This window comes from Polynucleobacter victoriensis, assembly GCF_900187875.1.
Lineage (GTDB): Bacteria > Pseudomonadota > Gammaproteobacteria > Burkholderiales > Burkholderiaceae > Polynucleobacter > Polynucleobacter victoriensis.
This window is the reverse complement of sequence record NZ_FYEX01000002.1, coordinates 114,584-168,304: the sequence shown is the minus strand read 5'-3', so window position 1 is coordinate 168,304 and position 53,721 is coordinate 114,584. Positions and strand designations below refer to the sequence as shown.

69 protein-coding genes (2 of these 69 only partly in view) are annotated in these 53,721 nt (G+C 43.9%); 43 read left to right on the top strand and 26 right to left on the bottom strand.

From position 1 onward, the window contains the following. Positions 1–407, top strand: the 3' portion of a protein-coding gene (ilvD, locus tag CFR83_RS07190; RefSeq protein WP_088813385.1) for a dihydroxy-acid dehydratase. 1,450 nt of this gene lie to the left of the window's left edge; the window shows 407 of its 1,857 coding nt (coding positions 1,451–1,857); its start codon lies off the left edge, out of view; the stop codon is at positions 405–407. A 137-nt stretch (positions 408–544) separates the two neighbouring features. On the opposite strand, the gene CFR83_RS07185 is transcribed toward ilvD, so the two are convergent. Beyond that, positions 545–1,129, bottom strand: coding sequence for an OmpW/AlkL family protein (locus tag CFR83_RS07185; RefSeq protein ID WP_088813384.1), 585 nt, complete (start codon positions 1,127–1,129; stop codon positions 545–547). Positions 1,130–1,302: 173 nt separating this feature from the next. Then, positions 1,303–1,665, bottom strand: coding sequence for a c-type cytochrome (locus tag CFR83_RS07180; protein WP_243383411.1), 363 nt, complete (start codon positions 1,663–1,665; stop codon positions 1,303–1,305). A gap of 200 nt (positions 1,666–1,865) precedes the next feature. On the opposite strand from CFR83_RS07180, the gene CFR83_RS07175 reads away from it, so the two are divergent. After that, positions 1,866–2,336 (top strand): potassium channel family protein, encoded by a 471-nt coding sequence (locus CFR83_RS07175; RefSeq protein WP_088813382.1) that lies wholly within the window; start codon positions 1,866–1,868, stop codon positions 2,334–2,336. 10 nt (positions 2,337–2,346) lie between these two features. Here the strand turns inward: CFR83_RS07175 and CFR83_RS07170 are convergent, their stop codons facing one another. Further along, positions 2,347–2,706, bottom strand: coding sequence for a hypothetical protein (locus tag CFR83_RS07170; protein WP_088813381.1), 360 nt, complete (start codon positions 2,704–2,706; stop codon positions 2,347–2,349). A gap of 4 nt (positions 2,707–2,710) precedes the next feature. After that, the gene (locus CFR83_RS07165; protein WP_088813380.1) at positions 2,711–3,103 is read right to left on the bottom strand and encodes a YchJ family protein; all 393 of its coding nucleotides are present in this window, start codon (positions 3,101–3,103) and stop codon (positions 2,711–2,713) included. Positions 3,104–3,174: 71 nt separating this feature from the next. Here CFR83_RS07165 and CFR83_RS07160 point away from each other — a divergent pair, with 71 nt between their 5' ends. Next, entirely contained in the window at positions 3,175–3,765 is a 591-nt protein-coding gene (locus tag CFR83_RS07160; RefSeq protein WP_088813379.1) for a YqiA/YcfP family alpha/beta fold hydrolase, read from the top strand. A 4-nt stretch (positions 3,766–3,769) separates the two neighbouring features. Here the strand turns inward: CFR83_RS07160 and CFR83_RS07155 are convergent, their stop codons facing one another. From CFR83_RS07155 to CFR83_RS07140, 4 genes are read right to left on the bottom strand one after another with little or no spacing between them, the layout of a single operon-like run. Beyond that, entirely contained in the window at positions 3,770–4,570 is an 801-nt protein-coding gene (locus CFR83_RS07155) for a formylglycine-generating enzyme family protein (RefSeq protein WP_088813378.1), read from the bottom strand. Beyond that, positions 4,567–5,121 (bottom strand): protein-methionine-sulfoxide reductase heme-binding subunit MsrQ, encoded by a 555-nt coding sequence (locus tag CFR83_RS07150; RefSeq protein WP_088813377.1) that lies wholly within the window; start codon positions 5,119–5,121, stop codon positions 4,567–4,569. Before CFR83_RS07150 ends, CFR83_RS07155 begins: the two co-directional genes overlap by 4 nt. A gap of 3 nt (positions 5,122–5,124) precedes the next feature. After that, positions 5,125–6,081: a protein-methionine-sulfoxide reductase catalytic subunit MsrP gene (msrP, locus tag CFR83_RS07145; RefSeq protein WP_088813376.1), complete on the bottom strand. Its 957-nt coding sequence runs from the start codon at positions 6,079–6,081 to the stop codon at positions 5,125–5,127. A 45-nt stretch (positions 6,082–6,126) separates the two neighbouring features. Continuing rightward, positions 6,127–6,513 carry a CoA-binding protein gene (locus CFR83_RS07140; protein ID WP_088813375.1) on the bottom strand — a complete coding sequence of 129 codons (387 nt, stop codon included), beginning with the start codon at positions 6,511–6,513 and terminating at the stop codon, positions 6,127–6,129. Between the two features lie 52 nt (positions 6,514–6,565). Between CFR83_RS07140 and CFR83_RS07135 the strand changes: the two genes are divergently transcribed. Continuing rightward, on the top strand, positions 6,566–6,793 hold the full coding sequence (locus CFR83_RS07135; protein WP_088813374.1) for a TIGR02450 family Trp-rich protein: 228 nt from the start codon (positions 6,566–6,568) through the stop codon (positions 6,791–6,793). Here CFR83_RS07135 and CFR83_RS07130 read toward each other — a convergent pair whose 3' ends face one another. The 4 genes from CFR83_RS07130 to CFR83_RS07115 all read right to left on the bottom strand — a co-directional run bounded on the left by CFR83_RS07130 (position 6,794) and on the right by CFR83_RS07115 (position 9,045). Then, positions 6,794–7,285 (bottom strand): coiled-coil domain-containing protein, encoded by a 492-nt coding sequence (locus CFR83_RS07130; RefSeq protein ID WP_088813373.1) that lies wholly within the window; start codon positions 7,283–7,285, stop codon positions 6,794–6,796. Between the two features lie 87 nt (positions 7,286–7,372). Next, positions 7,373–8,395 (bottom strand): acyltransferase family protein, encoded by a 1,023-nt coding sequence (locus CFR83_RS07125; protein ID WP_088813372.1) that lies wholly within the window; start codon positions 8,393–8,395, stop codon positions 7,373–7,375. Positions 8,396–8,410: 15 nt separating this feature from the next. Continuing rightward, a complete protein-coding gene (locus CFR83_RS07120; RefSeq protein WP_088813371.1) occupies positions 8,411–8,860 on the bottom strand; it encodes a peptidase associated/transthyretin-like domain-containing protein in 450 nt (149 codons plus the stop codon). Further along, the gene (locus CFR83_RS07115) at positions 8,857–9,045 is read right to left on the bottom strand and encodes a hypothetical protein (protein WP_088813370.1); all 189 of its coding nucleotides are present in this window, start codon (positions 9,043–9,045) and stop codon (positions 8,857–8,859) included. Before CFR83_RS07115 ends, CFR83_RS07120 begins: the two co-directional genes overlap by 4 nt. A 178-nt stretch (positions 9,046–9,223) precedes the next feature. On the opposite strand from CFR83_RS07115, the gene CFR83_RS08465 reads away from it, so the two are divergent. Continuing rightward, positions 9,224–9,346: a hypothetical protein gene (locus tag CFR83_RS08465; protein WP_279304990.1), complete on the top strand. Its 123-nt coding sequence runs from the start codon at positions 9,224–9,226 to the stop codon at positions 9,344–9,346. Between the two features lie 12 nt (positions 9,347–9,358). Here CFR83_RS08465 and CFR83_RS07110 read toward each other — a convergent pair whose 3' ends face one another. The 3 genes from CFR83_RS07110 to CFR83_RS07100 are packed head-to-tail and all read right to left on the bottom strand — an operon-like array spanning position 9,359 to position 10,966. Beyond that, a complete protein-coding gene (locus CFR83_RS07110) occupies positions 9,359–9,571 on the bottom strand; it encodes a cysteine-rich CWC family protein (RefSeq protein WP_088813369.1) in 213 nt (70 codons plus the stop codon). Beyond that, positions 9,568–9,942, bottom strand: coding sequence for a Smr/MutS family protein (locus tag CFR83_RS07105; RefSeq protein WP_165765062.1), 375 nt, complete (start codon positions 9,940–9,942; stop codon positions 9,568–9,570). The genes CFR83_RS07110 and CFR83_RS07105 overlap by 4 nt, the downstream gene beginning before the upstream one ends. A gap of 31 nt (positions 9,943–9,973) precedes the next feature. After that, a complete protein-coding gene (locus tag CFR83_RS07100) occupies positions 9,974–10,966 on the bottom strand; it encodes a D-2-hydroxyacid dehydrogenase family protein (protein WP_088813367.1) in 993 nt (330 codons plus the stop codon). A gap of 110 nt (positions 10,967–11,076) precedes the next feature. On the opposite strand from CFR83_RS07100, the gene CFR83_RS07095 reads away from it, so the two are divergent. The 6 genes from CFR83_RS07095 (at position 11,077) to CFR83_RS07070 (ending at position 15,611) form a co-directional block, all read left to right on the top strand. Continuing rightward, complete coding sequence (locus tag CFR83_RS07095) at positions 11,077–12,048, top strand: Bug family tripartite tricarboxylate transporter substrate binding protein (RefSeq protein WP_088813366.1); 972 nt, start codon at positions 11,077–11,079, stop codon at positions 12,046–12,048. Continuing rightward, entirely contained in the window at positions 12,048–12,590 is a 543-nt protein-coding gene (locus CFR83_RS07090) for a carboxymuconolactone decarboxylase family protein (RefSeq protein WP_088813365.1), read from the top strand. Before CFR83_RS07095 ends, CFR83_RS07090 begins: the two co-directional genes overlap by 1 nt. Before the next feature lie 169 nt (positions 12,591–12,759). Continuing rightward, on the top strand, positions 12,760–13,350 hold the full coding sequence (locus CFR83_RS07085; protein ID WP_279304995.1) for a response regulator transcription factor: 591 nt from the start codon (positions 12,760–12,762) through the stop codon (positions 13,348–13,350). A gap of 88 nt (positions 13,351–13,438) precedes the next feature. Beyond that, a complete protein-coding gene (locus tag CFR83_RS07080) occupies positions 13,439–14,380 on the top strand; it encodes a helix-turn-helix domain-containing protein (RefSeq protein ID WP_088813363.1) in 942 nt (313 codons plus the stop codon). Between the two features lie 95 nt (positions 14,381–14,475). After that, entirely contained in the window at positions 14,476–15,033 is a 558-nt protein-coding gene (locus tag CFR83_RS07075) for a chromate transporter (RefSeq protein ID WP_088813362.1), read from the top strand. Next, positions 15,027–15,611 carry a chromate transporter gene (locus tag CFR83_RS07070; protein ID WP_088813361.1) on the top strand — a complete coding sequence of 195 codons (585 nt, stop codon included), beginning with the start codon at positions 15,027–15,029 and terminating at the stop codon, positions 15,609–15,611. The genes CFR83_RS07075 and CFR83_RS07070 overlap by 7 nt, the downstream gene beginning before the upstream one ends. Positions 15,612–15,703: 92 nt before the next feature. Here CFR83_RS07070 and CFR83_RS07065 read toward each other — a convergent pair whose 3' ends face one another. After that, complete coding sequence (locus tag CFR83_RS07065; protein ID WP_088813360.1) at positions 15,704–15,907, bottom strand: cold-shock protein; 204 nt, start codon at positions 15,905–15,907, stop codon at positions 15,704–15,706. Positions 15,908–16,265: 358 nt separating this feature from the next. On the opposite strand from CFR83_RS07065, the gene CFR83_RS07060 reads away from it, so the two are divergent. The 4 genes from CFR83_RS07060 (at position 16,266) to CFR83_RS07045 (ending at position 19,301) form a co-directional block, all read left to right on the top strand. Continuing rightward, complete coding sequence (locus CFR83_RS07060; protein ID WP_088813359.1) at positions 16,266–16,961, top strand: nitroreductase; 696 nt, start codon at positions 16,266–16,268, stop codon at positions 16,959–16,961. A gap of 39 nt (positions 16,962–17,000) precedes the next feature. After that, positions 17,001–17,486, top strand: coding sequence for a TlpA disulfide reductase family protein (locus tag CFR83_RS07055; protein ID WP_088813358.1), 486 nt, complete (start codon positions 17,001–17,003; stop codon positions 17,484–17,486). Between the two features lie 176 nt (positions 17,487–17,662). Continuing rightward, positions 17,663–18,010, top strand: a complete 348-nt coding sequence (locus tag CFR83_RS07050) for a c-type cytochrome (RefSeq protein WP_108720861.1) — start codon at positions 17,663–17,665, stop codon at positions 18,008–18,010. A gap of 13 nt (positions 18,011–18,023) precedes the next feature. Then, complete coding sequence (locus CFR83_RS07045; protein ID WP_088813357.1) at positions 18,024–19,301, top strand: NAD(P)/FAD-dependent oxidoreductase; 1,278 nt, start codon at positions 18,024–18,026, stop codon at positions 19,299–19,301. A gap of 88 nt (positions 19,302–19,389) precedes the next feature. Here CFR83_RS07045 and CFR83_RS07040 read toward each other — a convergent pair whose 3' ends face one another. After that, positions 19,390–20,697 carry a replication-associated recombination protein A gene (locus CFR83_RS07040; protein WP_088813356.1) on the bottom strand — a complete coding sequence of 436 codons (1,308 nt, stop codon included), beginning with the start codon at positions 20,695–20,697 and terminating at the stop codon, positions 19,390–19,392. A 78-nt stretch (positions 20,698–20,775) separates the two neighbouring features. Here CFR83_RS07040 and CFR83_RS07035 point away from each other — a divergent pair, with 78 nt between their 5' ends. Continuing rightward, positions 20,776–21,318 carry a TIGR00645 family protein gene (locus tag CFR83_RS07035; protein WP_088813355.1) on the top strand — a complete coding sequence of 181 codons (543 nt, stop codon included), beginning with the start codon at positions 20,776–20,778 and terminating at the stop codon, positions 21,316–21,318. A gap of 22 nt (positions 21,319–21,340) precedes the next feature. On the opposite strand, the gene CFR83_RS07030 is transcribed toward CFR83_RS07035, so the two are convergent. Continuing rightward, positions 21,341–21,808: a DUF3429 domain-containing protein gene (locus CFR83_RS07030; protein ID WP_088813354.1), complete on the bottom strand. Its 468-nt coding sequence runs from the start codon at positions 21,806–21,808 to the stop codon at positions 21,341–21,343. Positions 21,809–21,813: 5 nt separating this feature from the next. Beyond that, positions 21,814–22,665, bottom strand: coding sequence for a 3-hydroxybutyryl-CoA dehydrogenase (locus CFR83_RS07025; protein ID WP_088813353.1), 852 nt, complete (start codon positions 22,663–22,665; stop codon positions 21,814–21,816). Between the two features lie 105 nt (positions 22,666–22,770). Between CFR83_RS07025 and purU the strand changes: the two genes are divergently transcribed. Both purU and CFR83_RS07015 read left to right on the top strand, forming a co-directional pair. Next, complete coding sequence (gene purU / locus CFR83_RS07020) at positions 22,771–23,637, top strand: formyltetrahydrofolate deformylase (RefSeq protein ID WP_088813602.1); 867 nt, start codon at positions 22,771–22,773, stop codon at positions 23,635–23,637. Beyond that, the gene (locus tag CFR83_RS07015; RefSeq protein ID WP_088813352.1) at positions 23,637–24,281 is read left to right on the top strand and encodes a VTT domain-containing protein; all 645 of its coding nucleotides are present in this window, start codon (positions 23,637–23,639) and stop codon (positions 24,279–24,281) included. The genes purU and CFR83_RS07015 overlap by 1 nt, the downstream gene beginning before the upstream one ends. On the opposite strand, the gene CFR83_RS07010 is transcribed toward CFR83_RS07015, so the two are convergent. Both CFR83_RS07010 and CFR83_RS07005 read right to left on the bottom strand, forming a co-directional pair. Continuing rightward, the gene (locus CFR83_RS07010; protein ID WP_088813601.1) at positions 24,282–25,004 is read right to left on the bottom strand and encodes a glutathione binding-like protein; all 723 of its coding nucleotides are present in this window, start codon (positions 25,002–25,004) and stop codon (positions 24,282–24,284) included. It abuts the gene before it with no gap. A 12-nt stretch (positions 25,005–25,016) separates the two neighbouring features. After that, positions 25,017–26,234, bottom strand: a complete 1,218-nt coding sequence (locus CFR83_RS07005; protein WP_088813351.1) for a pyridoxal phosphate-dependent aminotransferase — start codon at positions 26,232–26,234, stop codon at positions 25,017–25,019. Positions 26,235–26,253: 19 nt separating this feature from the next. Here CFR83_RS07005 and yaaA point away from each other — a divergent pair, with 19 nt between their 5' ends. Further along, positions 26,254–27,027, top strand: coding sequence for a peroxide stress protein YaaA (gene yaaA, locus CFR83_RS07000; RefSeq protein WP_088813350.1), 774 nt, complete (start codon positions 26,254–26,256; stop codon positions 27,025–27,027). An 8-nt stretch (positions 27,028–27,035) separates the two neighbouring features. Continuing rightward, the gene (locus CFR83_RS06995; RefSeq protein ID WP_243383406.1) at positions 27,036–27,695 is read left to right on the top strand and encodes an SOUL family heme-binding protein; all 660 of its coding nucleotides are present in this window, start codon (positions 27,036–27,038) and stop codon (positions 27,693–27,695) included. On the opposite strand, the gene CFR83_RS06990 is transcribed toward CFR83_RS06995, so the two are convergent. The 3 genes from CFR83_RS06990 to CFR83_RS06980 form a co-directional block, all read right to left on the bottom strand. Then, positions 27,689–28,900, bottom strand: coding sequence for a DUF2863 family protein (locus CFR83_RS06990; RefSeq protein WP_088813349.1), 1,212 nt, complete (start codon positions 28,898–28,900; stop codon positions 27,689–27,691). The two genes, CFR83_RS06995 and CFR83_RS06990, sit on opposite strands and share 7 nt — an antisense overlap. 86 nt (positions 28,901–28,986) lie before the next feature. After that, entirely contained in the window at positions 28,987–29,958 is a 972-nt protein-coding gene (locus CFR83_RS06985) for an HpcH/HpaI aldolase/citrate lyase family protein (protein ID WP_088813348.1), read from the bottom strand. Positions 29,959–29,973: 15 nt separating this feature from the next. Then, positions 29,974–30,960, bottom strand: coding sequence for a malate dehydrogenase (locus tag CFR83_RS06980; RefSeq protein ID WP_088813347.1), 987 nt, complete (start codon positions 30,958–30,960; stop codon positions 29,974–29,976). A 162-nt stretch (positions 30,961–31,122) separates the two neighbouring features. Here CFR83_RS06980 and CFR83_RS06975 point away from each other — a divergent pair, with 162 nt between their 5' ends. The 23 genes from CFR83_RS06975 (at position 31,123) to CFR83_RS06865 (ending at position 52,478) form a co-directional block, all read left to right on the top strand. Next, positions 31,123–31,851, top strand: a complete 729-nt coding sequence (locus CFR83_RS06975; protein WP_243383405.1) for a GntR family transcriptional regulator — start codon at positions 31,123–31,125, stop codon at positions 31,849–31,851. A 142-nt stretch (positions 31,852–31,993) separates the two neighbouring features. After that, positions 31,994–32,380, top strand: a complete 387-nt coding sequence (sdhC, locus tag CFR83_RS06970) for a succinate dehydrogenase, cytochrome b556 subunit (RefSeq protein WP_088813345.1) — start codon at positions 31,994–31,996, stop codon at positions 32,378–32,380. 9 nt (positions 32,381–32,389) lie between these two features. Further along, positions 32,390–32,752, top strand: coding sequence for a succinate dehydrogenase, hydrophobic membrane anchor protein (sdhD, locus tag CFR83_RS06965; protein ID WP_088813344.1), 363 nt, complete (start codon positions 32,390–32,392; stop codon positions 32,750–32,752). Between the two features lie 3 nt (positions 32,753–32,755). Beyond that, entirely contained in the window at positions 32,756–34,534 is a 1,779-nt protein-coding gene (sdhA, locus tag CFR83_RS06960) for a succinate dehydrogenase flavoprotein subunit (protein ID WP_088813343.1), read from the top strand. A gap of 19 nt (positions 34,535–34,553) precedes the next feature. Further along, on the top strand, positions 34,554–35,261 hold the full coding sequence (locus CFR83_RS06955) for a succinate dehydrogenase iron-sulfur subunit (RefSeq protein ID WP_088813342.1): 708 nt from the start codon (positions 34,554–34,556) through the stop codon (positions 35,259–35,261). Further along, positions 35,261–35,527, top strand: coding sequence for an FAD assembly factor SdhE (locus tag CFR83_RS06950; RefSeq protein ID WP_088813341.1), 267 nt, complete (start codon positions 35,261–35,263; stop codon positions 35,525–35,527). Before CFR83_RS06955 ends, CFR83_RS06950 begins: the two co-directional genes overlap by 1 nt. Before the next feature lie 74 nt (positions 35,528–35,601). Next, positions 35,602–36,912: a citrate synthase gene (gene gltA / locus CFR83_RS06945; RefSeq protein WP_088813340.1), complete on the top strand. Its 1,311-nt coding sequence runs from the start codon at positions 35,602–35,604 to the stop codon at positions 36,910–36,912. 13 nt (positions 36,913–36,925) lie between these two features. Next, entirely contained in the window at positions 36,926–38,338 is a 1,413-nt protein-coding gene (gene leuC / locus CFR83_RS06940) for a 3-isopropylmalate dehydratase large subunit (RefSeq protein WP_088813339.1), read from the top strand. A 17-nt stretch (positions 38,339–38,355) separates the two neighbouring features. Then, positions 38,356–38,544 (top strand): entericidin, encoded by a 189-nt coding sequence (locus tag CFR83_RS08400; protein WP_088813338.1) that lies wholly within the window; start codon positions 38,356–38,358, stop codon positions 38,542–38,544. After that, the gene (gene leuD / locus CFR83_RS06930) at positions 38,544–39,191 is read left to right on the top strand and encodes a 3-isopropylmalate dehydratase small subunit (RefSeq protein ID WP_088813337.1); all 648 of its coding nucleotides are present in this window, start codon (positions 38,544–38,546) and stop codon (positions 39,189–39,191) included. The genes CFR83_RS08400 and leuD overlap by 1 nt, the downstream gene beginning before the upstream one ends. Positions 39,192–39,212: 21 nt before the next feature. Then, positions 39,213–40,280, top strand: coding sequence for a 3-isopropylmalate dehydrogenase (gene leuB, locus CFR83_RS06925; RefSeq protein WP_088813336.1), 1,068 nt, complete (start codon positions 39,213–39,215; stop codon positions 40,278–40,280). Between the two features lie 42 nt (positions 40,281–40,322). Then, positions 40,323–41,456: an aspartate-semialdehyde dehydrogenase gene (gene asd / locus CFR83_RS06920; protein ID WP_088813335.1), complete on the top strand. Its 1,134-nt coding sequence runs from the start codon at positions 40,323–40,325 to the stop codon at positions 41,454–41,456. A 1-nt stretch (position 41,457) separates the two neighbouring features. Next, positions 41,458–42,753: a FimV/HubP family polar landmark protein gene (locus tag CFR83_RS06915; RefSeq protein ID WP_088813334.1), complete on the top strand. Its 1,296-nt coding sequence runs from the start codon at positions 41,458–41,460 to the stop codon at positions 42,751–42,753. Between the two features lie 7 nt (positions 42,754–42,760). After that, a complete protein-coding gene (gene truA, locus CFR83_RS06910) occupies positions 42,761–43,597 on the top strand; it encodes a tRNA pseudouridine(38-40) synthase TruA (protein ID WP_088813333.1) in 837 nt (278 codons plus the stop codon). Position 43,598: 1 nt separating this feature from the next. Continuing rightward, positions 43,599–44,276, top strand: coding sequence for a phosphoribosylanthranilate isomerase (locus CFR83_RS06905; RefSeq protein WP_088813332.1), 678 nt, complete (start codon positions 43,599–43,601; stop codon positions 44,274–44,276). A gap of 11 nt (positions 44,277–44,287) precedes the next feature. Beyond that, positions 44,288–45,481 carry a tryptophan synthase subunit beta gene (gene trpB, locus CFR83_RS06900; RefSeq protein WP_088813331.1) on the top strand — a complete coding sequence of 398 codons (1,194 nt, stop codon included), beginning with the start codon at positions 44,288–44,290 and terminating at the stop codon, positions 45,479–45,481. A gap of 8 nt (positions 45,482–45,489) precedes the next feature. Further along, on the top strand, positions 45,490–46,287 hold the full coding sequence (trpA, locus tag CFR83_RS06895; protein WP_088813330.1) for a tryptophan synthase subunit alpha: 798 nt from the start codon (positions 45,490–45,492) through the stop codon (positions 46,285–46,287). A 2-nt stretch (positions 46,288–46,289) separates the two neighbouring features. After that, on the top strand, positions 46,290–47,162 hold the full coding sequence (gene accD, locus CFR83_RS06890; RefSeq protein ID WP_088813329.1) for an acetyl-CoA carboxylase, carboxyltransferase subunit beta: 873 nt from the start codon (positions 46,290–46,292) through the stop codon (positions 47,160–47,162). 17 nt (positions 47,163–47,179) lie between these two features. Then, a complete protein-coding gene (gene folC / locus CFR83_RS06885; RefSeq protein WP_088813328.1) occupies positions 47,180–48,481 on the top strand; it encodes a bifunctional tetrahydrofolate synthase/dihydrofolate synthase in 1,302 nt (433 codons plus the stop codon). Between the two features lie 33 nt (positions 48,482–48,514). After that, positions 48,515–49,165 (top strand): SPOR domain-containing protein, encoded by a 651-nt coding sequence (locus CFR83_RS06880; RefSeq protein WP_088813327.1) that lies wholly within the window; start codon positions 48,515–48,517, stop codon positions 49,163–49,165. Between the two features lie 19 nt (positions 49,166–49,184). Then, positions 49,185–49,700, top strand: a complete 516-nt coding sequence (locus tag CFR83_RS06875) for a CvpA family protein (protein WP_088813326.1) — start codon at positions 49,185–49,187, stop codon at positions 49,698–49,700. 24 nt (positions 49,701–49,724) lie between these two features. Beyond that, positions 49,725–51,266, top strand: coding sequence for an amidophosphoribosyltransferase (gene purF, locus CFR83_RS06870; protein WP_088813325.1), 1,542 nt, complete (start codon positions 49,725–49,727; stop codon positions 51,264–51,266). Between the two features lie 9 nt (positions 51,267–51,275). Beyond that, positions 51,276–52,478 carry an O-succinylhomoserine sulfhydrylase gene (locus CFR83_RS06865; RefSeq protein ID WP_088813324.1) on the top strand — a complete coding sequence of 401 codons (1,203 nt, stop codon included), beginning with the start codon at positions 51,276–51,278 and terminating at the stop codon, positions 52,476–52,478. Positions 52,479–52,517: 39 nt separating this feature from the next. Here CFR83_RS06865 and CFR83_RS06860 read toward each other — a convergent pair whose 3' ends face one another. Both CFR83_RS06860 and CFR83_RS06855 read right to left on the bottom strand, forming a co-directional pair. Beyond that, complete coding sequence (locus CFR83_RS06860; RefSeq protein WP_243383404.1) at positions 52,518–53,522, bottom strand: MBL fold metallo-hydrolase; 1,005 nt, start codon at positions 53,520–53,522, stop codon at positions 52,518–52,520. 14 nt (positions 53,523–53,536) lie between these two features. Further along, positions 53,537–53,721: the end of an ABC transporter ATP-binding protein gene (locus tag CFR83_RS06855; protein WP_088813323.1), read on the bottom strand. 901 nt of this gene lie beyond the right edge of the window; 185 of the gene's 1,086 nt are visible here — the last part of the coding sequence; its start codon lies beyond the right edge, outside the window; its stop codon occupies positions 53,537–53,539.

Genomic DNA, 53,721 nt, shown 5'->3' with positions numbered 1-53,721 from the left:
GCTACGAAGGTCCTAAGGGTGGTCCTGGTATGCAAGAAATGCTCTATCCAACTAGCTACATCAAATCTAAAGGCTTGGGCAAAGCCTGTGCTTTGCTCACTGATGGACGTTTCTCAGGTGGCACTTCAGGTTTATCAATCGGCCACTGCTCACCAGAAGCAGCAGCAGGCGGTGCGATTGGTTTAGTTCGCAATGGTGACCGTATTCGTATTGATATTCCAAATCGCAAAATTGATGTTTTATTAAGCGATGAAGAATTAGCAAAACGTCGTGTAGAGCAAGACAAGTTGGGTTGGAAGCCAAGTAAGCCTCGTCCACGTAAAGTGACTGCTGCTCTTAAGGCCTACGCGATGCTAGCAACCAGCGCTGATCGCGGTGCGGTGAGAGATTTGAAGTTGCTCGACTAATTGTTCTATCAGGAAACGGTAAGTAACAAAGAGGATCCTACGGGATCCTTTTTTGCAACTGAAATTTAAAGACTTACGGAAATAAAAAAGTCGGTGCAAGCACCGACTTCCCATACTCTAATAATCAGCTAGATAAATTAGAACTTGTATGTAACACCTACACCAGCTGTGACTGGATTAAGTCTTAACTCGCCAATACCATTTACATTTGTACCGATTTGTAAATATTTAACATCTAAGTTAACGCCCCAGTGTTTATCAATCATGTAGTCAACGCCGACTTGTGCTGCATAACCAACGCTGTATTTATCAACTGCTGGGCCACCGTAACTATCATTTTTGCCAAAATGAGTTAAGTTAATGCCTGCGCCAACATAAGGTTTTACTTGACCAAAGTTTGTGAAGTGATATTGCAATAGCAAACTAGGGGGTAGTGCTTTAACGTGGCCTAGTTTTGTTGGGCCAGAATAGATGTCTACGTTTTGTGGATACGTTAAAACTAATTCTGCCGCGATATTTTTAGTAAAGAAGTAAGAGATATCCACTTCTGGAATTGTTTTATCTTTTGCCCAAACGCCAGCTGCACCAGCTGTATCTTTGTTTGCCCACTCTACGCTAACGGCACGAGCACGCACCATCCATGGGTTTTCTTGAGCTGAGGCAACGGCAGAAGCCATGCCTAGAGTTGCCAAAATTAATGTGCTTAATAAAGTCTTTTTCATTTTTTTACTTTCTATCTATAACTGTCATATCGACGTTTAAAGAATAGAACTAGATGTAAAAAATGATTTTGACCTGTGTCAGTTTCTTGAATTTATATATTTAACCTATATCAAATTCTCAAATAAAAAATGGCCAGTGATTCACTGGCCATTTTTGTTGGAAGCTTTGTTGATTATTTCAAAGACAAGATCCAAGCAACTAATTTCTTAGCATCTGGTTCTTTGATAGCAACTGCGTTAGGTGGCATTGCAACGCCGCTAACTTTGCCTTTCCAGTGTGAGTCGTATAGGTTAGTACCGTTCATCACTTCTTTAGTCAAAACAGCTGCAGCATCTTTCTTGCCAGCATATTTCTTAGAAACGTCTTTCCATGCTGGACCAATTGGTAGCTTACCGTCAGTTCTTGGCTCAACTTGGTGACAAGTCATACAGCCAGCGTTGGTAGCGATTTTTAGCATTTCTGGGTTGTTATGATTATCTGCATATGCACTAGTTGCTAGGGCAGCGATAGCCAAAGTCATGAGCGTCTTTTTCACGATATTCTCTCCGATTAATTAAATAGATAGCTAGTAATAATTGTTAATCGAAACAACCATTTAAGATATGGCTTTCTAGGCTACATTTGACCTAGCTCAAGTAATAAAATTGCCATATGTATCAAATTGGCACAAATTTAGATAATTTGGCTTAAAAGCATCTTTCCTTGATACTCTAGGCTACTTTTTAGAAGAAACACATGTACTTAACTTTTGCCTTTGCATTAAATACCTTGCTAGTGATTTTGGCGATTTTGATCCATTACGAAGTGTTATTTTGGATGGATAAAAAGCTACCTAGGATTGCGCACTTACCATCTCGTTTTAGAGTGCTAGTTGGTGTGGGAGTTATTTTCTTAACTCACATTGTTGAGATTTGGTTATTTGGTATTGGCTATTACTTCACCCTCAAATTTGACGGTATGGGCCAATTGGTTGGTACGGGTCAATTTAATGGGGAGTTCTTGGATTACATCTACCTATCGTTTATTACCTTCACAACGGTAGGGTATGGAGATATTGTGGCGCAAGGTTATGTGCGATATCTCACTGGTATTGAAGCTCTGACAGGGCTTTTATTAATCACCTGGTCTGCATCATTCTTATTCTTAGAAATGCAGAAGTATTGGACCGACTCAAGAAGAGTTGAAACAACTACTTGGAAAAAGTAAGAGGGTACTCTTACTTTTCTGTCATTGCTTTATAGATACTTGGGAAGCAAGTTAAAAAGATATAGCTCGCGTATTGTTCTGCTTGCATTTGATCTAATGCTGCATAGATCTCTTCACGAATAAGACCAATGGTGTGAGAGTCCGTTTTTGAAAGAGCATCTACCAGGCGTTGTGCAATCGAATCCTTTTCAAGATCGATGCCGTGATTGACTTTGATTTCACCTAAAAAAGAACCATAAGTGCTAGCAAATTGCATATCAGCCACAAACCCGCGGTGGGTTGATGGGTGTTGTTGCACCAATAAAACAGCGAGCTTTTGGCAGTCTTTGAAGACTGCTCGCATTTTTTGCAGAATTTCTTGTTCGTTCATGGCGCTATTTTATCTCTGGGAAGTCACCATCGACATAAAACCACTGATTGTCTTCCCGAACGAAGCGACTGATTTCATGTAAGCGGTGTGCTTTGCCATTAATTTTATAGATGGCTACAAATTCAACAGTGGCCGTGGTTTGATCTTGAAGGGGCTGATGGTTTTTGACTTTTAACTCAAGCCACTGGGTTTTTTGCCCATCAAACAAGGGCTCAGTTGGGCGGGTGCTGTGATGCCAGGTCTTTAATAAGTAATCCTCGAGTTCTAAAACATAAGCGCTGTATCTTGAACGCATTAGTTTTTCTGAATTTTCAGCAGTTTTGCCAGCGTGATAAATTCCGCAACAATTTGCATACTTGGCATTTTGGCAAGGGCAGATCTCAGGAACTTTAGGCATGACTTAAGTGTTGAATAGATTTAACTAATTATTTTTGATATCAATAGCTAGGATGTAGTCTAATCTTTTTTATGCACTTAATAGTTTATTTACACGGTTTTAGATCATCGCCATTTTCGATGAAGGCGAAGATCACGCATCGCGCTATTCTTGGTATGAAGGGCCAGGGTGTAGATCTTGAGTGGTATTGCCCCCAACTGCCACCTTCACCCAAAGAAGCGATGGCCATGGTAAGCCAATACATTAAAGAGCAAGTGTTTGATGAGTTATCAATTATTGGCTCATCCTTGGGTGGTTACTACGCCACCTATTTAGCTGAAAAATTCACGTCCAAAGTTACTTTGCTCAATCCTGCGATTGAGCCAGCAAGAGATCTTGAGGGATACATTGGGGACTTAAAAGCTTGGCATAGTGATGAGGCTTTTCACTTTAAGCCTGAGCACATCCAAGAGCTCAATGATTTATATGTGCAGCAAATTACCAGCCCAGAGCGTTATTACTTAATTGCTGCTAAGGGTGATGAAGTCTTAGATTGGCAAGAGATGGTGGCTAAGTACACCCATACAAAGCAATTAGTCTTAGAGGGTGGGGATCATGCAATTTCTAATTACTTAGAACTATTGCCAACTGTTCTAGCGTTTCATGATTTAAAAGCTGTCTAATGTTTTATTTGATGTCTTTGACACATCTAAAACCTACATAAGCAACTTTTGTGTCTGCCGGTTTGCTAGCTAGATTTGATTCGAGTTGATTTTCAGGGCCGTACCACCAAGAGGCGCCACGAGTTATTTGCTCTGAGCCAGATTTGGTATCAATCCATTCCCAAACATTGCCACCCATATCAAATAGACCATTAACACCAGCTTGTGTGGTCATCACCGGCACATGACCTGTGCCACGCCATAGAGATCCCTCAGGTGCTGTTCCTTTTAAGCCTGCACAGCCATTCAAACAATGCGAATGCTTGGGGGTGTCACCGTTGGCGTAAGTGTATTTTTTGCCCTTAATAAATGGCTGTGTAGGAGAAGTTCGTTGCTCTGTAAAAGCTGCGGTGGTCCATTCGGAGTCGGTTGGTAGCCTTTTGCCAAAGAATGCACAAATTGCCTTAGCTTCATAAAAGTTGAGGTGCACAGCAGGTTCATTGTCTTTAGCAGCTACGCCAAAGGGTGTGCGCCAAGTCCAATCTTTCTTTCTGGTCCAACCAGCTTCGTAGATGAAGCTACCGCCTTCTTTTTCGCCTGAGCTCACAAAGCCTGTGGCGCTAGCATATTTTTTAACCGTACCAATGGTGACCTCATGGATGTCCCACTCTAAATGACCAATACGAGTGGTTGTCTCATTAGCAAGCACTTGTGCGTATGCAGTGGTTTGCGTTACGCAAGTGAGGATTGTTATGGCGCCGATAGTACCTACAGCACTTACTACGCTGTTGATTGAAGTCAAAGTATTTGATGAAGTGATTTTCATTTCTTTAACCTATACAGTAATAGTGAACCAATGACGAAGGCATAAATGCTCACTGTTTGGAAATCATTTTTGCCAGATTTGTGCCAGAAGTAATGAAGTATGACTAGTACAGCAATCACATAGACCAAGCGATGCAATTTGCTCCATGATCTTTTTAATTGTTGAACCGCCCAACGATTGGATGTCAGTGCTAGTGGAATTAGTAAAACAAATGCACTAAAGCCCATGGTGATGAATGGTCGTTTCACGACATCTCTTAGCATCTCAGTGATGCTCCAATCATGATCTAACCAAAACCAAATTGAAAAATGTATGCAGGCATAGAAAAATACCATCAGGCCACAAGTACGTCGGTACTTGATTAAATTTGACCAACCGCTGATTTTTCGTAGCGGTGTGATGGATAGGGTGATGCACAAGAACACCAAGGCCCATGTACCAGTGGATCTGGTGATAAATTCAATTGGGTTGGCTGTTAGATCATCTTGGTAGCCAAGGATCACAAGTCTTAGTAATGGTAATAAGCCTAAACCGATGATGACTAGATTCATGGTTTAGAAAAACTTACGCAAATCCATGTCTTTATACAAGTGCGCCACTTGCTCTGCGTAACCATTAAATGGCAAGGTTTTAATCTTGGGAGCGAAGATACCGCCTTCTGCGCCAATGCGTCTTTCTGTTGCTTGACTCCAGCGGGGGTGGTTCACAGCAGGGTTCACATTGGAGTAAAAGCCGTATTCATAAGGTGCTGATACTTTCCAACTGGTGGCTGGCTCTTTATCGGTGATACGTATTTTCACAATTGATTTGGCACTCTTAAAACCGTACTTCCAAGGAACAACCAGGCGCACTGGTGCGCCATTTTGTTTTGGAAGTATTTCGCCATACAAACCAAATGTTAGAAGTGTTAAATCATTCATGGCCTCATCAAGGCGTAACCCCTCGGTATAGGGCCAATCTAAAACACGGTTATTAACTCCCGGCATTTGTTTTGGGTCTGCCAAGCTAATGAACTCTACATACTTGGCTGAACCTTGTGGCTCAGCGGCCTTGATCAAGTTGGCTAATGAGTAGCCAATCCATGGAATCACCATCGACCAACCTTCTACGCAGCGAAGGCGATAAACCCGTTCTTCTAGAGGTGCTAATTTAATTAAGTTGTCGATGTCCCACACCTTGGGTTTATTGACTAGTCCTTCTACACTCACTGTCCATGGTCTGATTTTGAGGGTGTGGGCATTGCGAGCAGGATCAGTCTTATCTGTACCGAACTCATAAAAATTGTTATAGCTTGTAACGTCTTTATAGCTAGTAGGTTTATCGCTTAAAAAGTATTTTGGATTGGCAGTTGCAGCAAGTCTGTTGTTTTGTGCAAAAGCATGTCTGCTAAACACCTCTGCATTGGCTATACCAAATGCTCCAACAGCTGCCAATTTGATTAATTGGCGGCGCTTTTCAAATACCTCTTGAGGAGTGATTTCACTAGCAGTAATGCCATAGTTTTTTGTCATGCTACCTAGCTTAATGCAGAACGATCTTTTTTGCTGAGAGGGGCTTTAGCGACTGTTGATCATGTGTTCAATCTTCAAGCACTTATCCATCACCACTTCTAGGCCATGTGCTTGAGCATAGTCATGAGCCTCATCATTGATCACGCCTAGTTGCAGCCATAGTGACTTAGCACCAATCGCGACAGCATCTTTTGCTACAGGCAAGCAATCTTCAGATTTTCTGAAGACATTCACCATATCAACTGGCACTGGAATACTCTTTAAGTCTGGGTAGCACTTTTCACCCAATATCTCAGTACAAGAGGGATTGACTGGAATGATCTTATAGCCATGTGCTTGCATATAGCGAGACACGTCATAAGAGGGGCGTGATGGCTTATCAGAAAGCCCCACCACTGCAATCACCTTGGTTTCTTGTAATAATGATTTCATGACTGCAGTATCTTATGAGCTACGAAAAAATTAAAGTACTAAATTAATCCCGGTGAAAAATTCTATCCACCCTAAGAAATTACTTCTGACCAAGTGGACAGCTGTTCACCCCATCAATAAAGAAAAGCATTTTTTGGTGGTGAAGGTCATTGAGCCTGAGGAAGAGGGTTTGCCAGTTGAGCAAGTGGTGCTTGAGGCGGTTATGACGAAAAGACAAAAAACAATCCACTGGCGATTGCTCACCAATGGATCGGATTGGAAACAGGGCTGGTTAAACTAGTTATCGATGCATAAATGCAATCGTGCCAATGATCACGGCAGTTGCCGTCATGATTAAGATGGATGATTGGGAAATCCAGCGATGAAGAATATTTTCATTGTATTCATCCATTCTAGCGAAGATTTCATCTTTAAAATTTTTGAATTCAGTTTTGAACTCTGTACGTAATCCACTGATACTTTCACGTAGCTCTGTGCGTAATCCGTTGATATTTTCATGTAGCTCTGTGCGCAGTCCATTGATATTTTCATGTAGCTCTGTGCGTACTCCGTTGATGCCTTCATGAAGCTCTTTTCGTAAACTTTGAGTTTCTTTCCTAAGTTCTTTGACATCATCTTTGAGTTCTCTTAAATCCTCTTTGGTGGCAAGTTGATTCATATCTTCCCTTATGTTTTCCACACCCTTTGATATTGTTTCTGACTGCTCTTGGCTAAAGCCGCTTGTTCTAAGTTCGCGGATATATTCGGCACTGCTAAACATCATGCTGGTCATTTTTACTCCTCAAGTTACTGGACAAAGAGTTTATAGTTTTTATAAGCAAATGACTAGACAAAAATAATTGCCACAACGGCGCAGTGGTTAACGCTTCTCTATGAATTGATAAAAAGGAATCGCAACTAACAAACTTAGTAGGGCAGCTGTGACCATGCCAACAACATTTAGCCATGGGTTCTCTGGATAGAGTTGTACCCAAATACTGCTAACAACTAAAGAAATAGGGAAGTGCACTAAGAAAATCGAATACGACATGCGACCTAGCTTGGCGAGTGGATTCATCCAAATTTTAGAGTTGACCCACCAGCTCTGATAGCTCAAACAAAGCACAGCAGCAGTCACGCCAGCAATTAATACTCGACCTCTAAAATCGAGGTACAAGGCAAACAGCAAGAAGTCTGATAGCAAAAATAACAAAAACATTTTTGACTGTGTTTGAGCAATTCTTGCAGCCAATATCCCTAGACCATATGCCACATAGAAATACAAAAATGTGGTGTCGTAACTATCGTCCAAGTTAAAAATGAACAATGAAGCCAGCGTTATCAACGTTACGATCAGTACACCAATTAATTGTGTGCGCTGATAAGACCAATGAGTCGGTAGGATCGTATCGATTAAGAAAAGTGCCAAAGCTGTTACGGCAAATAACTGAAAATCCATGGCCACATACCAAAGACCTGCTGAGAGTGATTCATAGCCAAGTAAATTTTGTAGAAAGAACAAGTGACTGATTAATTGTTCTGGCTCTGGCATTGCAGAAATGGATGCATGTTGCATCCATTGGCTTGCTATAAACGAACAAATGATTGCGAGGATGATGGCTGCTAGGTAAGGGATGACCAAGCGTTGGTACTTATGCCAAATTAACTGAAACACGCTCTTATGAGCAAAGACATTTTGTTCAAACAGTTTTTGGCCTGTTAAAAATCCACCAATCACTAAAAATACTGCGACAGCCATGCGGCCATAAACAAAGAAAAAATCAATCACTCCCGGTATCACAGCCATTGCCACATCGGACATCGGGCCGTAAAAAGCCAAATGATGGAGCATGATCAGGATGCACGAGACTCCCTTGAGGTTATCTATGAAGGCTGATCGCATGCCAAGTCTTAAGATTTAGATAGGCCAGGTGATAGAGAGCTTAAGGGGTTTGTTCTCTTCTAGCTTGACTGTGCGCTTCAGTGGTTTGCCTTCGAATGACAGTTGTAGCTCATAGTTACCAGGTGCTAAATCTATCAATAAGATCGGGCCATCACTCATGACATCAAACACCACTTTTTTCTTTTGATCGATGATTTTTACCGTCACATCGGCGACCCACAAAGGTCTTTGTGGATGTGCTTGAGAAAACTCCAATACCAAGGGCCATTTTTTACCCAGTTCCAACATCGCTTCGGATTCTTCGCTACCAATGCCGCCAGTGATGTACTGAATACCTTGATAGTTCTTACTTTCTGGTACATCGGCTTGTGCAAATGAGGTATTCATCCCAATAAAGAAGACCAGTGCCACCAGAACGTGTGACAACTTAAGCCAAGATCTTTGATTAATTAAAGATACGTTCATCGTGACTCCTCTGCTGATTGTTTTTTGCTAGGGCAAGATGAGCATGAACTTTGGTCATTGCAACCGCCAGAAGAGGGGTTATTGCGCTGGCGAAACATCACCCAATAGCGTTTGCTCATATAAACCACCACCAAACCACCGATCAACCAGACCAGCCCATCAAAGATCATTTCTGTTGTTGTCATACGTCTTTTCCCCTGTAGGCAATAGGATAAACCCATTGTTTGACCGAATCATGATTTGGCTATTTCTGGGCTTTTTTCATCTTTTTATTAAATTATTTGACTTATTTCTAAAATACTGTATATTTATACAGTATATGGCTAAGGCCTTGTATTTAATGGAGTCTAAAGGAGCATCACGATGAAAACATTGATTTCTAACCCAGTTTGGTCAGTTATTAGCGGTTTGGTAATTTGGATGGTTTTTGCTGAAAAACCAGGTGAGTGGCAACGCAGAGAGTGGGTATGCAGTCGCTCTGAATAACTGACTGAGTATTCAGTCAGTGATCAGTTTGGCAGCTTTAGCCAGTGCTTTTAGGCAAGCAGGGCACAAACAGCCCTCAGCATCTCCGCCAGTTTTGGAGATTTCTTGGCTGATGATTTCTTTTGGAATTGTTGGTAAATCCATGCACCAACAATGACTCTGACCTTGTGCCACACCACATGTAAAAGTGGTGCTGCATTTTGGGCAAGTTTGTACTGTGCTCATCGTTTTAAAACAATCAAAGTAATGCCTGCATTACCAAAAATATCTTTGGTCAAAATGCTCTTTAAAGTCGGGTGACGTTTCATGAGTTCTTGATAAGTTTCTTTACCAGGCACTAAATCTTCACCTGCGTAAAAAGAGTCAATCAAATGACTGCGGCGTTGATAAATCAATTCTTGGCGAACCGCCTCTTTAATACGACCACCTTTACCCCCTGAACCATAACCATGGATTACTTTCACCACACGCATGGCTGTATCGGATAACTCTTCTAAAGTGCGATCGAATTTTTCAATCGCTTGATCAACAGTTGGAAGTTGATGTTCTAGGTTGAGTGTGTAAATGCCAGCCAGTTTCTTAGGAACTTCTGGCATTTCTGAGGAACCACAGAAGGGGCACACCTTTTCAAGTGCTCTTCTGGGGTTGCCGCAACCAAGGCAAAGGGCGGATAACTGGTTGGCCATTTAACCAAGCCTCTAAGCATTCCACCACGCCCTGAGTAAAGCTCTCAAACACGGGCTGAGCCACAAAACCTAAGTGAGGTGTTAGTAACGTATTGGGTGTGGTGCGTAAAGGGTGATTCTCAGCCAATGGTTCGGCATCAAACACATCAATCGCAGCTCCACCAATTAATCGATCATTAAGAGCAGCTACAAGCGCAGATGTATCCACCAAGGTTGAGCGCGATGTATTGATTAACAAAGCATCTTTTTTCATCAAAGCTAGTTTCTCTTGATTGAGCAAACCTTTGGTTGTGGCACTGGCCACAAGATGCAAAGAAACAATATCGGCTTGTTGCAGCAACTCAACCAAAGACGTTGCTTGTGCACCCACTGCGGCTGCTCTCTCGGCAGTCATATTTGGACTCCAAGTGATGACCTTCATGCCAAAGGCCAAAGCAACTTTAGCCACACGGCCACCGATTTCACCAAGACCAATTAAGCCTAAGGTGCGACCCTTTAGAACCGGCAATAAAGAATGCTCGTTGCGCCAGGCGTGTTTGCTTAGTAGTTGGTTTTGCTCTACCAGGCGTTTATGCAGCCCTAAAATCAGTGCCCAAGTTAGTTCGGCGGTACTGTCTTTGGAAGGCCCCCATTCAGTATGACTAATTGGGATATTTCTTTCTTTCAGTGCCGCGGCATCCAAAGCTAAGTTGCGAGTACCTGTAAAAACCACGTACTCAAGATGGGATAGCTGCGCAATCAGACTGGCTGGTAGTGGTGTGCGGTCACGCATTAACACCAAGGCGTTTGCTTGTTTGAGGGTTTCTAGGAGTTTGTCGCCATATATAGGCTCATTAAAAATCTCCACATCTGCCAAACCCTTGATATTGGACCAATTGGATAGCTTTTCGTATGAGTTTTCGTAGTCATCGAGAACAATGATCTTTTTGCGCATAGCGCAGTCTCCATATATTTGTAGATTTTCTAATTGCAATCATTATAGGAGTGTGGGATATTTATGTCGTCACAGAGCCAAAAAGGCCGGGCACTATTAAAGGAGACAGTATGAAAGCTAAGCTATTAGCAGGGCTGATTTCAGCTTTGTGTATTTCTGGAGCGGTTCAAGCTCAAAACAACGATTGGCCAAGCCAAAAAGTTATCAAATTAATTGCAGTATTCCCACCAGGGGGGTCTGTTGATCAAGTGGCACGTATCTTGGCGCCAACATTACAAAATCAGTTAAAGCAAAGTGTGATTGTTGAAAACATTGGTGGTGCTTCAGGATCTATTGGTACTGCTGCCATCGCAAGAGCACAACCTGATGGTTACACCTTTGGTGTGGTGTTTGACACTCATGGTGTTAACGAGAACATGATTGAGAAGTTGTCGTACAACACTAAAACTGACTTGGCCACAGTGACCATGATTGGCACTGCGCCGATGGTTCTAACGGCTAGCAAAAATTCAGGTATTACTAGTTTCAAACAACTGATTGATGACTCAAAAGCTAAAAAACCAAATAGCTATGGCTCTATTGGTACAGGTAGCTTAGGTCACCTAGCGATGGCCATGTTAGCCAAAGAAGCTAAATTTGATTGGACACACATCCCTTATCGTGGCGGTGGCCCACTGATGCAAGATGCTTTAGCAGGTCACGTGCCACTAGCAGTGGGATCTTTATTCTTAGTTAAACCTCACGTGGATGCAGGCGGTATCGTGCCATTGGCAGTAACAACTAAAAAGCGTTCGGCAGACATGCCAAACGTGCCAACAGTTGCAGAGAGTGGTTATCCTAACTTTGAAGCTCCTGCATGGTGGGCTGTGATTGCTCCGGCAAAAACACCACCAGCCATCATCAATCGCATGCATGAGGAAGTAGCAAAAGCTTTGAAAAATCCTGATGTATCAACTCGCTTGAAATCACAAGGCATTGAAATTTTGAGTTTAGGTCCTAAGCCTGCTCAAGAATTTGTGAACAAGCAAATTGATTCATGGGGAGTCTTTGTTAAAGCTAACAACATCAAAGCGACAAATTAATGACCGAGCGTCTTGTGCCTTACCAACCGCTGGACTTGCAAGAGCCAGCGGATTTGGTGGCGGCCATCCGTCAAAGACGCGGTGGTGAACTCATTAATCTAGATCGCATGCTTTTGCATAGCACTCCGTTCTCAAGAGGGTGGAATGCTTTCTTAGGTGAGGTGAGAAGTCATCTCAGCTTGGACCTCAAGTTACGTGAACTAGCCATGTGTGGTGTAGCAGTGCTTAATCGTGCTGACTATGAGTTCTTGCATCATTCACCGATATTCATTAAAGCGGGCGGTACTGAAGCGCAAGTTAATGCCTTGCGCTCTTTGGGCCAACAGCTTATGCCTCAAGGTCTGTTTACAGCGCTTGAGCAAGACGCCTTGGATCTCACCATTCAAATGACAAAGTCGATTGAAGTGGATCGCTCTTTGATGAAGCGTTTACAAGAGCAGTTAGGTAACACTCGATTAGTTGAATTAGTCGGGGTCATTGCGACCTACAACATGGTCTCTAGATTCTTGGTAGCACTTGAAGTGACGCCAGACCAGCACTGAATGAATTAACTCAGTGATAAAGGCAGCCCTTGATTTGGCTGCCTTTTTTTATGAAATGTTAGCCTTTAGGCTAATAGCCCAATATAACAAATGTAACTAATATCAAATACAAGTAAAAATCTACATCTAAGGAACTAAGTTAATTTTGAGTGATTTGGGACACATATACGTGATTGATGATGATGCATCCATGAGGAGTTCACTCTCAAGGATGTTGATCAATTGCGGTTACACCGTCAATGTGTTTGAGCGCCCAGAAGACTTTATTGAACAATCAATTCCAGTATCACCTGCAGCCATACTTTTAGATATGCGTATGCCGACCATGACTGGCACTGAACTACAAAAGCGTTTAAATGAATTAGGTAGAAATACCCCCATCATCTTTATTTCTGGCGAGTCCTTGCCGCACGAGATTGTGATTGCGATGAAGCAGGGTGCAATAGATTTCTTATTTAAGCCATTTAACCTAGATGACTTATTAAAGGCGATTGCCTCCGCAATTGAAAAAGACAAAGAAGTATTCAAGGTCACAACTCAGAGTATGACGGTGACGCAACGGTATGAATCTCTTACCCCACGCGAAAAACAGGTTTGTGCGCTTCTAGTTGATGGCTTGATGAACAAAGATATTGCAGTTTGTTTGGGAACAACGGATGCCACCATTAAGGTGCATAAATCACGGGTAATGGAAAAAATGCAGGCAGATTCATTGCAGGATTTAGTCCGTTTTCTAGCTTTGGTGAAGGTTTCATCATGATTCTTATAGATAAATGCATGTTTCTTATAAGAATTTAAATCAATGCTAAAGTAACGCTATTATTTAAAAAGATTGCCTTGGAGACAAAATGGCAGCAGGTTCAAAAAACAAATTAGAAATCCTTCCTGAAATCCAAGGAAAGGTGCTCAAAGCTGCGCGCGAAAAAATGCGCTACAAACCAGAAGATCTGGCACACAAGGCATGCTTATCAAAAAAGCACATCATTGAGCTAGAAGAGGGTGGCATCAGCAGTTTTTATTCTGAAGCTCACAAGGTCACAGTTGCTAAGAAAATCGCCAAGTTATTAGAGCTAGATGAGTCACGCGTATTGGTTCATCCAGATGGTGATGCCATCAAGCAAAAGAATCTGATATTTGACACTCCAGCAGATGAACCTGTGACTCAGCAACAAGAGTTGCCAGATGATGTGCCACCTGCACCGGTACAAAAAACCTTGCCAGTTGCAGAGAAGGTTGAGAAGGTTAATTTAGAAAATATTAAATCTGGTGATTCAGGTAAATCACAGCAAGCCAAGATCGAGTCTGGCAAACGTGCTGGCGCATTTGCATTGGTGGCATTGGTATTGTTAGGTTTATATATCACCAAAGACAACATCATTGAGTTGGTCAGCCCAACACCTGAGCCACCAAAGACAGAGGTGGCACAAGAGCAGGTTGTTGAGGAAGCAAAACCAGAAGCACTACCTGCAGCAACCACTGCAGCGGCACCTGTTGATGCTGCATGTCCTAAGCCTGATGCCTCACCAACTAGCTACACAGTAGTTGATCCAACCAAGCCAGGTAACTTTGTTTATGTAGTTACTAAGACCAAGCAAACGGTGTGTGTGATTGATGCCTCTGGTAAATCAACGATGCAAACAATTGATGCTGGCGCTAATCATACTTTCACAGGTAAATCACCATTCACAGTATTAACAAACGGTTTAACTCAAGTGAACGTTTATTTCCAAGGTCGACCAGTGAAACCTGCTTCTGAGCAAGTAAGAACATTGAGCTTGCAAGAAAAATAATAAAAGTATTAATTCATTTCAGTAAAAGGAGCGTTGAACGCTCCTTTTTTATGAGCATTTCAGGTATGTGAAATGTCACAAGATAAAATAAGCTCATGAAGCAACATCCTCAATCCAAAACTGAAATATTCTGGGCTTTCACTTGGTTGGCGCTGCAAGGTTTTGGTGGCGTCTTGCCAGTTGCACAGCGTGAGTTGGTTGAAAAGAAACGCTGGTACAGCAAAGAAGAATTTTTAGAAGAGTGGGCGGTGGCCCAAGTCCTACCAGGACCCAATGTGATTAATTTGGCAATCATCTTTGGTGCCAGGTATTTTGGTTTGTCTGGTGCCTTAGTGGCAATTGCGGGCATGCTAGTTTTTCCGATGCTTGCATTAATTGTGATTGCTATTCTTTATTTAAATCTGGGTGAGTATCCAGTGATCAATGGTGCCATCAGAGGAATGGGCGCTGTGGCTGCTGGTTTGATTGCTGGCACATCTTTGAAGCTTGCTAGTGCGCTTAAAAAGCATCCACTTGGATATTGGCCATCGATTACATTAGCCGCAATTTGTTTTGTATTGGTGGCTCTTATCAAAATTCCTTTGGTTTATGTTTTGCTCACTTTAGGACTCTTTTCTATTTACATGACTTATCGCAAGGTGAAGTCATGCTGAGCTTTTCATGGGCTGATTGGGGCATAGTCTTTTTACACTTCATGGCTGTCTCTCTGATGGCAGTTGGTGGAGCGGTGACTGTCATTCCAGAGATGCACCGTCATTTGGTTAATCAAAATGGTTGGATGACTGAAGCGCAATTTTCTGCATCTATTGCAATTGCTCAATCTGCGCCTGGCCCCAACATCTTAGTGATTGCCATGATGGGTTGGCATATTGGGATTAATTCAGCGGTAGGTTTATATGCCCAATATCTATGGGGCACCATTGGTATGGTGCTAGCGATGGTTGGTGTGATGTTGCCTAGCTCTTTATTAACCTATTCAACTGCGAAGTGGGTTCATGCCAATCAACACAGTGCTTATGTGTTGGCGTTTAAGCAAGGTTTAGCACCGATAGTGATTGGTGCGATTTTGGCAACTAGTTGGATCATCAGTGCCACAAACAGTCAGTTTTCAACTGATTGGGCTTTGTGGTTGTGTACAGGTGTCACCGTCTTATTGATCTGGAAAACCAAGATACATATCTTGCTACTGTTACTCGTCGGCACTATCTTGGGTGCTTTGGGTTGGATATAGTCAACAAAATTTAGCCAACGAAATTTAGGCAATAAAAATTAGGCAACAAAAAACCCGACCTAAGTCGGGTTCTTGTTAAACGCTCAACCGAATTATAGTGGGTTGATGTTTGAAGCTTGCTTGCCCTTAGGGCCAGTTGTTACTTCAAAGCTAACCTTTTGGTTCTCTTTCAAGCTTTTGAAACCGTTACCTTGAATAGCTGAGAAGTGAGCGAACAAATCTTCACCACCGCCATCAGGAGTAATAAAACCGAAACCTTTTGCGTCGTTAAACCATTTAACAATACCTGTTGCCATTACTGAAATTCCTTAAAAAAATTAAACGTGGTGATTCCTCACCATTTCTTTGCAGGGCTGGAAGATTCAACTAACCGAATCACCCATTTTGAAAAATGGAAACGACGGAAGCTACTTGAAGACCTACAGACCAAGTATCGCACAAATTTCTTAAATGGTTATGTTTTTTTAATCAGGGCTTTTACTAGGTTTTTAGGGCTAAAAAGCCCGAAATTTGACATATTTATTAACTTTTTGCCCCCAGTAGTGCTTTTCAAGACCATTTTGGTGCTAGACCTACCTAAATTAGACAACTTTGGCAGAAAGTTGCACTCTGTTTTATCCTCTAGGCTCAATTAATTAAGAAGAGACAAACTCCATGAATCAAGCAGATATCACGAAAATTGTTGATGAGAATATGAAAGCTCGCCGTTCGATCAGAGCTTTTCTACCTAAAGATGTGAGTAAAGAGCAGATTTTGGAGTTATTGAATGTGGCAGGGCGTGCCCCATCTGGTACGAACACTCAGCCATGGCAGGTGTATGTGGTGACTGGTGCCAAAAAGCAAGCCATCACGGATGACATTTTGGCGGCTTTAGCGAATCCAGACTTATTAAAAGAGCACACCGAAGAATACAGTTACTACCCATCTAAATGGGTAGACCCATACATCTCACGTCGTCGCAAAGTAGGTTTTGATCTTTATGGATTACTAGGTATCGGTAAAGAAGACAAAGACAAGATGCAAGCGCAGGGCGCAAGAAACTTTCAGTTCTTTGATGCACCGGTGGGTATATTTTTCACAATAGATCGTGTGATGCAACAAGGTAGTTGGTTGGACTATGGCATGTTTATCCAAAACGTGATGTTGGCAGCTAAAGCGCGTGGTCTAGACACTTGCCCGCAAGCAGCGTTCACACAGTTTCATAAAATCATTGCCAAGCACTTGGATCTTAAGCCAGAGCAACAATTGGTTTGTGGCATGTCGTTGGGTTACGCAGATATGTCAAAAATTGAAAACACGCTGGTCACAGAACGTGAGCCAGCTCAAAACTTCACGCAATTTATTGAGTAATCACTAGTCAGCATTGATGCCATTATTGATAATTTCAGCATGAAACAATTTGCATCAATTGCTGTACTCATATGCCTTTTAATCACCGGCATCAAAGCCGAGGCCATTGAGGTCGGTGATCAATTAGCACTGGGAGAGTTGCGCTCAGTACAGGGGCAAACCTACACAGAGAGTCATTGGAAGCAAAGGCATACCGTGGTTCAGGTGTGGGCTACCTGGTGCTCATATTGCCGCAAGCAAAATGTTCATTTAGAGCAGTTGGTTCAAAAGTTGCCAGCTAATCAACTCAATATCATCACCATCTCGATTGATAAGACTGTGAGCCCTGTAAATGCTTACATGGCTAAAAATAGTTACACATTTCCGGTGGTCATGATGACACCAGAGTTATCAAAGGCAATCGGTAAACGAAGAGGCGTGCCCGAGGTCTATGTTCTCAATCCGCAGGGAAAAGTCATTCAAAAAGATTATGGCTTGATGGTGGATTTGGATTTCTTTGACCTGGCTCGTTACGCTAAAAAATAAAAAACAAGCGTTAATCACTGCAGCAAATAACCTTATACAAATTAATTATTTGCACTTTTCATATTCATTTTGAATAATTCATTAGTTAGCAAATGTTGCTAAGTTTAGGGTTAAACCCCAAGGGCTTTAGTTAGCTCAAATCAGTAACATCAAATAGTTATCAAAGAGGGGAAAATATGAGCCAATTATTCAATCGTCGACCATGGGCAATCATCGTCGGTATATTCATTGCATTGCTATGTGTAGCTAATGTTAATGCGCAAAGTTTGCAAGTTAAACAATGGGCAGCATCCTGTTCTGCATGTCATGGCACAGATGGTTACTCTGAAGGTGGCATGGCTAGTCTTGCGGGTCAAACTAAAGCTGAGTTGATTCAGAAAATGAATGAGTACAAGACAGGCAAACGTGTTGCTTCAATCATGCATCAATTAAGCAAGGGTTACACAGACGAGCAAATCGAGCAGATTTCTGCCTACTTTGCCTCTTTACCTGCTGAAAAAGCTGCCCCTAAGAAAACCAAATAATCAGGAGTTCATGATGCAAAGACGCGAATTTTTACAATTAGTAGGTGCCGGCGCTGCAGCAACAACTCTGGTTGGTTGTGCAACAACAAACATTGATGCCAAAGGCGCTAAGGTGTTGGTAATCGGTGGTGGTTACGGTGGTGCTACTGCAGCTAAGTATGTGCGTAAGTTCTCAAACTACACAGCTGACGTAACTTTAATTGAGCCTAACCAAAACTTTATTTCATGCCCATTATCAAATTTGGTGATTGGTGGCAGTCAGAAGTTAGAAGACATCACAATTTCTTATGAAGGCTTAAGAAAAAATCACGGTGTTAATTTAGTTAGAGATTCAGTGGCATCGATTGATGTTGCCAAGAAACAGGTGAGATTAGCTGGTGGCGCATCTTTGTTCTACGATCGCTTGATTGTTTCTCCTGGTATCGATCTAACTTATGACAAGTTGCCAGGCATGTTGGTGCCAAATGCTCAAAATGAAGTGCTACACGCTTGGAAGGCCGGCGAGCAAACAGTTGGTTTAAGAAAACAACTAGAAAGTATGAAAGACGGTGGCGTATTTGCCATTTCAATTCCGTTGGCCCCATACCGTTGCCCTCCTGGACCATACGAGCGTGCTTGCCAAGTGGCAGAGTATTTCCAAAAGAGCAAGCCAAAGAGCAAAGTACTCATTTTGGACGCTAACGATGATGTGACATCTAAGCCAGGTTTATTTAAATTGGCATGGTCACGCCGTTATGAAGGTAAGGTTGAGTACCGTCCTAAGCATCAGTTAACTGATGTGGATGTGAAGGGTAAAACATTGAAGTTTGAATTCAATGACGACGTTAAAGCTGATGTGCTGAACGTATTGCCTCCAATGCGTGCGGGTGCCATTGCAGTGAAGACTGGTTTGGCAAACATGAACGGTCGTTGGTGCGAAGTGGATTTCTTAACATTTGAGTCCAAGGTTGCTCCAAATGTTCACGTACTTGGTGACTCTATTCAGATTGCACCAGGTATGCCTAAGTCTGGTCACATGGCTAACCAACACGGTAAGACATGCGCAGCAGCAGTTGTGGCAATTTTGAGTGGTGCTGATGTGAACCAATTGCCGGTATACAACAACACTTGCTATAGCTTTGTTTCTTCACAAGACGTGGTTCACGTTGCCAGCGTTCATCAATATGACGCTGCGAAGAAAACAATGGTGACTGTACCAGGTTCTGGTGGTGTTTCAGCAGCAGCGAATCCTCTTGAGGGTGAGTATGCAAAAGCTTGGGCTAGAAACATTTGGGCTGACATGCTGGTTTAAATCCCCAGCGCTTAATAAAAAGCCTGCACAGTTATTTGTGCAGGCTTTTTCACTTCTATAACTTTATTTTTTATTTATTTGTTCTTACTTACTTATTCTTTTTGCTAGCAGCGTCTAAAGATTTTAAAAATGCCAACTTTTCTTTGATTTTTGTCTCTAAACCTCGGTCAGTAGGTTGATACCAATCTTGGTCTTTCATGCCTTCTGGTAGATATGTTTCGCCTGCGGCATAGGCATGGGGTTCATCATGGGCGTAGCGATATGCTTTGCCATGACCCAGTTCTTTCATGAGTTTGGTGGGCGCATTGCGCAAGTGAATCGGCACCTCATCGCTGCCATGTTCTGCCACAAAAGAGCGCGCTTGGTTATAGGCTTGATAAGCCGCATTGCTCTTCGGAGCTGCAGCCAAATAAATCAATGCTTCAGCCAAAGCCAGTTCACCTTCGGGACTGCCCAAGCGTTCATACGTTAAGGCAGCATCATTAGCTAATTGCATGGCTCTCGGGTCTGCCAAACCAATGTCTTCCCAAGCCATCCGAATAATGCGCCGTGCCAAATACTTTGGGTCAGCGCCACCATCAATCATTCTGCAAAACCAGTACAGGGCACCATCTGCATTAGAGCCACGTACCGACTTATGTAGGGCAGAGATTTGATCGTAAAAATGGTCCCCCGATTTATCAAATCTCTTGGTCAGTTCGCCCAAAGAATTTTTTAAAAACTCTGCAGATACCAGTGTGACTTGGTTGGTGTTGGCTGCATGATAGGTTTGCTCAACCAAATTGAGAAAACGCCTTGCATCACCATCAGCCAAAGTAACTAACATGTCTTTTGCAGAATCATCAAAAGTAATACCTTTGATGGATTGTTCGGCTCTTGTGAGTAATTGTAATAACTCGCCTTTTGTTAAAGACTTAAGTACATAGACCTGTGCTCTTGAGAGTAAAGCGGAATTAACTTCGAAGGAAGGGTTCTCAGTGGTTGCGCCAATGAATGTTACTAAGCCAGATTCAACATAAGGCAAGAGTGCATCTTGCTGCGATTTATTGAAGCGATGAATTTCATCAACGAACAAAATAGTTTTTTTATTAAATTGCTGTAAATGATGTTCAGCTAGTTCAATCGCTTGTCTGATTTCTTTAACGCCTGCTAGAACAGCTGATAGGGCAATGAATTCACAATCAAAGACATGAGCCGTTAAACGAGCAATGGTGGTCTTCCCAACTCCAGGAGGCCCCCACAAAATCATTGAATGGGGCTTGCCTGAGCGGAAAGCTAAATCAAGTGGTTTGCCTGCGCCAAATAAGTGAGTTTGGCCCACCAAGTCGTCCAAAGTCTTGGGGCGCAAGGTTTCGGCTAGAGGCGTAGAATGCTCGTTAGTTTGTAATAGAGACATGATTCAATATTAGAATTGTCGCATGTTGTGACGCTAAAAAATATTTTAGCGATTAACTTAAAAAGAGCTAGGACATTCATGAATTCAAATACACCACATCCTCTGGAAGCTAAATTGCGCCCATTGCCTCGTTGGATCTTTATGAGCCGTTGGTTGCAGGCTCCTTTGTATTTAGGATTGATTGTTGCTCAGGGCGTGTATGTCTATCAATTCTGGCATGAGTTAGTTCACCTTATCACCATGATGATGGCTAAAGGTGGCACTACTGAAACTGAAATCATGTTGATTGTCTTAGGTTTGATTGACGTGGTGATGATTTCAAATCTGTTGGTGATGGTGATTGTGGGTGGTTGGGAGACTTTTGTGTCGCGCCTTGAACTAGAAAATCACCCTGACCAACCAGAGTGGTTGTCTCATGTCAATGCAGGGGTTCTCAAGGTAAAGCTTGCAACAGCAATCATTGGTATTTCTTCAATTCACTTATTGAAGACATTTATCAATGCGCCAAGCATGGATGACAAAACATTACTTTGGCAAACACTGATTCACATCACATTTGTTATTTCAGCTTTAGCGATTGCCTACACGGAAAAGTTGTTGGCAAAAGCCCACCAACACTAAGAGATCTGAAGCAATTGGGCAGTTAGAACTGCCTAATTGCAATACCGGCCCAAACTAAGCTAGCTGCTGCCACCAGGGTGAGGGTGGTTCTCATTTTTAGAAAATCTTCTAAATAAGCCTCATCACTGATGAGGTGATGAAACTGTTGCCTATCTACTAACAGTGCCACAAGTAAAGTGGCGGCAATTACAAAGTAGCCTGTAGAAAATGCCAAGTGCAATGCACCCCATGCGCATAGAGAGGGCACAACACCCCAGAGCCAAGCGCCTTTGTCGCGCCAGTAATTATTTGTCACAGTATTTGATTGTGGACCAAGCAATGGACCCCAGTGCAGTGCTCCTACAAATGATGCAATGCTCGCGCCGTACAGCAATAAAGAGTTAGCTGCCCAAAAATCCCATGGGGACTCAGCAAATTGAACAAGTGCTGAAAGCAGGATAAATGGAATTAATCCTGCATAGCCTAAACGTTTAGTAATTGGTGCGAGCATGGTGATTAATTGTAGTCGTAGACGCCTTTACCTGACTTGCGACCAAGGTAGCCAGCAGCCACCATTTCGCGCAATAGCGGGCAAGGACGGTATTTAGAGTCATTGAAATTCTTGAAGTACACCTCCATGATGGCTAGACAAGTATCTAAACCAATCATGTCTGCCAGAGCAAGTGGCCCAATTGGGTGGTTGCAACCTAATTTCATGCCGGCATCAATATCTTCCGGAGTAGCTAAACCTTCAGCTAAGACAAAGAATGCTTCATTGATCATTGGAACCAAGATGCGGTTCACCACAAAGCCTGGTGCATTTTTAACAGTAATTGGCTCTTTGCCTAAATCTTTTGCCATGTTTTGCACTAGTGCATGAGTAGCGTCACTGGTTTGTAAGCCGCGAATGATTTCTACCAAAGCCATCATCGGCACTGGGTTAAAGAAGTGCATACCAATGAAGCGCTCTGGGTTACTCACCTCAGCAGCCATCTGTGTAATAGAAATAGAAGAAGTGTTAGAGGCGATGATGGTGTCTTTGCTCACAATGCCATCTAACTGCTTCAGAATCTTTAACTTCAGTTCATAGTTCTCAGTAGCAGCCTCAATCACCATTTGTGTGCTGTTGAAGTCTGCATAGTTAGTGCTGGTTTTGATGCGAGATAGCGCTGCAGATTTTTCTGCTTCTGTCATTTTTTCTTTTTTAATGAGGCGGTCTAAGCTACCTGAAATCGTCGCTAAGCCTTTTTGTACGGCTGCATCACTAATATCAACCATCACCACATTTAATCCAGAAACTGCGCAAGCTTGGGCGATACCATTGCCCATTGTTCCTGCGCCAATAATGCCAACAGATTGAATGCCCATATCTAAACCTTCTATATTTAAATATCAAAAGCATAAGTTTAAGCTTCATCTAGCTTTGATAGCGAATTTTTAGCTCCAAATCAGCGCTTTATGGATAATGGCGGTATGTCTACACAAGGTTTTATTCTAAAAATTGCCTGTCCTGATCGCCCTGGTATTGTCCATGCGGTCAGCCATTTCCTGTTCACTGAAACGGCCAATATTCTTGATTCGGCGCAATTTAGCGACACATTCACGAATCGTTTCTTTATGAGGGTGCATTTTGCCCAAACCACCCAAGCTCTGAACCTAGAGCAATTAAAGTCTTCTTTTGCGGCAGTTGGTCAACAGTTCCAGATGGATTGGGAGCTCTTTGACGCTGCTAGCAAGCCCAAGGTATTGATCATGGTGTCTAAGTTGGGACATTGCTTGAATGACCTGTTATTTAGAACTCATAGTGGTTACTTGCCAATTGAAATCGCAGGAATCGTATCGAATCATCAAGACTTTGAAGGTTTAGCGAAGACCTATAACATTCCATTCCATCACATGCCACTCTCAAGTGCGACTGATGTGCGTAAGGATGAGCAAGAGCAACAGTTGTTGCAATTAATCGACCAGAAAAAAATTGATTTGGTTGTATTGGCTAGATACATGCAAATCTTGTCTCCCAAGGTTTGCGAAAAGCTATCTGGTAAGGCAATCAATATTCATCATTCGTTTTTACCTAGCTTTAAGGGAGCCAAACCTTATTGGCAGGCGCATCAGAGGGGTGTCAAGCTGATTGGTGCCACAGCCCACTACGTCACAACTGATTTAGACGAAGGCCCAATCATTGAGCAAGGCGTTGAGCGTGTAGATCACTCCATGGATCCGGAGCAATTGGCAGCAGTGGGTCGTGATGTGGAATGCATGGCTTTATCTAGAGCTGTTCGTTGGCATGCAGAGCATCGCATTCTCTTAAATGGCAAGAGTACTGTGGTGTTTCAGTAATGGATTTTGCTTACCTGCTAGATTTGTTTTTACATTTAGATAAGCACTTGGTCACGGTGGTTGATCAATGGGGTGCTTGGGTATACGTTTTATTGTTTGCCATCATCTTTGTTGAAACAGGTTTTGTGGTGATGCCATTCTTGCCGGGTGATTCTTTATTATTTGTAGCGGGTGCCATCGCTGCTGTGGGTGGCATGAGTTTGCCAATTTTGTTAATTCTTTTGCTGATTGCTGCTGTGGCAGGGGATGCTCTTAACTACTCAATTGGGCGTTGGTTTGGTCCTAAAGTATTTGCTTGGGAAGACTCACGTTGGTTTAACAAAGAAGCTTTTGATAAAACCCATGCTTTTTACGAAAAGCATGGGCCCATTACCATTGTAGTTGGCAGATTCATGCCGTTTATTAGAACCTTTGCACCATTCATTGCGGGGGTTGCACAGATGTCATATCCCCGCTTTGCTACCTACAACCTAATTGGTGGCATCTTGTGGGTGGTGGGTTTAACGGGTCTTGGTTATTCGATCGGCGAGCACCCTTGGGTCAAAGCCAATTTCTCCATAGTGGCTTTAGCCATGATCATCATTCCTGGCTTACCTGCTCTATGGGTTGTACTTAAATCACTTTATCTAAAAATTAAGCAATAACTATCTTTTTTGGTATTGAGTTTTGCCAAAAAGAACATCTCTTGCTTTGTTGTCTACCAAAGGCTTTCTAAGAGACGTTAAAACTTCTACGCCACGTTGAACAGCAGGTCGTGCTGCGATTTCCTCATGCCAACGTAAAACGTTGGGAAACTCCTCAAGAGTAAGACCTTGGTTTTTCCAAGAGCGTGTCCAAGGAAAAATAGCAATATCAGCGATGCTGTATTCCTTGCCGGCAATATATTGTTTTTTTGACAACTCTTTATCCATCACGCCATATAACCTGCGTGTTTCATTGGTGTAGCGATTGATAGCGTAATCAATTTTTTCTGGTGCGTAAATTCTGAAGTGATGTGTTTGACCTAACATTGGGCCTACGCCACCCATTTGGAACAGGAGCCACTGCATCACTTCAAACTTAGCTCGGTCTGTCTTTGGTAGAAACTTGCCAGTTTTACTTGCCAAGTACAAAAGAATCGCGCCAGACTCGAACAAAGCAAAAGGTTTGCCATCAGGACCATGAGGGTCGACCATGGCAGGTATTTTGTTATTGGGGCTGATTTTTAAAAACTCTTTCTTGAACTGATCGCCAGCACCAATATCAATTGGATGAGCTAACCAGTCTTTACCTAAACGATAGCCACATTCTTCCATCATGATGTGTACTTTGTGACCGTTAGGAGTTGCCCAACTGTAAATATCAATCGGTTTTTGAGTTTGTTTCATGTCAAATCCCACTTAAGATTTTGATAAACGTTGCAATCGCGCAATCGCCTCTGCGAGAGTTTCTTCTTTTTTGGCAAAACAAAAACGAATCACCCCTGATTCGACGGGGTTACTGTAAAAAGCAGATACAGGAATTGCAGCCACACCAACCTCTGTCGTCAGCCATTGGCAAAAGTCTGCACTATTTAATTCACTCTCAGGGATGCCAAGTTGTGTGTAATCCACACACTGAAAGTAAGTTCCCGGTGAGGGCAGTAGTTGGAACTTGGTTTTGGCAAGACCTGCTCTTAAGTAATTTCTCTTTTGTTCATAAAACTGAGGCAAGTTCAGGTAGTGGTCAGCGTTTTCTAGGTATTTTGCAAGACCATATTGCATCGGAGTGTTGACGGTAAACACATTGAACTGATGAACTTTTCTAAATTCATGAGTCAGCGCTGCAGGTGCTGCCACATAGCCAACTTTCCAGCCTGTGACGTGATAAGTTTTACCAAAACTAGAAATAACAAAACTACGATTTGCTAACTCTGGATGACGTGCCACGCTTTGATGCATCTGCCCGTCATAGACCATGTGTTCATACACTTCATCGCTGCAAATCAAAATATTGGTATTGCGCACAATCTCAGCGAGCTTTTCAAGATCACCTGATTCCCACACCATCCCTGTAGGGTTATGTGGTGAGTTAATCATGATCATCTTGGTGCTTGGCGTAATGGCCTCACTGATTGCCTGCCATGGAATTTCATAGCCTGTGATCTTGCCCTGGGCATCTCTATTCACAATTAATTGAACTGGAACAGCTTTGCCGCCAACTGTATCAATGGCTGGTATGTAAGAGTCATAAACCGGCTCAATCACAATCACTTCATCACCAGGACCCACTGCACAAGCAATCACTGTAAAAATACCTTGTGTGCCGCCTGCAGTAATTGTGATTTCAGATTGAGGGTCGTAGTGCTTGCCATACAAAGTGGCAATTTTTTTGCTAATGCCTTCACGTAGTGGCGCAACACCTGCCATTGGAGGGTATTGATTGTGACCTGCCTGCATGGCCTCATGAACGGCGTTAGGCAAAGCAGGGTCGCAACCAAAGTCTGGGAAACCTTGACCTAGATTAATGGCTTGATGCTCATTGGCCAATGCTGACATCACCGTAAAAATAGTGGTGCCAACTTTAGGTAAGCGGGTAGGGAGCGTAATTTGTCTCAAAGCAGTATTATTTGTATTCATTATTTTTAATCATTCTGCCATGTTGATAGTACTTTCGCCCGCAAAGAGTTTGGATTACGAAACGCCACCAAGCACGGATAAGCATACTTTACCTATTTTTATCGATGAGTCGGCCAAATTAATCAAAGATTTAAAAAAACTATCTTTGCAAGAAGTTGCAGAGTTAATGGATCTATCTGATAAGTTGGCAGCTTTGAATGTGGCTCGTTTTGGCGATTGGTCTAAAACATTTACAAGCAAAAATAGTAAGCAGGCAATCTTGGCTTTTAACGGTGATGTTTACGAGGGTTTGGATGCGCCATCCCTAAAACCAAAGGCATTGGATTATGCGCAAGACCATGTCAGAGTCTTATCTGGTTTGTATGGTGTTTTAAAGCCTTTAGATTTAATGCAGCCCTATCGCCTAGAGATGGGTACGGCTTTTAAAAATACGGTGGGTAAAGACCTCTATGCATTTTGGGGTGACAAAATCACCAATGCGCTTAAAAAAGACTTGGACCAGCAAAAATCGAAGTTATTAATCAACTTGGCTTCTGACGAGTACTTTAAGTCTGTGAAAGTCGACCAGTTAGGTTATCCGGTGATAGCCCCAGTTTTCCAGGATGAGAAAGCTGGCAAATACAAAATCATTTCTTTTTATGCCAAGCGCGCAAGAGGTTTGATGACGCGTTTCATCATTGATAACAAAATTGAAAAAGCGGCGGATCTGAAGGATTTTGATTCAGAAGGTTATCAGTACGCTCCTAAAGAAAGCACTGAGACCAAGCCAGTCTTTAGAAGAAAAGAACAATAAAAGTATCAATGAAAAATATTGCTCACATCCTCTTTGGATTTGTATTGGCTTTTATACAGATTGGTAATGCAATGGCTATTGAAGAACCCAAGTATCAAGTGGTCATTAAAGACGGTGATTTTGAGTTGCGTCGCTATGAGTCGATGATCATTGCTGAGGTTGTTGTTACTGGAGATTTGAGTGAGGCATCAAATCGTGGCTTTAGGCAGGTGGCTGATTACATCTTTGGTAACAATGAAGATCCTCTTAAGAAACAGGCTGAAAAAATTGAGATGACTGCCCCAGTAACAGTGGAGTCAGATTTGTCATCCAAGATTGCTATGACGGCTCCTGTAACTGTAGAAAGCCAAGGTGGTAATCAGCAGGCAACATGGAAGTTATCGTTTGTAATGCCATCTAAATACTCTTTGGAGACTTTGCCTAAGCCTAAAAACAAAAACATTGTGATTCGTGAGATCAAGTCTCATGATCTTGCGGTAGTTAGATTCAGTGGTTTTGTTGATGAAGAAAAGATGCAGGCGCAAACTAAAAGATTAGAGGCATGGCTTAAACAACAAACATTGACTGCGCAAGGCGCAGTGCAGTTATCACGTTACAACCCACCATGGACATTGCCATTCTTTAGACGCAACGAGATTTGGTTGCGAGTAGAGTCTAAAAGTCAGTGAAACAGCGGTTGTTGACTTGGGGTGTCGTCAGGCATCTCAGCGTGAACAATTTCACCGGCTCTATCAACAAACATCGGTGCGCCACAATCCTCGCACATCTCAGGTTTATATAGATCGGCGTGTCTGAACTGATCTTCAATCCCAGCAGCTTTGATTGTGTCGTAGATTTCTCGAATAGGGCTGTCTTCAATCGAGATGTCATTAATAGCGTCATTCGCAACTGACTCACGATCGTATAAAGGCCAGATCACGCCATAAATTAATTCTTTAGAACCTTTTAATGCAAAAGAAATACGATATTCATCGCATTGTTCTTCTCCAAATCCTGCAATCACACAAGATAGTCCTGCTGGAGCAACATTCAAAAGAGATTCTAAATAATTAACAGCAGCCAAGATGCTCAGAGGTCTAATCTTGCGATCAGCTTCGCGGCAATTGGTGAAGTAGGCTTCAGGCAAAGATAGTTCGAATTCGCAGCCGGGCATGATGGCGGCGATGGTGTCTTTAAGTCCATGTTGCCAGTTCTGCAAACAAATAGAGCGTTCCTGTCTGCGAGGAGCTTCTTCTTGCCATCTAAATAGAGGACCAGAGGAAGGGGCGGCAACCACTCCGACGATATATCTTGGGTCAGCCAGCACAGGAATTGTTTCTGGCATATCCCGAAGTTCTAACTTAATCTTTCCACCATTAACTGCTGCGCTGGCTAGTTTCTCGAGTAACAATCTTGTTTGGCAGTGTGAGTGGGGCATTTGATCAATGCTATAGAGCCATGGAACTAATGCAATACGGGCATTTTGCGCAACGATTTGTTCGTGCAATAAATTACCGGTAGCGCTAATGGATTCTGCACTTAATTTGCCAGATGGAATGCTATAGCGAGTTCTAGCAATGATTGGAATAGCAATCAATACAGCATCCCAATGTTCACCTGCGTGTTCGAGTGTTAGCGATTCAGCAAGTGTCTCTGCATTTTCAGCTAGGCAATCAAAAGCGATGGGATTAATTTTGAGAGTTTGATCAAGAGCGCTCTCAATAGCGTTTTGATTTTGTGCATGTAGCAGACGCAAAAGGCGCTCCATGAGTCGTCCTTCCCAAAAAATATCTTCCACTCGACTGCCAGAGGCTGCGAGTGATAGCGCATCTGCAACAAGGCGTTCAGATTCAGGGGAGATACGTGAGGAGTTTTTGGGTCTGTAACTAGACATAGGTACATTCTAAGCAAAAGATAGAGCAATCGCTTATCTACTCACGAATATATTTTTAAGCTAGAAAATTAAAGTAGTTAAAGTTATTAAAGTAACTTTAATGCTGCTGGCGGAATCGTTTGACCAGACAAGTGAGCTTTTTGTAATACTGTCCAAAAGTATCTGTAGCTAGCTCTGTCATGAAGTTTGCCAGCATGCTGGATAGGGCCCCAGTTAGCTTCTTGGGCTGCTAACAAAATAGCTGCGGCAATTTCAACATCGGTGGCTGTAGGTGATAAGGCTTTCACAATCACCGGAATTTGATTGGGGTGAATACTCCACTTGCGTGTATAGGCAAATTCATTCTTTGCTCGCAAAGTGTCAGATTCAATGATTGATACATCATTGATATTCGTACACACATTATGTGACGCAACTTTGCCGTGTGCATGACAGGCTGCTGAAATTTCTAACATGGCGCGAGCAATTAATGGATGATCAAACTGACCGCGATCCATAGCATCACCTGGGATGGCACCATGATGAGCTGAAACAAAATCCATTAGGCCAAAACTCAGTGATTCAATTTGAGGTAGGGCAGCTATGGCGTACACATCATGTAGCGCACCATGAGTTTCAATCAAGGCTTGAACTGGAATTTCTCGATCAATACCGGCTGCTTTAGTAACGCGATTGATCTCATCAATCACTGTTTGTGTTTGCTTAGCTGACTCCACTTTTGGAATCATCACAAATGCTATTTTTTGACCTGCTTTACCCACCAATGTGGCTACATCAGATTTCCAACATGAGTGACTTGGATCATGGATCCGAACACCGACGCGGTTAAATTGATTCTCAGGGCTTAAGAGGATGTCGACGACTAGTTGTGCGTGCTCTGCTTCTTTGCCAACTGGCGCACCATCTTCGCAGTCGAAGGTAATGTCAAAGACTGGACCTAGTTCTGCCTGCAAACTTAGGGCCTTACGCATGCGCACTTCTGTGCCTGCGTAGTGATCACAAACAGGTAAGGCCCTCGGAAGGGCCTCACCTTGGAACAACACTTGACTAGGTTGCATTAAAAGCGTGCTTGCTTAGAGCAAGTGTTTTACGCCGTCTTGCTCTTCAGTCAATTCGTTCAATGTGAAATTCATACGTTCACGTGAGAACGCATCGATTTCTAAACCTTGAACAATCTTGTACTCGCCGTTTTCGCAAGTAACTGGGAAGCCATACATCACTTCTTTAGGAATGTCGTATGAACCGTCAGATGGAATACCCATTGTTACCCACTTGCCGTTTGTGCCACAGTGCCAGTCATGGATGTGGTCGATAGCAGCGTTCGCAGCAGAAGCAGCAGAAGATAAACCACGTGCATCAATAATTGCTGCACCACGCTTACCAACTGTTGGCAAGAATGTGTTCTTGTTCCACTCTTCGTCGTTGATCATGCTCTTAACTGATTGACCGCCGATAGTTGCAAAGCGGTAGTCAGGGTACATTGTTGGGCTGTGGTTACCCCAAACAACTAGTTTCTCGATATCTGCAACTGCTTTACCAGTCTTAGCTGCCAACTGTGACAAAGCACGGTTGTGGTCAAGACGTAACATAGCAGTGAAGTTCTTAGCTGGTAGATCTGGAGCTGACTTCATAGCGATATAAGCATTTGTATTAGCTGGGTTACCAACTACCAATGTCTTAACAGTGCGCTTAGCTACTGCATTTAATGCTTTACCTTGAGCTGTGAAGATTTGTGCGTTTGCTGACAATAAGTCTTTACGCTCCATACCTGGGCCACGTGGACGTGCACCTACTAGAACTGCGTAGTCAATATCTTTGAACGCTGTCATTGGGTCGCTATGAGCTGTCATGCCTGCCAACAATGGGAATGCGCAATCGTCAATCTCCATCATCACGCCTGTCAAAGCTTTTTGAGCTCTTTCGTCAGGGATTTCCAATAATTGCAAAATCACTGGTTGATCTTTACCCAACATATCGCCATTAGCGATGCGGAATAGTAGTGAATAACCGATTTGACCGGCTGCGCCTGTAACGGCGACACGCAATGGGGCTTTTGCCATGTGTTTGCTCCGAGCTTAAAGTAAATGAAAAGGGTATCTTGCGCCATTCTCCTGACGCAAATCCTACAAAGTTTAGGTCTTTAGCACTATTTCTGTCAAATAGTCTTATATAAGACATAAGTCTCTAGACTAAAACCCCTTGCTTGTGATGAAATAATGGTCATGACCGAAACAATCGCCACCTTTAGCCCACTTTATCAGCAGATCAAAGCACTGATTTTGGGCAGTTTGCAAGCTGGTGAGTGGAAACCAGGCGAGGCTATTCCTAGCGAAAACGACCTAGCGGCACGCTTTAAAGTCAGTCAGGGCACGGTTCGCAAGGCGATTGATGAGTTGGCCAGCGAAAATTTACTCGTAAGACGCCAAGGCAAGGGCACATTTGTGGCGACGCACCATGAAGATCGGGTTCATTTCCGGTTTTTGAGATTGGTGCCCGATAACGGTGAACCACATTACCCTAAAAGCAAGATTTTGGACTGCAAGCGCTTGCGCGCTCCTGCTGAGATTGCCAAGCTATTGGATCTCAAAGCGGGGGATGCCGTGGTTCAGATCGAGCGTATTCTATTTTTCTCTGAAGAAGCAACGGTTTACGAAGAAATTTGGTTGCCAGGCACCACGTTTAAGGGCCTTACAACAGAACGTTTAGTTGATTGGCGCGGTCCGATGTATGCACTTTTTGAGACTGAGTTTGCAACCCACATGGTTAGAGCCACTGAGCGTTTGAGGGCAGTGGCTGCGGACGAGCTTTCAGCCAAGCATCTAGGTATTGAGATAGGCACACCTCTTTTGGCGGTAGAGCGGGTCTCTTTCACCTACGGAGAGCGCCCTGTTGAGGTGCGTAAGGCTGTTTACTTGACTTCTACGCACCACTATTTGAATGAACTGAATTAAAAATGTCTAAGTAAATGCTTAAGTTTTAGGCATTTATATGTATTACAAGAAATTTTTTTTAAAAAGTCAGACTTACGAAAGTTAATTAAGCGATAAAATCGAAAGGTTTTGCAGTACAGCAAAAATACAAGTGAGGTCATAAATGCCAGAATTTAGAAATATTCATGTTTTTGATTTGATGAAATACCGTTTGCCTTGGGCCGGTAAGGTATCAATTTTGCACCGTGTAAGCGGTCTTTTGATGTTCGTTTTGATTCCATTCGTGTTGTATTTATTGGATAAAAGCATCACTTCTGAAATCAGCTTTGAGACATTTAAGGCTGTTTTGGCAAATCCAATCATCAAGCTAATCATCTTGGCTTTAATTTGGGCTTATTTGCACCACTTCTGTGCTGGTATCCGTTTCTTGATGCTTGATTTGCACAAGGGTATTGATAAGGCATCTTCAGCTAAATCAGCCGTGTCTGTTTTAGTGATCAGCTTAAGTTTGGCAGCAGTCTGTGCAGCCAAGCTATTCGGTTTGTTTTAAGGAGTAGCCATGGCTAATAACAATGTTGGACCAAAGCGCTTAGTTGTAGGTGCTCATTACGGTCTTAAAGATTGGTTGTTACAGCGTATTACTGCTGTGATCATGATCGTTTTCACTTTGATCTTGTTGGTGGCATTCCTATTAGGTGATGCAACTTATGAAGCATGGTCTGGTTTGTTTGCAAACCAAATCATGAAGTTGATCACTTTCTTGGCGATTTTGAGCTTGCTCTACCACGCTTGGATTGGTATTCGTGATATCTGGATGGATTACATCAAGCCAGTAGGTATCCGTTTGACATTACACGTATTAACCGCGTTATGGCTGATTGCATGTCTTGGCTATACCGCTCAAATCCTTTGGAGGGTATAACGAATGACTGCCATTAAGACAGCAGTACCTCGTCGCCGTTTTGACGTTGTTATCGTTGGTGCCGGCGGTGCCGGTATGCGCGCATCATTGCAATTAGCTGAGGCTGGTTTAAATGTAGCCGTTTTATCAAAGGTTTTCCCAACACGTTCACACACAGTTGCTGCGCAAGGTGGTATCGGCGCATCTTTGGGCAACATGAGTGATGACAACTGGCACTATCACTTCTTTGACACAGTAAAAGGTTCTGACTGGTTAGGTGACCAAGATGCGATCGAATTCATGTGTCGTGAAGCTCCAAAAGTTGTTTATGAGTTAGAGCACTTTGGTATGCCGTTTGACCGTAACCCTGATGGCACGATTTATCAGCGTCCGTTCGGTGGTCACACAGCTAACTACGGTGAAAAAGCTGTTCAACGTGCCTGTGCTGCTGCTGACCGTACTGGTCATGCTTTGTTGCACACACTTTACCAACGCAACGTTCGCGCTAAAACACACTTCTTTGTTGAGTGGATGGCGTTAGACATCATCCGTGATGCAGAAGGTGACGTAGTTGGTGTAACTGCATTAGAAATGGAAACAGGCGAACTTCACATTCTTGAAGCGAAGTGCGTGATGTTTGCAACTGGTGGTGCTGGCCGTATTTGGCAAGCTTCTACTAACGCTTTCATTAATACTGGTGACGGTATGGGTATGGCTGCTCGTGCAGGTGTTCCTTTGGAAGATATGGAATTCTGGCAATTCCACCCAACTGGCGTAGCTGGTGCTGGCGTTCTCTTGACAGAGGGTTGCCGCGGTGAGGGTGGTATTTTGCGTAACAAGAACGGTGAACGTTTCATGGAGCGTTATGCTCCAACTTTGAAAGACTTGGCACCACGTGACTTCGTTTCACGCTCAATGGACCAAGAGATCAAAGAAGGTCGCGGTTGCGGCCCTAACGGTGACTACGTTGTTCTTGATTTGACACACATCGGTGCTGAAACAATTCACAAGCGTTTGCCATCTGTTTATGAGATCGGTATTAACTTTGCGAACGTTGACGTGACCAAGGAGCCAATTCCAGTTGTACCAACTATTCACTATCAGATGGGTGGTATTCCAACGAATATTCATGGTCAGGTTGTTGCGCCTAAGAACGGCAATCCAAATGAAGTTATCAATGGTTTCTACGCAATGGGTGAGTGCTCATGCGTATCAGTACACGGTGCTAACCGCCTAGGTACTAACTCATTGTTAGACTTGTTGGTGTTTGGTCGTGCTGCTGGTAACCACGTTGTTTCAACAGCGTTGAAGCAAAAAGAGCACAAGCCATTGCCAGAAAATGCAGCTGATTTCTCAAGAGCTCGTTTGGCTAAATTGGATAGCTCAACTTCTGGTGAATACACACAAGACGTTGCTAACGATATTCGCAGCACAATGCAAAAACATTGCGGCGTATTCCGTACACAAGAGTTGTTGGACGGTGGCGTTACAAAGATCAATGAATTGACTTCACGTGCGAAGAACATTCACCTCAAAGACAAATCTAAAGTATTCAATACAGCACGTATTGAAGCGCTAGAGTTGGAAAACTTAATTGAGGCTGCTAACGCAACGATTGTTTCTGCTGCTGCTCGTAAAGAGAGCCGTGGTGCTCATGCTCATGACGATCATCCAGAGCGCGATGACGTTAACTGGATGAAGCACACTCTCTGGTACAGCGAAGGTAATAAGCTCGACTACAAGCCAGTCAAATTGACTCCGCTAACAGTTGAATCCGTTCCACCTAAGGTTCGTACCTTCTAAGAGTTATTAAGGAAGAAAAATGAGCGATACACGTATATTTGAAGTCTACCGTTACGATCCAGATGTTGATGCTGCGCCACGCATGCAAACATACGAGGTTGAGTTGGATGGTTCAGAGCGCATGCTATTGGATGCCTTAATGAAGCTTAAGAAGATGGATGAGACTTTGTCATTCCGTCGTTCTTGCCGTGAGGGTGTTTGTGGTTCAGACGCGATGAACATCAACGGTAAAAATGGTTTAGCTTGCTTGACTAACATGTTGACATTGCCAAAGAAGATTTCTTTGCGCCCACTACCTGGTTTGCCAGTGGTACGTGACTTGATCGTTGACATGACTCAGTTCTTCAAGCAATACCACTCAATTCGTCCATACCTAGTGAATGAAACTCCACCGCCTGAGAAAGAGCGTTTACAAAGCCCTGAAGAGCGTGAAGAGTTAGATGGTTTGTATGAGTGCATCTTGTGTGCTTCATGCTCAACATCTTGCCCATCATTCTGGTGGAACCCAGACAAGTTTGTGGGACCTGCTGGTCTATTACAAGCTTATCGTTTTATTGCTGACAGCCGTGACCAGGTTACTGGTGAGCGTTTAGACAATTTGGAAGATCCATACCGTCTATTCCGTTGCCACACCATCATGAACTGTGTAGACGTATGTCCAAAAGGATTAAACCCTACAAAGGCAATTGGTAAGATCAAAGAGTTGATGGTTCGCAGAGCAGTTTAATGCCGATATCATCAGAGACCTTGTCGCTCTTGCGTTGGCGTGCGCGTCGAGGTCTGTTAGAAAATGATTTGATGATGGAGCGCTTTTTTGAGCGCTTCCATGATCAGATCGAAGAGAGTGACCTTGAGCCACTCAATAGTTTGTTAGATCTAAGTGACAATGACTTAATGGACTTGTTACTACGTCGCAAGGAACCGGAGGGGGAGCTTGCGAATCAGGGGGTGCAACGTGTCCTGGCCATGTTGAGACCTGTTAGAAAAGAATAATTTCTAACTAAGTAGTTGCCTGGAATAGAACTTGCTTGTTTGCTAATACCAAAAACGCGTATAAGGATTGAAAAATGAACGCCACAAATGAAAAAGCCACGTTATCGTTCTCAGATGGCACACCAGCCATTGAGTTACCTATCTACAAAGGTGTAGTGGGTCCAGACGTTATTGATATTCGCAAGCTTTATGGTCAAACGGGTAAGTTCACCTATGACCCAGGCTTTATGTCCACAGCTTCTTGTAACTCTAAGATCACTTATATCGACGGCGATAAAGGTGAGTTGCTATACCGCGGTTACCAAATCCAAGATTTGGCTACTAACTGTGACTTCTTAGAGTCTTGCTACTTATTGTTAAAAGGTGAGTTGCCAAATGCAGCTCAAAAGAAAGAGTTTGATAGCTTGGTGATGCATCACACGATGGTTCACGAGCAAATGCAATTCTTCTTGCGCGGTTTCCGTCGCGACGCACACCCAATGGCTGTATTAACAGGTTTGGTTGGTGCAATGGCTGCTTTCTACCATGATGGTTTGGATATCAACGATGCGAAGCAACGTGAAGTGGCTCAAATTCGTTTGATCGCTAAGATGCCAACATTGGTAGCGATGGCTTATAAGTATTCAGTAGGTCAACCATTTGTTTACCCAAGAAATGACCTTTCATACACAGCTAACTTCATGCAAATGATGTTTGCAACACCATGTGAAGAGTACAAAGTGAATGACGTATTGGTGCGCGCTTTGGACCGCATCTTCACATTGCACGCTGACCATGAACAAAATGCTTCAACTTCAACAGTGCGTTTGGCTGGTTCTTCAGGTACTAACCCATTTGCAGCGATTGCTGCTGGTGTGGCTTGCTTGTGGGGTCCTGCTCACGGTGGTGCTAACGAAGCTTGCTTGCAAATGTTGGAAGAGATTCAAGCAAACGGTGGCGTTGAGAAGATCGACGACTTCATTGCTAAAGTTAAAGACAAGAACTCAGGCGTTCGCTTGATGGGCTTTGGTCACCGCGTTTACAAGAACTTTGACCCACGCGCTAAATTGATGCGTGAAACTTGCTACGAAGTTCTTAAAGAATTAGGTTTAGAAAATGATCCATTGTTCAAGTTGGCAATGACTCTTGAGAAGATTGCTTTGGAAGACGAATACTTCGTCAGCCGCAAACTTTATCCAAACGTAGACTTCTACTCAGGTATCGTTCAACGCGCTTTGGGCATCCCAACAGAAATGTTCACATGTATCTTCGCTCTAGCACGTACAGTAGGTTGGATTTCTCAGTGGGAGGAAATGATCACTGATCCTGAGTACAAGATTGGCCGTCCACGTCAATTGTTCGTTGGTAGCCCAACTCGTCAAGTGGCACCAATCGCTAAGCGTTAATTTAGGAAGATCAATGGCACGTACGTTGTATGACAAATTATGGGATGACCATGTTGTTCATGTAGAAGAGGACGGGACCACCGTCCTCTACATTGATAGACAGTTGCTCCACGAAGTTACAAGCCCTCAAGCCTTTGAGGGTTTGTCTTTAGCGAGCCGCCCAGTTTGGAGAAACTCAGCTAACTTAGCGGTTTCTGATCACAACGTGCCAACAACTGATCGCTCTGAAGGTATTAAAGATCCAGTATCACGTTTACAGATTGATACCTTGGATCAAAACTGTGATGCATTTGGTATTACGCAATACAAAATGCATGACAAGCGTCAAGGCATTGTTCATGTGATTGGCCCTGAGCAGGGCGCCACATTGCCTGGCATGACAGTTGTTTGCGGTGACTCTCACACAAGTACTCATGGCGCATTTGGCGCATTGGCGTTTGGTATTGGTACATCAGAAGTTGAGCACGTATTAGCCACACAAACTTTGCTCATGAAAAAGAGCAAGAACATGTTGGTGCGTGTTGATGGCCAGTTGCCTTTGGGTTGTTCTGCTAAAGATATCGTTTTAGCGATTATTGGCAAAATTGGTACAGCGGGTGGTACTGGTTACACCATTGAGTTCGCTGGTGATGCGATTCGTTCTTTAACGATGGAAGGTCGCATGACTGTTTGCAACATGGCCATTGAAGCTGGTGCAAGAGCAGGTTTAGTGGCAGTTGATGAGACCACCATAAATTATGTTAAAGGTCGTCCGTATTCTCCTGCAGAAGGTGAAGCATGGCGTCAAGCTTTGCAGTACTGGAGAACTTTGCATACTGATCAAGGTGCTCAATTTGACCGCGTGGTTGAGTTGCGCGCTGAGGACATTAAGCCACAAGTAACTTGGGGCACATCTCCTGAGATGGTGTTGTCGATTGATGATCGCGTGCCTGACCCTGAAAAAGAAAAAGATCCAGTTAAGCGTGAAGCGATGGAGCGTGCATTGGCCTACATGGCTTTGACTCCAAACACGCCGATTGAATCAATTTCAGTTGATAAAGTATTTATTGGTTCTTGCACGAACAGCCGTATTGAAGATATTCGTGCAGCAGCTAGAGTAGTTGAGCGTATTGCTAAAAAAGTTTCACCAACTGTGCGTTTAGCCATGGTGGTGCCTGGTTCAGGTTTGGTAAAAGAGCAGGCTGAGCGTGAAGGTTTAGATCGAGTATTTAAAGCTGCTGGCTTTGAGTGGCGTGAGCCAGGTTGCTCAATGTGTTTGGCGATGAACGCTGACCGTTTGGAGCCAGGTGAGCGTTGCGCATCGACCTCTAATCGCAACTTTGAAGGACGCCAGGGTAATGGCGGAAGAACACATTTAGTAAGTCCTGCTATGGCTGCTGCTGCTGCCCTAGAAGGTCACTTTGTAGATGTTCGTAAAATAGCTTAAAAATATTGGAGACCTCTATGAAACAACTTTTAAAAATCTCAGTAGCCATTTTGATGATTTCTGGATTGGCTGCATGCAACACTATTTCAGGTTTGGGCCAAGATTTGCAAAACTTGGGTACGGTGATTGATAAAAATACAGCGAAGAAGTCTGATTCAAAAACCGAATCTGATAATTCAGGCGTGGTTGTTACACCGGTTAAATAATGGATAAGTTCACAGTTCATCAAGGCATCGTTGTGCCGCTCGATCGTGAGAACGTCGATACAGATGCCATCATTCCAAAGCAGTTCTTGAAGTCAATCAAGAGAACTGGCTTTGGTCAAAATCTTTTTGATGAATGGCGTTATTTAGATCAAGGTGAACCTGGTCAAGATTGTTCTGCTCGTCCGATTAATCCTGACTTTGTCTTGAATCAATCGCGTTACAAAGGTGGCAGCATTCTATTGGCGCGCCAAAACTTTGGTTGCGGTAGTTCACGTGAGCATGCCCCATGGGCTTTAGAGCAATATGGCTTTAGGGCAGTGATTGCTCCTAGTTTTGCAGATATCTTTTTTAACAATTGTTACAAAAATGGTTTGTTGCCAATTGTTTTGTCAGCGCAGCAAGTGGACCATTTATTCAATGAGACATTTGCGTTTAATGGCTATCAATTAACGATTGATTTGGAAAAGCAGCAGGTAATTGCTCCTGATGGACGTGCCTATGACTTTGATATTGCACCATTTAGAAAATATTGCATGATCAACGGTCTTGATGATATTGGTTTGACTTTGCGTCATGCCGATAAAATTAAGGCTTATGAAGCAGAGCGTATCTTGCGCATGCCTTGGTTGGGCACGAAGCTTCCTTAAATTTCCGATTAAAGGTTTTACATGAAGATTGCAGTATTGCCAGGTGATGGCATTGGCCCAGAAATTGTTGCTGAGGCAGTAAAAGTATTAAATGCCTTAGGCGAGTCTTTTGAGATGGAAACTGCCCCTGTGGGTGGTGCTGGCTATGAAGCCAAAGGTCATCCATTGCCTGAGGACACACTAAAGCTTGCCAAAGAAGCGGATGCTATTTTGTTTGGTGCCGTTGGTGATTGGAAGTACGACACCTTGGCGCGTGAACTACGTCCTGAACAAGCTATTCTTGGTCTACGCAAACATTTGAGTTTGTTTGCAAACTTAAGACCAGCGATTTGTTATCCAGAATTAACTGAAGCGTCTAGCTTAAAGCCAGAGATTGTGGCTGGCTTGAACATTTTGATCGTGCGTGAACTAAATGGCGATATTTACTTTGGTTCACCAAAAGGTATTCGTACGGCAACAGACGGGTTGTTCCCAGGTGCGCGTGAAGGTTTTGACACCATGCGTTATAGCGAGCCTGAAGTAGAGCGTATTGCTCATGTGGCATTCCAAGCTGCACAAAAGCGTCACAAGCGCGTGTGTAGCGTTGATAAAGCTAACGTGCTAGAGACTTCACAGTTGTGGAAAGAAGTCATGACTCGTATTGGCAAAGAGTACCCAGACGTTGAGTTGAGCCACATGTATGTGGATAACGCTGCGATGCAATTAGTGAAGGCGCCTAAAGCGTTTGACGTGGTCGTAACTGGTAACTTGTTTGGTGACATTTTGTCTGATGAGGCAGCGATGTTGACAGGTTCAATCGGTATGTTGCCGTCTGCATCATTAGATAAAAATAACAAAGGTTTGTATGAGCCAAGTCATGGTTCAGCCCCGGACATCGCTGGTAAGGGTGTCGCTAATCCTTTGGCAACGATTTTGTCAGCTGCGATGATGTTGCGTTACTCTTTGGGTAAAGCAGAGCAAGCTGACCGTATTGAACAAGCAGTGCAAAAAGTTTTAGCGCAAGGCTTTAGAACGGGCGACATTAAGACTGAAGGTTGCAAATTAGTTGGTACCCGTGAAATGGGTGAGGCAGTTTTAAAAGCTCTGTAAGATAGATATCCCTAATTTAATTTTTTATTGATAGGTGTCGTTATGGCAACTCCATTAGTTGGTTTAGTAGGTTGGCGAGGTATGGTTGGTAGCGTTCTGATGCAGCGCATGCAGGACGAAGGTGACTTTGCTTTGATCGAACCAGTTTTCTTTAGTACTAGTAACGCAGGCGGTCCAGCTCCTGCCATGGCTAAGAACGAAAAGAAACTCTATTCTGCAGACGATGTGGATGCTCTAAAGCGTTGCGACATCATCATTACTTGCCAAGGTGGTGATTACACCAAAGAGATTTATCCAAAAATCCGTGCGACTGGCTGGAAAGGTCATTGGATTGACGCTGCCAGTGCTTTGCGCATGGTTGATGAGTCTGTGATTATTTTGGACCCAGTTAATCGTCCTGTGATTGACTCTGCAATTGCCAAAGGTGGCAATTTATGGGTGGGTGGTAACTGCACAGTGAGCTTGATGTTGATGGCCATGGGTGGTTTGTTCCGCGAAGGCATGATTGAGTGGGTTAGTGCCATGACCTACCAGGCGGCTTCTGGCGCTGGTGCGCAAAACATGCGTGAGTTGCTTTCTCAAATGGGCGCTTTGCATGATGCAGTTAAAGCCGAGCTTGCTGACCCTGCATCCGCTATTTTGGATATCGATCGCAAAGTAGCAGAAACAATGCGTTCAGCTAATTTCCCTAAAAAGAACTTCCGCAACACAGCATTGGCTGGTAGCTTGATTCCGTGGATTGACGTGCCTGTTGAGCACGGTCAGACCAAGGAAGAGTGGAAGGGCGGCTCTGAGTGCAACAAGATTTTAGGTAATGCACCATTCCGTTCTGCGGGCAGCATTCCTATTGATGGTTTGTGTGTGCGTATTGGCGCGATGCGTTGCCATTCACAAGGTCTAACTATCAAGTTGAAAAAAGACGTACCGTTAAGTGATATTGAAGGCATTTTGGCTGGTGCTAATGACTGGGTCAAAGTGGTACCTAACGATCGCGAAACAACAGAAAGAGATTTAACACCAGCAGCAGTAACAGGTACTTTGACTGTGCCAGTAGGCCGCTTGCATAAGCTAGCAATGGGCCCTGATTACTTAGGCGCGTTCACAGTGGGTGACCAGTTGTTATGGGGTGCTGCTGAGCCATTACGTCGCATGTTGCGTATTTTGTTGGAGCGTTAATTTGTTCTCGTCGCGCTACCTAGTTAGTCTTGCCTTGGCAGTATTTGCTGGGCAAGCACTTGCTTTGAATCTGGGTAATTTAACTATCCAATCCAAAGTGGGTGAACCCTTGGTAGCGCAGATTGCGGTTCAAGTTAATCCAAGCGAAATTGATGCCTTGAAAGATATTCAGGCGGCTTTGGCCAGTCCTGAGATGTATCAACGCTTGGGGATTACTTCATCAGCTACACAAGCGCAACTGCGAGTGAGTTTGGTGAAAGGTTCTAAGCAAGAGCCAGTAGCTATCAAAATCAGTTCTGATGAAGTTCTAAAGCTTGCTCCTAATGAAGTCTTCTTAGATGCATTGGTTGAGTTGCGTTGGTCTGCTGGTTTAGTGCGACGTGTTTACACCTTGATGGTGGCTGATCAAGCCAAGGTAGAAGTTAAGTCAGGTGAGACGCTGACTGAGATCGCAACCAAAGTCATGGCTGATTTTGATGATGCCAATTTAGATCAAGCTCTCATAGCGCTTTACCGCGCTAATCCACAAGCTTTTGCTGGCGGCAGTATTCATCGCTTGATGGCTGGATCAGAGCTCAAAATACCAAGTAAGGCGATGGTGCAAAGTGTGCCTAAGCAAGAGGCAAAAGAAATCGCTGTTACAGCCAATACTGCCTATCGTTCAGGTCAGGCCAATTTGCCACTAACAGATATCTCTAAACCTGAACTTGCAGGTGATCGCCTTAAGGTAGGTCCCGCAGCTGGATTAGAAGGTGAAGCAAAGCGTCGCATGGAAGAGTTATTGGTGCAAGAAAAAGCGCTTTCAGATGCCAAGCAAAGAATTGTTGAATTAGAAAAAAATATTTCTGATCTTAAAAAACTCATTCAAAGTAGTGATCAAGCCTCTGGTGTAAAAGCTCCTGCTGATTGGAAAGACTACGCAGGTCCTGGTGTTTTAGCTGTATTTATTTTGATTGCGTTGTGGGTACTTTTAAAACTATCACGCAATGAGGCTGCCAAAGCCAAGGCTGCGGATTCTGCTGCTGTTCCTGAGCATGCCGCCAAGTTATTCGCTTCATTGGATTTGAATCTTGATACAAAGCCAAGAGAGACTTCAGTGTCATCGCTCGCAGAGTTACCAACTTCAGAAACGCTGCGCGTCAAATTGAACTTGATTCGTGCCTACATCACGATTGAAGATTTTGTGGCAGCACGTCAGGCTATTGATGAAGTTTTGGCAGTGAGCAGTCAGGTCGATCCTGATCTGACCATACAAGCTAATTCATTATTAGCTGAAATCAATCAGCGCACGTCATAAGATCACCATGCGTCTAGCGCTGGGTTTGCAATATGACGGAGCCGCCTTCTCAGGTTGGCAAACTCAACACAGCGGTCAAACAGTTCAAGATCATTTAGAGGCGGCGCTCGTCAAATTTATCGGCGACCCCGCCATCGCAAAAGTTAATACCATTACTGCAGGCAGAACAGATGCTGGTGTGCATGCCTTAGGGCAGGTGGTGCATTTTGATACCGATATCGTTCGACCTGACCTGTCGTGGGTTAAGGGTGTCAATGCATTTTTGCCAGCAACAATCAGTGTGCAATGGGTCAAGCCTGTACCTGTGGATTTTGATGCCAGATTTAGCGGATTTGAACGAACCTACTGTTATGCATTATTAACAGGACCTTGTGCGGCACCTTTGGTGGCAGGTAAGGCGGGTTATTACATGTTGCCTCAGGGTAAGAGTCTTGATGTAGAGGCGATGCGTAAAGCTAGTCAATGTTTACTGGGGGAGCATGACTTTAGTTCTTTTAGGTCTTCTGAGTGCCAGAGCAAAACACCGGTTAAAACACTGTATCAGTTGGATATCCATCAGCATGGCCCATGGATTTACTTTGTGGTCAGAGGTAATGCCTTTTTACACCACATGGTTAGAAACTTAGTTGGTAGCTTGTTGGCGGTGGGTTCTGGTAAAGAAAGTCCTGATTGGTTAAAGAGTGTTCTAGAGGCGCGCAATCGTCAATTAGCGGCTCCAACATACATGCCTGATGGTTTGTACCTGATTAGGGTAGGATATCCGGAAAATTTTGAGATTCCTGAGCCTAATTTGGCGGGTAGTCTTTTGCCATTAGAGCTATTTAAGTCAATTGAGGTAAGTTGAAGTGGGCCTGTTAAAACACACACCTGATAAAACCCGGATTAAGTTCTGTGGCTTTACTCGTTCTTCAGATGTGGATGCAGCTGTTGCCTTAGGAGTGGATGCCCTAGGATTCGTCTTTTATGAGCCCAGCCCAAGGTATGTGAGCCCAGAGATGGCGGCAGCTCTAATTGGTCGTATGCCAGGCGGAATAGATGCGGTCGCTTTGGTGGTCAATCCAACGGATGAAGAGGTTAAAAGGATCAAAGACCGTGTGCCAATGACTTTATGGCAGTTTCATGGGGATGAGTCTCCTGGTCGCTGTGAAGAGATTGCCGAGGGTATGCCTTGGATGAAAGCAGCCAGAATTAAGCCAGGCTTCAACCTTTCTGATTTTTCTCTACAATATGCCAAAGCAGCCGGTTTTTTACTGGACGCCTTCGTTGAGGGCTACGGTGGGGGCGGGCATGTATTCGATTGGTCTTTGATACCGGAACTATGGGCAAAAGAAAACGCGCATCGGGTCGTTTTGAGTGGTGGATTGAACACGCACAACGTGGTCGAGGGAATCTCGCACCTTAAACCTTGTGCTGTGGATGTTTCTAGCAGTATTGAAGCAGCTAAAGGTCAAAAAAGCCCTGAATTAATGAAGGCGTTTGTTGAAGTAGTTCGTGGTGCCAATCTAGGCACCCAAGCCGTGTAGAGGTTAAGACTATGTATGATTTTCCAGATGTAAGAGGTCATTTCGGGCCTTATGGTGGCGTGTTTGTTTCTGAGACATTGATGTATGCATTAAATGAGCTCAAAGAAACCTATGCCAAATACCAACACGATCCAGAATTCTTAGCTGAGTTCCACTCAGAGCTAAAACACTTTGTGGGTCGTCCATCACCTGTTTATCACGCCAAACGTTGGAGTGAGATGTTAGGTGGTGCGCAAATCTATTTGAAGCGTGAAGACTTGAATCACACCGGGGCTCACAAAATTAACAATGTGATTGGTCAGGCAATGTTGGCTAAGCGCATGGGTAAGAAGCGCATCATTGCTGAGACAGGTGCAGGGCAGCATGGTGTAGCAACTGCCACCATTTGTGCGCGTTTTGGTTTGGAGTGTGTGGTTTATCAAGGCGCCGTAGACGTGGCTCGTCAAGCGCAAAACGTTTATCGCATGAAATTATTGGGCGCCACAGTAGTGCCGGTTGAGTCAGGTACAAAAACACTCAAGGATGCTTTGAACGAAGCGATGCGTGACTGGGTTACCAATGTAGAAACCACTTTTTACATCATTGGTACGGTGGCTGGACCTCATCCCTATCCGATGATGGTTAGAGATTTTCAGAGTGTGATTGGGGAAGAGTGCAAAGTACAAATGCCAGAAATGACTGGGCGCCAACCAGACTACGTGATGGCTTGCGTGGGTGGTGGCTCCAATGCCATGGGTATTTTCTATCCATACATTGATGTTCCAGGTGTTCAATTAATTGGTGTGGAGGCAGCAGGCCATGGTTTAAATACCAAAGAGCATTCTGCTGCGTTGGTTGCAGGCACACCAGGTGTATTGCACGGCAATCGCACGTATCTATTGCAAGATGAAAATGGTCAGATCGCTGAAACACATTCAGTTTCTGCTGGTATGGACTACCCAGGTGTTGGTCCTGAGCATGCTTGGTTAAAAGACTCTAAGCGTGCTGACTATGTGGCGGTGACTGATGATGAGGCGCTCAAGGCGTTTCATGATTGCTGCCGCATTGAGGGCATCATTCCTGCATTAGAAAGTAGCCATGCGATTGCATATGCTTGCAAATTAGCACCTACTTTGCCGAAAGATAAAACTATCTTGGTCAACTTATCAGGCCGTGGTGATAAGGACATGCACACAGTTGCGCAAGAATCAGGTTTGAAGTTTTAGGAATATCGATGTCAAAAATTGCAAAAGTATTTGCTGAGTTAAAAGCACAAGGTCGTAAAGGTTTAGTACCGTTCATCACGGCAGGTGATCCTGAGCCAGGTCTTACTTTGGAGTTACTGCATGCCTTGGTGCGTGGTGGTGCTGACGTGATTGAGTTGGGAGTACCTTTCTCTGATCCAATGGCTGATGGCCCAGTGATTCAGAGAGCGTCTGAGCGTGCTTTGTCTCATGGCACAACACTCAAGCATTGCATTGAAATCGTCAAAGAGTTCCGTCAAACCAATGACCATACTCCGATTGTTTTGATGGGTTATGCCAATCCAATCGAACACATGGGCACAGAAGTATTTGTCAAAACTGCCAAAGATGCGGGTGTTGATGGTGTCTTGGTGGTGGATTACCCACCCGAGGAATGCGAAGATTTTGCGCACCAATGCAAACAAGCGGGCATTGATCCTATTTTCTTGTTGGCGCCAACGTCATCACAAGAGCGTATTGATCAGGTTGGTAAGGTAGCGGCTGGCTACATTTACTACGTTTCCCTAAAAGGGGTTACTGGGGCGGCTAATTTGGATACCAAGGCAGTTGCGAGCATTATTCCTCAAATCAGGGCTGCTTCTGAGGTGCCTATTGCGGTTGGTTTTGGTATCAGAGATGCCCAGTCAGCCGTGGCTGTAGGGCAGACAGCGGATGCAGTGGTAATTGGTAGCAGAATTGTGCAATTATTAGAGGAAACCCCTAGTTCACAAAGAGTACAATCCCTAGAGAATTTCCTAAAAGACATCCGCAAGGCTTTGGACCAATAAATATGAGCTGGATCGATAAATTACTACCGCCAAGTATTCAACATACGGACCCTGCGCAACGTAAGAGCGTTCCTGAGGGCTTGTGGGTCAAGTGCCCATCTTGTGAGGCAGTGCTTTACCGCAATGACATTGAAGCAAATCTCCATGTTTGCCCAAAATGTGATCATCACATGCGCATCAATGCTCGTCAGCGCCTAGATAAATTATTGGATCTAGAAGGTCGCCATGAGATTGGCCAAGAAGTCTTGCCAGTGGATGCTCTGAAGTTCAGAGATACTAAAAAATACCCAGACCGTTTAAAAGACGCCATCGATACCACTGGTGAAACAGATGCGATGGTAGTGATGTCAGGTGCTATTCATACGATTCCAGTTGTGGTGGCTTGTTTTGAGTTTGAGTTCATGGGTGGATCGATGGGCTCTGTAGTGGGTGAGCGTTTTGTGCGCGGTGCCCAAACAGCTCTAGAGCAAAAAGTTCCTTTCATTTGTATCAGCGCCACTGGTGGTGCGCGTATGCAAGAGAGTTTGTTGTCATTAATGCAAATGGCAAAAACAAATGCCATGTTGGTGAAGTTGGCGCATGCCAAGTTGCCATACATCAGCGTATTAACAGACCCAACCATGGGTGGTATTTCAGCAAGCTTTGCCTTCATGGGTGATGTGGTGATGGCTGAGCCGAAAGCTTTGATTGGTTTTGCGGGGCCACGCGTGATTGAGCAAACTGTTCGCGAAAAATTACCAGAGGGCTTCCAGCGCTCTGAGTTCTTGATGCAAAAAGGTGGCATCGACATGATCGTTGATCGTCGCAATATGCGTAAAGAAATTGCTGACCTACTAGCGTTGTTGTTAAAGCAACCTAGTGATTCAGTCGCCTAAGCTTCTTAGTTACCCACTTGTCTGCCACGTTTGACAATTTAGATGATTGGTTGCGTCATTTAGAAAATGCGCACCCAGTAGGGATTGATATGGGCTTGGAGCGTATCAATCGTGTCAAAGAAGCTCTGCAATTACAAATGGCTGCCACAGTCTTTATTGTGGGTGGCACCAATGGCAAGGGTTCAACCTGCGCCTTACTTGAGAGCATTCTTTTGGCCGCCTCTTACAAGGTTGGTTGTCACACCTCACCACATTTCTTAAAGTTCAATGAGCGTGCACGCGTGGGTGGCGAAGCGGTGAGCGATGAGTTATTGCTAAAACATTTTGCAATCGTTGAAAACGCTAGAGCTTCTTTACCTAATCCACCAAGTTTGACTTACTTTGAGTTCACTACCTTGGCGATCATGCATTTATTTTCGCAAGCAGGTTTGGATGCAGTGATTCTAGAAGTAGGTTTAGGTGGACGATTAGACGCTGTGAACATCATTGATGCTGATTGTGCGATTGTGACCAGCATCGATATGGATCATATGGAATACCTGGGAGATACCAGAGAGAAAATCGCTTTTGAAAAAGCGGGCATCTTCCGCTCTGGTAAGCCTGCAGTATGCGGTGACCCTGTGCCCCCACAGTCGTTGGTTGATCATGCGAATGCTATTGGGGCTGATTTATGGTTGATGGGACGTGACTACAACTTTCAGGGTGATAAACAGCAGTGGGGTTGGGCGGGCCGTAGTAAACGTTTTTCAGGTTTAGGTTATCCAGCTTTGCGGGGTGCGAACCAGTTACTTAATGCCTCAGCAGTGATAGCCGCTTTGATGGCGGTTAGGGATCGTTTGCCAGTAGGGGCTCAAGAGATTAGGAATGGCATGGCTTGGGTTGAATTGCCAGGTCGTTTTCAGGTGCTGCCAGGCCAGCCGACCATCATCCTAGACGTTGCCCACAATCCTCATGCGAGTGCCGCATTAGCTCAAAATTTAGAGAATATGGCGTATCACCCATACACCATTGCTGTGTTTGGTGCGATGGCAGATAAAGACATCCAAGGGGTCATGAAACCCATGTTGGATAAGATTGATTTTTGGTATTTTTGCGACTTGCCGACAGCCAGAGCTGCCACAGGCGAGGCTTTGGCCAAGCAGTTGAGGGACTTAGGGTTTAAAGAGGGTAAGGATTCAGGCATAGAAGTATTTGCAAGTCCTGAATTAGCATACCAAGCTGCGCTAAAAAAGGCGGGCGAGGGTGATAGAATTACGGTATTCGGATCCTTCTATACCGTTGCTGGTGTGTTGGCCTATCGAAATGCAAAAGCTCATTAACGATGACACAACTTTGACCTGACAATTTAGCTAATGCGCCTACCATTCTTTAACCGCCCAAGTACCAAAAACAACACGCCAGTTGAAGATGGCCTGACTGAAGATCCTGAGCGTCAACGCGCCCGACACCGACTAATTGGTGCGATATTTTTGGTCACAGTTGCTGTTGCTGGTCTACCTATTATTTTTGATTCAAAGCCTAAGCAATACAACAACGATATTGCGATTCAAATTATTCAGCCAGGTGCTAAAGAAGAGAAGAAATCTGATCCAAAACCAGAAGAAGCTCGCACTGAAACTGCTGCAGCCAACAAAGACACCAAAAAAGAAGAATCCAAATCAGATAAGCCAGCACCTGTCGCTAAAACTTTAGACAAGGGTGAAGAGGTTTTATCGATTCTTGAGGATAGAAAATCTACTCCCGCAGCAAACACTGGTCACAGTGGCAAATACATTGTGCAAATCGGCGCATTTGCATCAGAAGACCGCGTGAAAAACTGGCAGAAGAAATTAAATGAACAAAAAGTATCTACCTATGTTGATGTCAGACCTGGCAAAGACGGTGGTAAGTTGCATTTGTTGAGATCAGGTCCTTACGGCGACCGAGCGGCTGCTGAAGCTGCGGAAAAGAAAATCAAATACGTTGGTCTGAGTCCGAAGATCATCGAGCAGAAGTCTGAGTGAATAGACGGGCGCAGATAACATGAACCTACATTTCACACTTGTCGACATCGCCTTCTTCACCATCCTAGTTATTTCATCTTTAGTGGGTGTGTGGCGTGGTTTAGTGCGAGAAGTGTTGGCTTTAGTGGGGTGGGTGGCTGCAGCATGGATTTCTTATCACTACGCCACTTGGTTGGCTCATGAATGGTTAACTGGAGTTCCTGGCGGTGAGATGACCCAATTGGCATTGGGCTTTGTGATCTTATTTATTTTGACCATGATTGTGTGTGCCTTGATTGGGCGCTTTTTGGCAAAAATCATGCAACAAGCAGGTTTAAGCCCAATGGATCGATTATTGGGTTTTGCATTTGGCTTGTTAAGAGGTTTATTAATTGTTGTTATTTTGAGCAGTCTGATTGTTTTAACCAGTCTTTCTCAAACAACAGAATGGCGTAAAGCTTGGAGTTTGCCTGCGGTCGAATTGTTGACTGGCATGGCACAGGCATGGTTACCAGATGAGTGGGCTGCTCAGGTGTCTGAGCAGTTGAGGAAGTAAGTTTTAAAAAGATAGAGGTTTGATATGTGCGGGATTGTCGGTGCAGTAGGCAATAGTCCAGTAAATCAGTTGCTATATGACGCATTGTTGCTATTGCAACATCGCGGTCAAGATGCAGCAGGTATTGCTACCATGAATGGCAGTTCATTTAGCATGCACAAAGCCAATGGCATGGTGCGTGATGTGTTCCGTACGCGCAATATGCGTAGCTTGCCAGGTAATGCTGGTATTGGTCAGGTACGTTACCCAACTGCTGGATCAGCAAGCAGTGAAGAAGAGGCGCAACCTTTTTATGTGAATGCCCCATTTGGCATTATCTTGGCTCACAACGGCAATCTAACCAATGCACCAGCTTTGCGTGATGAGATGTTCTATCGCGATCGCCGTCACATCAATACGAATTCAGATACAGAAGTTTTGTTGAACGTTTTGGCTGATGAGTTGCAACGTGCCACTAATAGTATTGCTCTTGATGCGGGTGCTGCTTTTGCAGCGGTGAGCGAAGTGCATAAGCGTTTGAAAGGTTCTTACGCGGTTGTGTCTTTGATTTCTGGTTACGGTTTATTAGCTTTTAGAGACCCATTTGGTATTCGTCCACTTTGTATTGGTCGCTTGGATACAGCGCAAGGCCCTGAGTGGATGGTGGCTTCTGAGTCAGTGACATTGGAAGGTTTAGGTTTTAAATTTGTCAGAGACGTAGCTCCTGGTGAAGCTATCTTCATCGGTGTGGATGGTCAGTTCCAAAGCAAGTTGTGTGCTGAGAATGCGCGTTTGAACCCATGTATTTTTGAGTATGTGTATTTGGCTAGACCTGATTCATGTATTGATGGCGTGACGGTGTATGACGTACGCTTATTGATGGGTAATTACTTGGCTGAAAAAATTGCTCGTGAGACAGATGTTTCGCAAATTGACGTGGTCATGCCAATTCCTGATTCAAGTCGTCCGGCTGCTATGCAAGTGGCGAAGTTATTGGGTGTGCCATACCGCGAAGGATTCTTTAAGAATCGTTATGTGGGCCGTACTTTCATCATGCCTGGCCAAGCGATGCGCAAAAAGTCAGTACGTCAAAAACTCAATGCGATGCGCTTAGAGTTCAAGGATAAGAATGTCTTGATCGTTGACGACTCAATTGTGCGTGGCACGACTTCATACGAGATTGTGCAAATGGCACGTGATGCGGGCGCTAAGAAAGTTATTTTTGCCTCAGCAGCGCCTCCTGTACGATTCCCTAACGTGTATGGTATTGATATGCCAACACGTAGCGAGTTGGTAGCCTATGGCCGTACGCACGATGAAATCACCAAGTTGATTGGTGCTGATGAGCTGATTTATCAAGACGTTGAAGATCTTAAAAAAGCTGTGCGTGATATCAACCCAGCTATTGCTAATTTTGATGCTTCTTGCTTTGATGGTCAGTACATTACAGGTGACATCACAGAGTCGTATTTGGACGCTCTAGAGGCTTCTCGCAATACGCCTAAGTCTTTGGCGGACCGTCAGCAAGCCGAGGGTTCTGATTTGGCAAGATCACAATTACATTTACATTTGGCTTCTCAAGAGTAGTATTGAGTTATGAGCGATAAAAAAAGAGCACCTCTAGATATTAAAAATCTGCAAACTGACACCTTGGGTGTTAGGGCAGGTGTTCGTCGTACAGAATTTAATGAACATTCTGAGGCAATGTTTTTGACCTCTAGTTTTTGCTTTGACAGTGCTGCTGATGCAGCTCATGGCTTTGCAAATGCTGAAAAAGGTTTTATCTATTCAAGGTTTACCAATCCAACTGTTGCAATGTTCCAAGATCGCTTGGCGGCGATGGAGGGTGGTCAGGCTTGTATCGCGACATCTTCTGGCATGTCAGCCATCATGACTGTGGCGATGTCACATTTGCAAGCTGGCGATCATGTTGTTTGTTCGCGCTCTGTATTTGGCGCGACGATTCAGTTGTTCACTGCTATTTTGGGTAAGTTCGGCATTGAAACCACCTATGTGGATATGTCTGATCTTGGCTCATGGAAAGCTGCGGTCAAGCCAAACACCAAACTGTTTTATTTGGAAACCCCATCAAACCCATTGACGGAAGTGGCGGACATTGCCGGGATAGCAAAAATTGCAAAAGCTGCTAATGCGCTATATGTAGTGGATAACTGCTTTTGCACGCCTGCCTTGCAAAAACCGATTGAACTCGGTGCCGATGTGGTGATTCATTCGGCGACCAAGTACTTGGATGGCCAAGGTCGTGTGTTGGGTGGTGCTGTTGTTGGTACAGAAGAATTTATTTTAGGTAAAGTCTTCCCGTACGTGCGTACATCAGGTCCAACCTTATCGGCATTCAATGCGTGGGTGATTTTGAAGGGTTTAGAAACTCTCAACTTAAGAGTCGAAAAGCAAAGTCAATCGGCGCTAGAGTTGGCCCAGTGGTTAGAAAAGCAACCAACTGTTGAGCGTGTTTACCATCCTGGTTTGAAGTCTCATCCGCAGTATGAGTTAGCCAAAGCCCAGCAAAAAATGGGTGGTCCTATTTTGTCATTCACGCTCAAAGGTGGCAAAGAGGCTGCATGGAAGGTGATTGATGGCACAAAATTGTTATCAATCACGGCTAACTTGGGTGACACTAGAACAACCATCACGCATCCTGCTACGACAACGCATGTGCGCGTAACACCAGAAGCGCGTGCTGCAGCTGGTATCACTGATAGTTTGGTGCGTATTGCAGTTGGTCTAGAAAATATCGAAGATATAAAAAACGATTTATTGGCCGGCTTAAAGGGCTAATTGTTTTTCTAACAATGAGTTAGATTCAAAAAAGGAAGCTTAAAAAGCTTCCTTTTCTGCTTCTAGATAAGCCAAGCTCACATATTTGCCAATGTTCGCTTCAAACCCTTTGGTATTTTTTGCATACTTAATCACGCGAGGGTCTTTCAAAACCAATCCTTTTGCAGTGCTTGGGTCAATGCCGTCCTTCACTGCTTGAACGCAGGTTTCATAGATGCCAGCTAAAAACGTACCGTACTCATTGAGTAGTTCTTTTTTGGCGTGACCATGACCGGGGATCCATAGCTGTTGGCCGGCTGATTCAAAAAGAGCTTTGTATGTTTTGAAGGTGCCGACATAAGAGCCATCATCGATATTGGCAATTCTTTGGTCCATGGCAATGTCACCAACATGAGTGACTTTATCTTCAACAACTTCTATGCAAATATCACCCGGGGTGTGAGCTACACCATAGTGATGAACCTTGATGGTCACATCACCATAGTTAAATACATCGCCATGTTTGACAGGGTGTGTTGGTGGAATGACTTTGGTGCCTACCGTGGCTTGATTCGTCCAACGTTCCATCAGGCTGCGCCAAGTATTACCTTCAATCCCTTTGATTTGTTCAAGGCTGTAGGGGTGTGCATAAATAGGCATTGGCCCATAGGCATCAATGAACGCTTGGTTACCTAAAAAGTGATCGCCATGATAGTGAGAGTTAAAGATGGCAACTACTGGCTGTTTGGTCACCGTTTTGAGCATCCGAATCGCCATCTCACCAATCTGAACAGATGCGCCGCTGTCTAACACCACCACACCTTTAGAGGTGATAGCAAAAGTGATATTGGCCATCATGCCTTGGTTCTCGGCGGTAGGAAAGCCATCTGGTGAATAGATCATCCAAACATGCTTACTCAATTGTTTAATCGGGTGATCTTTAACTTTTGGACCTTTGATGAAGTCCTCGGTTGCCTTGGCTAATTCAATTGCTTGAGGTAAGACGAGTAAACCTGCAGCGCCTAAAGTTAATTTGAGGATATTTCTGCGCTTATTCATCTTCATAAAACCCCATGTGATTATTTAATGAGTTCTGGGTTAATTGGCATGATATGAATTTGATCGGGGTCCAGATAAATCTTCTTATGAGCCCCAATAGTGATACCTAATCTTTTTAGCTCATTAGATGATGCTTGCCAGACTATTTGATCATCACATCCTTTGACTTGCCAATAAATCACAGCAATTTGACCCAATTGTCGAA

What these genes read in the sequence shown, in the direction of transcription:
- CFR83_RS07185 (WP_088813384.1), bottom strand. Translation starts at nt 1,129, where the DNA reads ATGAAAAAGACTTTATTAAGCACATTAATTTTGGCAACTCTAGGCATG.
- CFR83_RS07175 (WP_088813382.1), top strand. Translation starts at nt 1,866, where the DNA reads ATGTACTTAACTTTTGCCTTTGCATTAAATACCTTGCTAGTGATTTTG.
- CFR83_RS07170 (WP_088813381.1), bottom strand. Translation starts at nt 2,706, where the DNA reads ATGAACGAACAAGAAATTCTGCAAAAAATGCGAGCAGTCTTCAAAGAC.
- CFR83_RS07165 (WP_088813380.1), bottom strand. Translation starts at nt 3,103, where the DNA reads ATGCCTAAAGTTCCTGAGATCTGCCCTTGCCAAAATGCCAAGTATGCA.
- CFR83_RS07160 (WP_088813379.1), top strand. Translation starts at nt 3,175, where the DNA reads ATGCACTTAATAGTTTATTTACACGGTTTTAGATCATCGCCATTTTCG.
- CFR83_RS07155 (WP_088813378.1), bottom strand. Translation starts at nt 4,570, where the DNA reads ATGAAAATCACTTCATCAAATACTTTGACTTCAATCAACAGCGTAGTA.
- CFR83_RS07150 (WP_088813377.1), bottom strand. Translation starts at nt 5,121, where the DNA reads ATGAATCTAGTCATCATCGGTTTAGGCTTATTACCATTACTAAGACTT.
- msrP (WP_088813376.1), bottom strand. Translation starts at nt 6,081, where the DNA reads ATGACAAAAAACTATGGCATTACTGCTAGTGAAATCACTCCTCAAGAG.
- CFR83_RS07140 (WP_088813375.1), bottom strand. Translation starts at nt 6,513, where the DNA reads ATGAAATCATTATTACAAGAAACCAAGGTGATTGCAGTGGTGGGGCTT.
- CFR83_RS07130 (WP_088813373.1), bottom strand. Translation starts at nt 7,285, where the DNA reads ATGACCAGCATGATGTTTAGCAGTGCCGAATATATCCGCGAACTTAGA.
- CFR83_RS07125 (WP_088813372.1), bottom strand. Translation starts at nt 8,395, where the DNA reads ATGCGATCAGCCTTCATAGATAACCTCAAGGGAGTCTCGTGCATCCTG.
- CFR83_RS07120 (WP_088813371.1), bottom strand. Translation starts at nt 8,860, where the DNA reads ATGAACGTATCTTTAATTAATCAAAGATCTTGGCTTAAGTTGTCACAC.
- CFR83_RS07115 (WP_088813370.1), bottom strand. Translation starts at nt 9,045, where the DNA reads ATGACAACAACAGAAATGATCTTTGATGGGCTGGTCTGGTTGATCGGT.
- CFR83_RS08465 (WP_279304990.1), top strand. Translation starts at nt 9,224, where the DNA reads ATGAAAACATTGATTTCTAACCCAGTTTGGTCAGTTATTAGCGGTTTG.
- CFR83_RS07110 (WP_088813369.1), bottom strand. Translation starts at nt 9,571, where the DNA reads ATGAGCACAGTACAAACTTGCCCAAAATGCAGCACCACTTTTACATGT.
- CFR83_RS07105 (WP_165765062.1), bottom strand. Translation starts at nt 9,942, where the DNA reads ATGCCAGAAGTTCCTAAGAAACTGGCTGGCATTTACACACTCAACCTA.
- CFR83_RS07100 (WP_088813367.1), bottom strand. Translation starts at nt 10,966, where the DNA reads ATGCGCAAAAAGATCATTGTTCTCGATGACTACGAAAACTCATACGAA.
- CFR83_RS07095 (WP_088813366.1), top strand. Translation starts at nt 11,077, where the DNA reads ATGAAAGCTAAGCTATTAGCAGGGCTGATTTCAGCTTTGTGTATTTCT.
- CFR83_RS07090 (WP_088813365.1), top strand. Translation starts at nt 12,048, where the DNA reads ATGACCGAGCGTCTTGTGCCTTACCAACCGCTGGACTTGCAAGAGCCA.
- CFR83_RS07080 (WP_088813363.1), top strand. Translation starts at nt 13,439, where the DNA reads ATGGCAGCAGGTTCAAAAAACAAATTAGAAATCCTTCCTGAAATCCAA.
- CFR83_RS07075 (WP_088813362.1), top strand. Translation starts at nt 14,476, where the DNA reads ATGAAGCAACATCCTCAATCCAAAACTGAAATATTCTGGGCTTTCACT.
- CFR83_RS07070 (WP_088813361.1), top strand. Translation starts at nt 15,027, where the DNA reads ATGCTGAGCTTTTCATGGGCTGATTGGGGCATAGTCTTTTTACACTTC.
- CFR83_RS07065 (WP_088813360.1), bottom strand. Translation starts at nt 15,907, where the DNA reads ATGGCAACAGGTATTGTTAAATGGTTTAACGACGCAAAAGGTTTCGGT.
- CFR83_RS07060 (WP_088813359.1), top strand. Translation starts at nt 16,266, where the DNA reads ATGAATCAAGCAGATATCACGAAAATTGTTGATGAGAATATGAAAGCT.
- CFR83_RS07055 (WP_088813358.1), top strand. Translation starts at nt 17,001, where the DNA reads ATGAAACAATTTGCATCAATTGCTGTACTCATATGCCTTTTAATCACC.
- CFR83_RS07050 (WP_108720861.1), top strand. Translation starts at nt 17,663, where the DNA reads ATGAGCCAATTATTCAATCGTCGACCATGGGCAATCATCGTCGGTATA.
- CFR83_RS07045 (WP_088813357.1), top strand. Translation starts at nt 18,024, where the DNA reads ATGCAAAGACGCGAATTTTTACAATTAGTAGGTGCCGGCGCTGCAGCA.
- CFR83_RS07040 (WP_088813356.1), bottom strand. Translation starts at nt 20,697, where the DNA reads ATGTCTCTATTACAAACTAACGAGCATTCTACGCCTCTAGCCGAAACC.
- CFR83_RS07035 (WP_088813355.1), top strand. Translation starts at nt 20,776, where the DNA reads ATGAATTCAAATACACCACATCCTCTGGAAGCTAAATTGCGCCCATTG.
- CFR83_RS07030 (WP_088813354.1), bottom strand. Translation starts at nt 21,808, where the DNA reads ATGCTCGCACCAATTACTAAACGTTTAGGCTATGCAGGATTAATTCCA.
- CFR83_RS07025 (WP_088813353.1), bottom strand. Translation starts at nt 22,665, where the DNA reads ATGGGCATTCAATCTGTTGGCATTATTGGCGCAGGAACAATGGGCAAT.
- purU (WP_088813602.1), top strand. Translation starts at nt 22,771, where the DNA reads ATGTCTACACAAGGTTTTATTCTAAAAATTGCCTGTCCTGATCGCCCT.
- CFR83_RS07015 (WP_088813352.1), top strand. Translation starts at nt 23,637, where the DNA reads ATGGATTTTGCTTACCTGCTAGATTTGTTTTTACATTTAGATAAGCAC.
- CFR83_RS07010 (WP_088813601.1), bottom strand. Translation starts at nt 25,004, where the DNA reads ATGAAACAAACTCAAAAACCGATTGATATTTACAGTTGGGCAACTCCT.
- CFR83_RS07005 (WP_088813351.1), bottom strand. Translation starts at nt 26,234, where the DNA reads ATGAATACAAATAATACTGCTTTGAGACAAATTACGCTCCCTACCCGC.
- yaaA (WP_088813350.1), top strand. Translation starts at nt 26,254, where the DNA reads ATGTTGATAGTACTTTCGCCCGCAAAGAGTTTGGATTACGAAACGCCA.
- CFR83_RS06995 (WP_243383406.1), top strand. Translation starts at nt 27,036, where the DNA reads ATGAAAAATATTGCTCACATCCTCTTTGGATTTGTATTGGCTTTTATA.
- CFR83_RS06990 (WP_088813349.1), bottom strand. Translation starts at nt 28,900, where the DNA reads ATGTCTAGTTACAGACCCAAAAACTCCTCACGTATCTCCCCTGAATCT.
- CFR83_RS06985 (WP_088813348.1), bottom strand. Translation starts at nt 29,958, where the DNA reads ATGCAACCTAGTCAAGTGTTGTTCCAAGGTGAGGCCCTTCCGAGGGCC.
- CFR83_RS06980 (WP_088813347.1), bottom strand. Translation starts at nt 30,960, where the DNA reads ATGGCAAAAGCCCCATTGCGTGTCGCCGTTACAGGCGCAGCCGGTCAA.
- CFR83_RS06975 (WP_243383405.1), top strand. Translation starts at nt 31,123, where the DNA reads ATGACCGAAACAATCGCCACCTTTAGCCCACTTTATCAGCAGATCAAA.
- sdhC (WP_088813345.1), top strand. Translation starts at nt 31,994, where the DNA reads ATGCCAGAATTTAGAAATATTCATGTTTTTGATTTGATGAAATACCGT.
- sdhD (WP_088813344.1), top strand. Translation starts at nt 32,390, where the DNA reads ATGGCTAATAACAATGTTGGACCAAAGCGCTTAGTTGTAGGTGCTCAT.
- sdhA (WP_088813343.1), top strand. Translation starts at nt 32,756, where the DNA reads ATGACTGCCATTAAGACAGCAGTACCTCGTCGCCGTTTTGACGTTGTT.
- CFR83_RS06955 (WP_088813342.1), top strand. Translation starts at nt 34,554, where the DNA reads ATGAGCGATACACGTATATTTGAAGTCTACCGTTACGATCCAGATGTT.
- CFR83_RS06950 (WP_088813341.1), top strand. Translation starts at nt 35,261, where the DNA reads ATGCCGATATCATCAGAGACCTTGTCGCTCTTGCGTTGGCGTGCGCGT.
- gltA (WP_088813340.1), top strand. Translation starts at nt 35,602, where the DNA reads ATGAACGCCACAAATGAAAAAGCCACGTTATCGTTCTCAGATGGCACA.
- leuC (WP_088813339.1), top strand. Translation starts at nt 36,926, where the DNA reads ATGGCACGTACGTTGTATGACAAATTATGGGATGACCATGTTGTTCAT.
- CFR83_RS08400 (WP_088813338.1), top strand. Translation starts at nt 38,356, where the DNA reads ATGAAACAACTTTTAAAAATCTCAGTAGCCATTTTGATGATTTCTGGA.
- leuD (WP_088813337.1), top strand. Translation starts at nt 38,544, where the DNA reads ATGGATAAGTTCACAGTTCATCAAGGCATCGTTGTGCCGCTCGATCGT.
- leuB (WP_088813336.1), top strand. Translation starts at nt 39,213, where the DNA reads ATGAAGATTGCAGTATTGCCAGGTGATGGCATTGGCCCAGAAATTGTT.
- asd (WP_088813335.1), top strand. Translation starts at nt 40,323, where the DNA reads ATGGCAACTCCATTAGTTGGTTTAGTAGGTTGGCGAGGTATGGTTGGT.
- truA (WP_088813333.1), top strand. Translation starts at nt 42,761, where the DNA reads ATGCGTCTAGCGCTGGGTTTGCAATATGACGGAGCCGCCTTCTCAGGT.
- trpB (WP_088813331.1), top strand. Translation starts at nt 44,288, where the DNA reads ATGTATGATTTTCCAGATGTAAGAGGTCATTTCGGGCCTTATGGTGGC.
- trpA (WP_088813330.1), top strand. Translation starts at nt 45,490, where the DNA reads ATGTCAAAAATTGCAAAAGTATTTGCTGAGTTAAAAGCACAAGGTCGT.
- accD (WP_088813329.1), top strand. Translation starts at nt 46,290, where the DNA reads ATGAGCTGGATCGATAAATTACTACCGCCAAGTATTCAACATACGGAC.
- CFR83_RS06880 (WP_088813327.1), top strand. Translation starts at nt 48,515, where the DNA reads ATGCGCCTACCATTCTTTAACCGCCCAAGTACCAAAAACAACACGCCA.
- CFR83_RS06875 (WP_088813326.1), top strand. Translation starts at nt 49,185, where the DNA reads ATGAACCTACATTTCACACTTGTCGACATCGCCTTCTTCACCATCCTA.
- purF (WP_088813325.1), top strand. Translation starts at nt 49,725, where the DNA reads ATGTGCGGGATTGTCGGTGCAGTAGGCAATAGTCCAGTAAATCAGTTG.
- CFR83_RS06865 (WP_088813324.1), top strand. Translation starts at nt 51,276, where the DNA reads ATGAGCGATAAAAAAAGAGCACCTCTAGATATTAAAAATCTGCAAACT.
- CFR83_RS06860 (WP_243383404.1), bottom strand. Translation starts at nt 53,522, where the DNA reads ATGAAGATGAATAAGCGCAGAAATATCCTCAAATTAACTTTAGGCGCT.